We start from the raw sequence: 57,671 nt of genomic DNA on the forward strand, positions 1-57,671 counted from the left end.
CCATCAATCCGGATTGTAAAAAGTGTTTGTAGTATCGGATAGAGTCAATTGGTTTCATGATAGTGTCCTTTTCACCTTTCCAGGTAAAAACGGTCATTTTTACTTCTTGGTGAAAAGAAGCCTCTATCTCTTCGTCGGTTTTATCCATCCCTTTCATTACATTCCAACGATTAGAAGATTTCATGGCTTGTTTTAAGATACGTTTGGTTTCGGCATCTGTAATATTGACGAATGGAGCGTTCTTGTTATTTTTAGATTGAAGAAAAAATTCTTCCTGCAAATTTGCCATATGGGCTTCTACGGCTTTCTCAGCATGTAATTGCATTCTCGAATCGATGGTTGTATAGATTTTTAATCCGTCTTTATAGATGTCATAATCTGAGCCATCTGCTTTTTTGTTTTCACTCACCCATTTTTTCATATAATCACGAAGATATTCTCTGAAATAGGTAGCAGTACCTTCACGATGACTCTCTAATTTGAAATTCAAGGTAATGGGTAAAGCTTGGTATTTTAATTTTTGTTCATTGGTAATCATTTTGGATTTTTCCATCTGTGCCAAAACTACATTACGACGGTTTTTTACACCTTGTGCATTGCGTACTGGATTGTATAAGCCAGAGTTTTTGAACATTCCCACTAAAATCGCTGATTCGTCGATGGTTAATTCTTTTGGAGATTTGGAAAAATATGTTTGTGCCGCGGAACTTACACCAACTGAATAATTTCCGAAATCATAGACATTACAATACATGGCTAGGATTTCATTCTTAGTATATTGCCTTTCTAATCGAATGGCGATAATCCATTCTTTGGCTTTTTGGACTATCCTAAACGGAAGAAATTTAGAACCTTCTCCGTGAAATAATTGTTTAGCTAATTGTTGCGTTAAAGTACTCGCGCCACCACTTGTTCCTAGACTTGCAATAGCTCTTAGCGTTCCTCTTCCGTCAATTCCTGAATGCTCGTAAAAACGCTCATCTTCAGTTGCAACTAAAGCATCTACAAGGTTTTTAGGAAGGTCAGAATATTTTAATTGAGACCTGTTTTTTTGAAAGTACTTTCCAAGTACGACTCCATCTGATGAGATGATTTCTGTAGCCAAATTGGAATCTGGATTTTCTAAGTCTTCAAAGGAAGGCATAGAACCAAAAATCCCCCATGAAGCAAATAGGAAAAAGACAGCGATACTGCCTAATCCATAAAAGAAAAATTTCCAAAAAGCTCGGGTGTACTTTTTAAAATCTGAATTGTCTTGATTCTTTTTATTTGTAGCCATAAACGTTACTATCTATTCTTTTTTTTCTATTCTTAATCCTATGTCTGTGATGCCTTCAAGTTGTGTGACACCAGGGACTTTTCCTGATTCTCTCACCGCTTGTTTGATATTCACTTTGTATTTTCCTCTAAATCGAACTCCTTCTTTGTAGAATAATTTACTTTCTTTAATATCTGTAAATCCTTCGCCAAGTAATGTTCCATCTGGAGCTGCCATTTCATACTCTAATGTGTCTACTTTAGTGTAGCCGTTGGGTTTTTCTAAAGTTACAATCAAAAAGAGATTGTTGTACGCATAATTGTTGTTGTCCCTCAGATTGATAAATAAATCATATCTTTTTGTAGAGTCCAATATGGGTAAATCAAAGGAAATAATGCTGTCTTTATGCCATGCACTTCCAACCGATTTATATTCGTCAAAAACTCTTTTTTTGTCACAGGAACAAAAAGCAATAGCAATAAGAAGAATTAAAAAACTATTTTTTATTCTCATTTTTGGTAATGATTATAGGTTTTCTAGGTTGTGGATTAGGTGTGTTCTCACCTTTAGGAACGTTTTTGTTATTAGATGGTTTTTTATTAGCCTGTTTAGGCTTGTTGCCAGCTGGCCTAGGATTGTTTGATTTGTTTTCGCTAGCCGGTTGATCTTGGTTTTCAGTAGTGACTTTTTCTCCTGCTGGCTTAATTTTTCTGGTTGGTTTTTTCTTCTTCTTAGGTTGGTCAAAACGAGTTAAACTCTCTTGTCCCATCGCATTGTTAAAGTCTTTTTCTATTTCTTGAATGATTTCAATTGCGTAATCTTCCAGTGCAGAAACTTTCTTTTTTTGCTTATTTTCGGCAATAATTTCTTGTACTTTGTCAATTTTTAAGACATGCCAATTAGCAAAATTATTAGTGTAAGCAAACCACATCAGTCCTTTGAAAATATCTTGTTTTTGACAAACAGCATCTCCTTTTTCGGTTACTAATTTGGTGTCAAAATCAGGAAACCCTTTTAAGGCATCCATGTAAGTATCTAGTTCGTAGTTCAAACAACATTTTAATTTACCACATTGTCCTGCCAGTTTTTGCGGATTCAAAGAAAGTTGTTGGTAACGAGCTGCAGAAGTATTCACGCTTCTAAAATCAGTCAGCCAAGTCGAACAACACAATTCTCTACCACAAGAACCTATTCCACCTAAACGAGCTGCTTCTTGACGGAAACCTACTTGTTTCATCTCAACTCTAGTGCTGAATTCTTTGGCGAAATCTTTAATTAAAAGCCTAAAATCGACGCGATCGTTGGCGGTGTAATAAAAAGTAGCCTTAGATCCATCACCTTGAAATTCAATATCAGATATTTTCATTTCTAATTTGTGTGCAATTGCTAGTTCACGTGCACGAACCTTCATAGGCTCTTCTTTATCTCTAGCAGTTGACCAAATGTCGATATCTTTTTGAGATGCCTTTCTATAGATTTTCGGAACTTCATTACTGGTAGGACTTACTCCTTTTTTCTTCATCTGAACACGAACTAATTCGCCTGTCAAAGTCACAATTCCAATATCATGTCCTGGTGAAGCCACCGTTGCAATGATATCTCCAATGCTTAAAGTAAGTTTTTCGGTGTTGCGATAAAATTCTTTTCTTCCGTTCTTGAAACGTACTTCAACACAGTCAAATGGAGCTTCACCAGAAGGTAAAGTCATATTCGATAGCCAATCAAAGACCGTTAATTTATTGCAGCTATCGGTGCCGCAAGTCCCATTATTTTTACAACCCTTTGGTGCGCCACCATCAGAAGTTGAACAACTTGTACATGCCATAATTTTATATGTAGTGTTGCGAAAGACACAACTTAAGTTCGTAAAACGTTTAATTCGTAAAGATAGTATTTTTTAACTGTAAGTTGCAATTGTTGGAAAAGGCTTTAGTTCTTAAATTTTACATAAAAAAAAGGCTATCCGTTATAGATAGCCTTAATGTTATTCTTTTAGTAAAAAAAAACGCTTTTTTATTTAGCAAATTTCAAACTACCTTTTTTAGTTGTTAAAATATAAAGTCCTGATGGCAAAGAGGAAACATTAATTTGATTTGATGCTTTTCCAGTTGATACTGCTTTACCACTTAAATCATAAATAGAATAGTCTCCTTCAATTTCATCCATTATAACAACTGATTTAATGCGAATCAAGGGTTAAAACGTTAAATTTATATAAGTTGCTGCAATTTTTCCAAAAAGGTGCACTAGTAATCCTTTAGTTGACCTTACCTTACTAGCTCTTTGAATATCAGTTTTCTGAATTAACCAATTAAAAAAAGACTCTATTGGTTGCCTAACTCTTGATACTGCTGTAGAGAATAAATCGTTAGCGGCTTTATCTCTATTTTTATTTTCTTGACATTCACCTTTAACGCCTTTTATTGGAGTCATCATTATTGAGTTTTTTTCATTCTCAAGATCCCCAAAAAAATCTTTGTTAACATAGATTTTATCTCCAAAAAAGCATCTGTTCTCTTTATTTGCCCAAGCTTCTTTGAATACTGTCAAGTCGTTTACAGATGCTGGAGCTATTTGAATTTCTTCTGGAAATGGAATTTTATTATTTCTTCTAAATGCTAATGCATGTAGCTTAACTCCATAATAATAGAGGCTTTTTGTCGAACAATACCCTTTGTCAGTTATATCAGTGGCCACTTTTTCTTTTCGTTTCCCCGAGCAAACTATTATTGGCATTGAATCTAATAAACTTTGATTAACGTAACAGTCTTTTGGAAAGTAATCTTCAAGAAGTGAAGCAGTAAGATTCCTAAAGGCTTCTGATAGTCGATTTAATCTATTAGAAAAACCTGCATAAGATCCAAGATTAGGAAACCAAGATAGCAAATAATCACAAGCAAATTGATGAATTTGTTTAACTGTAAAACGTTGCTCTTCTGCCACAGAAAATAAATAAATGGTCATAATTTCTTGATCTGTTAAATCCTGTTTAGTATTGTTGCTAAATCGTTCACAGCTGTATTTTAAATCTTTTTCAAATTTGTCACAGATTGTTGAATAGATTTTTATTAATTTTAGTGCTTTAGTCTGAATAATCATATGTTTAAATGTGCGTCGAATACACTTTAAATATACTGATTTTCAGACTATTAATCTAATTATCCGAAAGGTATTTCTTTCTTTTTGTATTCTTTTTTCAACTCTTGATTCGCATATTTAATAGCAGCGTTGTAATAAGCAGCTAATTTAGTTGTACTAAAATCTTTTGTAGATAAAGTTCCAGAAGAATTTAATACTTCAATTGCTACAAATGTAGATAGTCCATTTATTGCCCCATAACCCCATTGAAATCTTGTGTCATATCCATAAGCAGGGTTGGTAGCTTTTCTAGTCGCTGTTGTGGGTAATGCAGCATCTTGTGGCATAACTATGTCTGTAGAATATCTTCCAGTCCATAATCCAGTAACTAATTGTTGAGCTACAACATAATCTTTAAATGCTTGTAAAGGGATAGATTAATCTGTATTAGCAAAAGCTGGATCTTTTACTTCTGTGGCTGTAATAGGTCTTATTCTAATTGTAGTGTAAGTAATTGTGTTCAAATCAGTAGCACCAGTAAAAGTGTAATCAAATGCAACGTTATAAGTATTGGTTCCCTCAGTTGCGTTTGTTTTAACTTGGGTAGGTAATACTACATTTGTAAATTGTGCAGAAGCATTTAGGCTTAAGGCTAAAATAAATAGTAAGGTAATTTTTTTCATGATAATTTGTTTTTTGTTGTTAATGATAAATTTATTTATTGCTTGAATTGTAACCCCTTGCAATCACTTCGCCTTTAGTAACTCTTTAATTGTTAAGTTAATTTTTTACGAATAACCTACTGGTTTAAAGATTGCTTGATGTTATTGTCAAAAGTAGAATGTTGAAAGGCTTTGATGATTTTTTCGAACTAGATATAAACTAGACGAATTGAGTAAAGAGGGTGTGGCTTCATTTATACAACTAGATATTTTATAACAAAATGGATTTATGATTCAGATATGGCTGTAAATCAATTTGTTTTTTCCGTTTTTAAAACAAAAAAAAACCTCTAGTTTACTATAAAGCAAACTAGAGGTTTTGTAAAAAGTTGGATTAAATGGTTTTTAAAACTCCAAAACCATATATAATTTTTTTAATAATCGAATTCTAAATGGAAGTTGAAAAATGCAAATTTCGCTAGTAAACGAAGCCTTGATTCGCTTAAAATGTCAATTTTATAAACCTTTCATTATAATTAGTGAATTTTGAATCATTGTGTATAAATTGATTTTTATTCTTTTCGACTTTTAAAATCTTCAATATACAATCCTTTGGCAGCATTTGTAGGATTGAATGCAGCAAGATTCTCGTTTCTAAAAGACAATTTTGTGTCGGTGTTTTGACCTTTATTCTGGAGGGTTTGCCCAGTAATCAGTTCGACAGCCTTTTTTAAACAAGGGTCTTTTACGTTTCCGAATTCAACCCGATTTAAGAAAGCATAGTAAGGATTGATTTCGTAATCAGGCGTAATTTTTGTTGGATTTACGTCTTTATCTTTGTTGTAATATGCAAAAGTAATGGGTTGCATTTGCCATTTGTGTTTGGTACTTCTATTGGTGTATGAAATGTAATTGTTAGCAGGTGAGTCATATAAGGTATTCGATCCTACAAATTTACCTACGGTTTCTTCTCCTATAGTGGTCACGCTAATGTATTTTTTAAAACATTGAATAGTTAGTTCGCTCGCAGAAGCCGTTTGAAAACTTACTAAGACATATATTTTTGTCAAAGCAAGGCTATTTATGTTTTCCTCTCTCTGAAAAGTGGGTTCGTTATCAACCAAGTTAAAAACTCTAACTTTGTCTGAAAGGTATTCAAAGCCATCTTCGTTATTGTGTTTGTCATTGAAATCTAAGTAAGCATAAGGTTTGCTGGTAAAACTTCCGTTAATCATTTGTGCCAAAGCAATTGCAGTTTCTAATGATCCGCCTCCGTTGTACCTTAAATCCAAAACCAATTCGTTTATTCCGTCCGATTTCATTGTGGCGAAAGCTGCATTAAGTTCGTCGTTATAATCTGACTTGAAACCATTATAAACCAAATAACCAATGTTTTTGCCATTATATACTTTCTTTTCGTAATAAGCAACGGGGTTTTCGTCAATGTCTGTTTGGGCTACAGTAACAGTTGTGGCTTTGTCAGTAGTCACCAAACCAGTGTTTGTAATTCCCACGGTTGCTGCCAACGTAATTGTTATTTGCGTATTGGTTAGTTCATTATAATTGCTTGTAGTAAGTGGATTGTCATTTAGTTTTGTGATCACGTCTCCTCTTTTCAATCCCGCCAAATCTGCTGGTGAACTTGGTACAATATAATTTATCAAGGCTACCAAATTGACATTACCGGTGTCTTTAGGGTAAACACCATAACTAAAACCACGACTTTTTTTGACTTCGGCAGTATTTGAAATATTCACCACTTCATTACTGTTTTCAATCCAAGAAAACCGATCAACAGTTCCTCTTTGATATAGGAGCGAATAAAAAAGAGCATCGGGAGTTTTTCCGTTAATAAAATCAGCGTAGGTATTGCTAGAAGCAATTTTGCTATCGGCTAAATCGGGAACATTCGGTTGCCAATAATACCAGGAATTCATTGCTTTCCAAACAAAGTTGTTAATCTCGTCAGGTACAACAGCTTTGATTGGAACAGGTTCTGGGTCCGAACCCGAATCCTTGCTGCAAGAAGTAAAAATCGATCCAACAAGCAATATCAAAATTAGATTTTTTAGTTTCATTAATATTCAATAGTTTCATTTAAATTTGTACGAATAAAACTCAAAATTATGAAATATAGTATACCAAAAAACATCGTTATCATACTTTATTTAGGATCGTTCTTTATTTCTTCCTGTTCCAAGCAATTATTAGGCATTAAAAACCAAACCTATAAGAGCTATAACAGAGATAGCGAAAAAGGATATATAGTTAGTTTTGAGTTGATTAATGCTTCAATTGTTCCAAAATCGATTGTGATTAATGGTATCGTTCAAAATGTTTCAACAGCAGACAAAACTAGTGAAAATTACCAAGTAAATGTGATTGCACAGACCACTATAATTCATAACTACCAAGTAAAATTAGAGAAAAAAGAAAACGGAATATATTTTGAGAAAGGTTCCATACTGTTTTTTCAACCGGTGAAATTCAGATTAATAACGGATTAATTTTCGTTACTCTAAAAAAAAAAGAAGTTCTTTCCACAGTATAAAGGAAAGAACTTCTTTGATGAAGAGGTTGTTAAGAAGCTTTTACGCCTCCAATACCTTATACAATTTATCAGACAATCGAATTCTAAACGGCAATTGAAAAGTACAAATATCTCCCGCAACCGCTTTGTCCGCTTTCACATCGTTTACTTGCATTTCGGTAATAACTAGTTGTTGTTCACCAGTAGTCATTCCTTTAATTAAAATAGTATCGCCCACTTTGATTTCGTTTTCTTCGATAGAAAACTGTCCAATACTTGGTTTTGGATAAAAATGCGTTCCGTTCCCGATGTATTGTTTTTTGATTTTTGGTTGTTTTTTGGCCAAAGCTTTCGATTTTGTTAAATCAGCCAAATTCGGAACTGCAGCCAAAGGATCGTGATTTGCTTCTCTATTTTTGAAAGTCAACACATCCGATTTTCCTTTTTTGAAAATCTTATTACCGTTTTTAACTCCACGACGAATCGCTTTTTGCTCCTCTTCTGGCAAATGAATCACATCTACACAATCTTGTGAGCAACAACCTTGCATGGCTTGGGCACATTCTTCGCACTGAATAAACAACAAATGACAACCTTCGTTGATGCAATTGGTGTGCACATCACAAGGTTTTCCGCATTGGTGGCATTGGGACACAATATCATCCGTAATTCTTTCACCTAAGCGGTGGTCAAACACAAAGTTTTTTCCAATGAACTTGCTTTCTAGGTTTTCTTCCTTGATCTGCTTGGCGTAATTGATAATTCCACCTTCAAGCTGGTATACATTTTTAAAACCTTGGTGCTTAAAGTAAGCCGAAGCCTTCTCGCAACGAATTCCTCCGGTGCAATACATTACCAAGTTTTTGTCTTCCTTAAAATCTTGTAATTGCTCGTTGATAATCGGCAACGATTCGCGAAAAGTATCCACATCTGGCGTAATTGCTCCTTTAAAATAGCCAATTTCGCTCTCGTAATGATTTCGAAAATCAACTACAATCGTATTTGGATTATCCAATATTTCGTTGAATTCCTTCGCTTTCAAATGCACCCCAATGTTGGTCACATCAAAAGTTTCATCATTCAAACCGTCGGCAACAATTTTGTCACGCACTTTTACTGTCAATTTCAAGAACGAGTGATCGTCCTGTTCCACTGCAACATTCAAACGCATTCCTTGCATAAAATCATACTCGTCAAGTGTGTCTTTGAAAGCATAAAAATTATCTGCAGGAAGTGATAACTGGGCATTTATTCCTTCTTTGGCCACATAAATACGACCAAGAACCACTAGCGGGTCCCAAGCACGGAATAAATCGTTACGAAATTGTGTTGGATCTTGAATTTGCGCATAAGCATAGAAAGACAAAGTAAGTCTTTGTTTTCCGGCATCATCAATCATGATGGCTCTTTCTTCTGCGCTTAAAGTGTTATACAGTTGCATGCTATAAACGGTTTAAGTGTGAAAAATTATTTTTGCAAAAATACGGAAAAGGGACTAAGTTGCAAAGTTTCTAAGGGACTAAGTTTCTGAGTTTTTTGGAGCTATTTCCAGCTATTCGCTATATCTCTTGTGTCCGCTATCGCTACCACAAGAGGATGCCACTTCTATCTGGGCTAGGGGATTTGGGGTCAATTGAAAATTTGTTTTAAAATACAAAAGCCCAGGATATACTTCTGAGCTCTTGATAGAATCTATAATTTAATCTGCTTATTTATGATTGTTTACCACATGCTCTGTCAGTATTTTAGAGAGTTCTTTTAGTTTTCCTTCTTCATATAATTTAGGTAAATCTTTTAAATCAGTTCCTACAGGAGCTTCATAGTTTATGTAATCCTGAAAAGTGATTCCGTCAATTACTCGGCTGTTAAAAGCGGCTCTAAAACGAACTCCACCCTCATTGACGTGGTAGTTGTACGCCAAGTAATCAATTTTATGGATGTCTTTATTGATCCAGTAGCTATATTCATCATCAAAATCTTTTCCACCACCGTCTTGACTAAAGGTAACTTTTATTAAATCGTATTTCTTTCCTTTGATGGCTGTTTCTTCAATGAATTTCTTATTTACCGCAGCATCTTGAAGTTTGTACGGCAGCGTAGTAAAGTAAATAACAGAATTTAGACTTTCAGAATACTTTGCCGAATCGTCTTTGTTTAAATTTTGTGATTTTCCGTTGATCGTTCGTTCAAAATGGTCAGCAGTCATGACATCCAGAATCAATGAATCTCCTTTTTGAATTTCAGATGAATAGGTATTGCTACTGTTGTTGTTTTTAAAACGATATTTTTTGTCTCTAAAAATAAAAGAATAGTCGGCTTGCTCATACAATTTCCCGCCATGTGCTTCAATGGCTTGATTAACTATGGAATCTGCTTTTGAGAGCGGCTTTTCGGTTTTATTTGTGGTAGTTTCTGTTACAGTCTCATTTTTATTTTTACAAGAGAAGAAGAGTGCCGCACTAACACATAGTATTATTAATTTTTTTTCCATTCTTTAAAAATATCACATTTTATAAAGAAGGAAGTAAGTAAGCAACGTTTTATAAAAAATTTAACTTAGCGAAAACTCTTTTTGGTGAGTAATTAAATGGTTCTCGGTAATTTAATTTTCTGTAATTGTGATTTCTGCTCCTTCCAAATCTTCTGTAATGTAGAGCTGACACGAAAGCCGAATAGTTTCCTCGGTAAATCCCAGTAGTTCTAGTGTATTGGGTTCGTTTCTTTCTTTTATAGCAGATTTTCCTTTCACGCCAATTGCTTGTACTACACAAGTAGCACATCGACCCACACCGCCACATTCGCCAAAAGAATCCAAACTCAGCTCTTCTTTCAACAAAAACATTAAATTGGGGTAACTGCCGTGCTTGACTTTGATGGGGAATCGTTGTTCGTTTTCAATTACAGTAAACGAAATTAAAGGAAGTTGATTTTTCAAAATAATTAATTTTTGAAGTTTTGTATGAGTAGAGTATTTTTTTGCCACAAAGGCTCAAAGACACAAATTTTAAAATAAACAGGCTCTACTGTATTTTATATGAAAGCTCTAATCTCTAATTTTTTTAATCCTAAAGGAATTAAGCAAGTAAATGACTTAATGAAACTTAATGACTTAATGGTAAATCTTAAATTTCAATGTTTGATACATTTTTTTTAACAACAATAAAAGACTCTTAGAGCCTTTGCGCCTTTGTGGCCAAGTCACAAACGAGTGTAAACAAAAACGTACCGCCAAGGCAGTACGTTTCGTTAATTAATCTGTATGATTAACAGTGCTCGTTGTAAGCATCTTGCAAGTTTTCAGCAATCATTTCAGCTGGACGACCTTCAATATGGTGACGCTCTAACATGTGAACCAATTCTCCGTTTTTGAACAAAGCCATTGCTGGCGATGATGGAGGAAAAGGAAACATATGTTCTCTAACTGCATCAACCGCATCTTTATCAACTCCTGCAAAAACAGTGATTAAGTGATCTGGTTTTTTAGCACCGTCTAAACTCATTTTTGCTCCTGGACGAGCATTTCTTGCTGCACATCCACAAACTGAGTTTACAACTACTAACGTTGTTCCTTCTGCTTTGATAGCATCATTTACAGCTGATGCACTATGTAAATCTTGAAAACCTGCAGTTGTTAATTCAGCTTGCATTGGTTTTACCATTTCTTCTGGATACATATCTATATATTTTAATATTAATTGTTTGAATAGGCAAAGTTACGAAGTTTAAAAATAACTCTATGATTTGCGTTATAAAGTTTTGTTATAGTTTAATAGTTCTTTGAAATCTAATGTATGTTGAGCTCTTGTCGGTAATTTGACTTCTTGTGTCAGTAAAAGGGGACTTCATGACATTTTTTTATTTTTCTCATGTTTTATTTTAGAATTTTGAGATCATTTACTTTTTTGTATAAATGTAAAACCCCTAAAAATAAATACCATGAATCAATATCCTAACTATTATTATCAGATATATTCCGTTATAGGGAATCATAAAATGGTTTTAGATATTTTTAATCGCGGAAGATATAGTTTTATGCCTCATTTGGTTTCAAAGAAGAACTTTTCTGGACATTATTGGCAAATGGAAATTATTGAAAACGAAAAAGCTTTTAAATTAACTACGACAGTTTTAGGTGTAGAAATGTGGTTAGATACAATTGACGGTGGAATATTTGATGGTTTATTAATTGCAGTTCCAAAAGATAAGTACTCCAACAGACTTTGGAAAATTGAAAAGAATAATCTTCAAAAACATTCGTTTAAAATTAGTACTTTCTTAAGAGGGGAGCTAAAGTATATTGATTTGTATCAAGGAGGTGATTTTAATAATATGCCTTATCTTTCTAGTGAGTCAAGTTATTCGAATCAATATTGGGGGGTTGAAAGAACTAATGACGAAATTTTTGAATATACTTTTTAATGTATCGGAGTTTCTTTTTGACAACTGTTTAATATTGAAAGCATCATTTTTGACCCCATAAAGGAATGTTTTTGAAAAAAAATAGTGTCGCTAGCCTTCAAAATAGTCAAGGTTGGGTAGGCCACTTGACCGTTTATTGTCGCTAAAGCTGTGGCTAATTCATGAATTCCGGTGTTTTTTCCGGTAGGAACGAATTTGAAACGATGGTTATTGTAAACAATATCATTTTTGGTTTCAGCATCGAAGCTAATAAAATAGAAATTGTTATTAAGTTCACTTATGGTTTCTTCATTTTTGAAAGTGGAGTTTTCCATCATTTTGCAATACTTACACCAAGAAGTGTGGATGAAAACAACAATTGGTTTGGGTTTTACCTTCGATAACTGAGCTACTTCTTCAAAACTATACACTCTCAATTGGGCAAAACCTGATGGAATTACCCAAAATAGAATCAATAATATAAATATTTTTTTCTTCATTATTTCATAGTATAGCGCAAACCAAAAAAGCTTCGAATTCCTTGATTAGGACCATACACATAACTTGGATCAAAGGTTAAAGCGTAAGGATTGTTAGCAGTAGCTTGCACATTTCCTGCATTATCATATTCTACATTTTTATCAAAAGGATCGTTGGCTCTCGCAATTATAAACGGATTTCCTTTGTTGGGTGTCCAATTCAGTAAGTTCTTTATTCCAGCATAAATTTCGAGGTTCTTGAATTTGTTAAAAGTGAATTGAATATTTTGAATGCTCCAAGTAGGGGCGTATTCCTTGCGCGGATCTAAAGGTCCCAAACGCGGCAAACGCATCGGACCATAGATATTTCCAGTGTAATCAATATCTAAAAACAGTTTATTAATTCGGTAGGAGATAGCCCAGGTTCCTGAGAATTTTTCGGTTAATATTTGTTGTGTTCTTACCTCTTTTTCTTTTTTAGAGACATCCATATAAGTTGCTCCTAAAATAAATTTCAATCCATTTCCAAAAACCATATCCACATTAGTACTAATTCCTGTGGTGACTGCGTAGCCATCTAGATTTTTATAAATAATTTGGTTGGGATTGGTGTCGTAATCTGGAATAATTGAGTTGGTAAAATAAGTGTACCATGCCGAGGTTTCAATCCCTATGAAAGTTCCGTTATTCGTATATATTTTTTTTAAGTAATTTAAGTTGGCATTGTAAGAACGCTCTGGTTTTAAGGCTTCTAAAACAATAACGTCACGGGAACCCGTAAGTGCGGCATGTTCTTCGGTAAAAAGATTGACTATTCTAAAACCAGTTCCAGTGTTGAAACGGACAATGTTGTTGTCATTCACTTTCCATTTGTAAGCAAATCTTGGTGTAAAGATATTGCCATGGTTGCTGTTGTAATCGTATCGTGCTCCCAAAAGAATTTTGTGATTGTCATTGAAAGCAATTTCGTCCTGAACAAACAAACTTGGAATCCAGTTGATATCTGCATCGATTGTTGCAGGTGTGTTATCATTGTAATATTGATAACGGATTGCCGTTCCAAAAAGCAAATCGTGTTGGTTGATTTTTTTATCCCAAGTAAGTTGGCCAAAACCAATCCGTTGTTGTGCTAGGTAGGGAATGTCTCCATAAACCGAATTCTGATTGTGATCGGTGTAGGAAAAAGAAAGCAGCATTTTTTCGGTAAAAGGCAATTCATAAGCTCCAAGTAACTCGTAACGTTTGGTGTAAATACTTTCACCATATACTTCATCGCCGCCACGGTATTTTTTCTCCCATTGCAATTCACCACCCCAGCGGTCCTCGTAAAAGTAACGTCCAGCTAGTGATAATAATTTGTTGCTTTTTCGATTGAAATTCCATTTTTGAAAGATCGAAATACGGTCTTGCAGCGTAACATCCGTAAAATTATCATGGTTATTGTCAATAGGATTGCTGTAATTAAAATAATTGACACCCGTTAAAACCGATGCTGTCTTTCCTAAATTAGCTTTAAAACCCAAATCCAAATTGAGTTCTCCCCAGTCGGTTACAAAAGAATCAGCCGAAAACACAGGAGCGTTTTTAGGGTTTTTGGTAATGATATTGATTAATCCACCTACGGCTTCACTACCGTATAAAGAGGATGCTGGTCCTTTGACAATTTCAATACGTTCCAAGAGTGAGTTTGGAATTCCAGACAAACCATAAACGGTTGATAAACCACTGACAATAGGCATTCCGTCAATTAGCACTAAGGTATATGGACCTTCAAGGCCATTAATATGAATGTCTCCGGTGTTGCAAATATTACAATTCAATTGTGGTCGGACTCCGTTTACATTTTGCAACGCTTCAAACACATTGGCTGTTGGGTTTTTTTTGAAAAAGCTAGGTTTGTAAACTTCAACAGGAACGGCACTTTCTAATCTAGTTACGGGTTTTAGAGTTCCAGTAATGACTACTTCGTCCAGTGAATTATTTTCTTTTAAGTTGAAATCAATAGTAATGTTGGTGCTGTCTAGTATTGAGATGTTTATTTTTTCAGTTTTATAACCGGTATAGGATGCAATTATTTCATAATTTCCTATAGCCGTATTTTGAAAGGAATAGTTTCCGTTGCCATCTGTGACAGTAGTTTTGTTAGCTTTTTTTAAAATTACATTAGCAAAGGGTAATGGACTATTTCCGCCTAAAACAACGCCCTTAATACTGGTCTGCGCCATAGTTATGCTACTGATTAATAAGCAGAAACCGAGAATTAGATTTTTCACAATTATATTTTAGTGTTTGTTTAAATAAATATTTAGGCAAATCTAAAAATTATATTTTATAAAACAAAAAAATACATTTATATTTGCCTCAAACTGTTAATAATGAGCAAGTCTTTAGAAGAAGTAAACGAATCTGTTTCGGCGGGAAACCAGAAATCGGTTTTTAAAAAAATATTAGCCTTTTTTGGTCCAGCTTACTTAATCAGTGTTGGATATATGGATCCAGGAAACTGGGCAACGGATATTGCAGGAGGAAGCCAGTTTGGGTATTCCTTGCTTTGGGTGTTATTGATGAGTAATATTATGGCGTTGCTGTTACAAAGTCTTAGTGCTCGTTTGGGAATTGTTACCCAACGGGATTTAGCGCAAGCCTCGCGCGAAACTTATTCTCCTTTTATCAATTACATTCTTTATTTTTTGGCGGAGATTGCCATTGCAGCCTGTGATTTAGCCGAAGTATTGGGAATGGCTATTGGTCTTAATTTATTGTTTGGAATTTCGCTAATTGATGGTGTCCTCATAACTGTTTTAGACACCTTTTTGTTGCTATTTTTAATTAATAAAGGAATTCGAAAAATGGAAGCTTTTATTATTACTTTAGTTACTGTAATTGGAGTTTCATTCATTTTCGAAATGATTTTTGCACAACCTGAAATGGATAAAGTATTGTTAGGATTGATTCCAACAATGCCTACAGAAACCGCTTTGTATATTGCCATTGGTATCATTGGAGCTACGGTAATGCCTCATAATCTATACTTACATTCATCTTTGGTGCAAACCCGAAAATTTAACCGTTCCAAAGCTGGAATTAAGCAAGCCTTGAAGTATAATTTTATCGACTCAACTATTGCTTTGAACTTGGCTTTCTTTGTCAATGCAGCTATTTTAATATTGGCAGCCGCTACATTTTATAAAAACGGAATGTTTCAAGTAGCTGAAATTCAAGATGCACACCAGTTTTTAGAACCGCTTTTGGGAACTAAATGGGCACCAATATTATTTGCCGTTGCTTTGATTGCGGCGGGACAAAGTTCAACTATTACTGGAACATTGGCTGGACAAATTATAATGGAAGGGTATTTAAATCTAAGAATTCAACCTTGGGTACGACGCATCATCACACGTTCGATTGCAATTGTGCCTGCTGTAATTGTGATTACCATTTTTGGAGAAGGAGTTACTGGAAAATTGTTGATTTTAAGTCAAGTGATTTTAAGTTTACAATTGGGTTTTGCGATCATTCCGTTAATCCATTTTGTGAGTGATAAGACTAAAATGAAAGGGTTTCATATTAGTAAATTGACCCAAATTGCTTCTTGGATTGTGGCAACTATTATTGTAGTCCTGAATGCTAAATTAGTTTTGGACGAAATCAATGGCTGGTTGGAAACTTCAGATAATCCTATGGTGCTATGGTTGACTGTTGTGCCCTTGGCTTTTAGCTTTTTAATTTTATTACTTTATATTGTTTTTAAACCTCTTTTTGATAAGTCTAAAATAACGATTCAAAACCATTCTCCTCATCATTTAAAATTGCAATTTCCGAAAGCGAAAACCTATTCGAAAAAGGATATTGCAGTAACAGTAGATTTTTCGTCAGCAGATGAGATAGCTCTAAATAACGCTTTTGAATTGGGAGGAAAAGAGGCCGTTTATACTTTAATTCATGTGGTTGAAACTGTAGGAGCCCTAGTTTATGGTGACGATGCAGACGATCATGAGACATCCGTTGATGAGAAATTATTGAAGCAGTACGAAGAAATGTTAGTTGAAAAAGGTTTTAAAGTCAGTTGCCAATTAGGTTTTGGTACTCCAGACAAAGTGATTCCTAAGATTATTAATAAAGGTAATTTTGACGTATTGGTTATGGGAACCCATGGACATACAGGTTTCAAAGATTTAATTTTTGGTACAACTGTAGATAAATTACGCCACAAAATTTCAATACCTTTGTTGATTGTTAAGAAGTGATTTTGAGTTAAAAATCAAGATTAGTTAATCCTCTATTTATTTCCCATGACGCATTCTGAAGAAAATTACCTAAAAGCCATTTATCATTTAACTACTAATACGAATGCAGATGTGAGCACGAACTCCATTGCTGAAACGATGGAGACTAAAGCCTCCTCAGTTACGGATATGCTTAAAAAATTGGCTGAAAAAGATTTAGTTAATTATAAGAGATATCAAGGGGTTTCCTTAACGGATAAAGGAAGAATGGCCGCTAAAATGATTGTACGCAAACACCGCCTTTGGGAGGTTTTTTTGGTTGAAAAACTAGATTTCTCTTGGGATGAGGTACATGATATAGCGGAACAATTGGAGCATATTAAATCTGAGAAATTGATTAACAAACTCGATGATTTTTTGGGTAACCCTACAGAAGATCCTCATGGAGATCCAATTCCAGATGCACAAGGTCAAATTCAAAAAATAGAAAAGCAATTGTTGTCGGAATTAATTATTGGACAAACGGGTATTTGCGTAGGCGTAAAAGATACTTCTTCAGAGTTTTTAAAATATCTTGATAAACAAGAAATATCATTAGGATCTCAAATTGAATTTTTAGACAAAGAACAATTTGATTTATCTTTAAAAATTAAAGTGGACAGTAAAATTTTGAGTATTTCAAATAAAATTGCCAGTAATATTTTTATAAAGTTAAATTAGCTTTTCTTTTTTTTGTAACTTGTTTAGTATAATAACTAACGTTATTTATGAAATGAGCATGAACTAGATTGGCTGTAAATACGAATGATGATGTGCAAATTACATTTGACCAATAAAAAACAATAAATATCTACATATGAAAAGCAAGTTTGTATTAGTTGCCTTATTCGCTTATAGCTTTGGGTTTTCACAAGCTCTAAGCCCAATAGCTGTTACTCAAAGCATGAGTAAAGGAATGCAACCAGGAGTTGAAGTTTTTATTCCAAATGTTTCCGATGATAATCTAGAAGATGCCATCAAGGACATTACGAAACCCTATAAAGGAAAAACTAGAAAAATAAAACGTACCGATGAAACGTTTATCGATAACGCCCTAATTCAGGAAATTAGTGCTAATATGATTGATATTCATCAGTTGCTTGAAAAGGGAGACAATGGTTATAAATACACTGTTTTTTTTAACCTTGGAGGTGTTTTTCTTGACAATGGGTATAGTGCTGAAAAGTTTGCATATGCTACTGATTTGGTAAAACGAATTGCCATGAGAGCTTCAGAATTGAGAATGAATGAAATTCTAAAAAAGGAAAACAAAGCTTTAGAGAAACTCGAAGATGATAAAAAAGATTTGATGAAAGACAATGAGAAAGCGGCGAAGGATATTCAAAAAGCCAAAGATTTGGTAGCAAAAAAAGAAATTGCTATTGAAGACAACATTAAAATGACGGAAAATAAAGCTAGTGAAATCGAAAAACAACGTCAGAAAGTAATTGAATTTCAAAATCAAAAAGTACTTTTTGTGAGATAAAAAAAATCTTACTGAAGATGAAAAACCGCAAAGGTGAATCAAATGATTTACTTTGCGGTTTTTTTTATGATTTCACCAATAGTCCTTCAATTTGTTTTATCAAATCGAGAGTAGTCGAGATTCATTATTACTTATAAGCAAGGTTTCGATTGCGCTACCTATGACGTTTTGGTTTAAATACCTGATTTACATATACTTAAAAAAACACACCCCCCTAGCCCCTCTCAAGAGGGGAATTAGAAGTGCTAACATTCAAATAACGTCATTTTATATTGCTTTTTTTAGAATAAAAATTACTCCTCGATGTGACAAAAAACAGATTGGACTATATTGTACTAGTTTTGGGTATTAATTCAATATACATATAGTATTAATGACAACCACAGTCGTCGTCACTACCACAGTTCTTTTTTGATTTTTTCTTTTTCCAGAAAAACTTCTTGATTAAAAAAGCAAGGGCAAATCCTAATGCTGCGAAAGCTAAAAATTCTTGCATACTATTTTATTTTAAAAGTTGAAAAGCGATTAGCGCTACTACATATGCAAACCCACTCATAAAAATTAATTGACCTAATGGCCATTTCCAAGAATTTGTTTCTTTACGAGTTATGGCAAGCGTACTAGCACATTGCATGGCAAAGGCATAAAATAACAATAACGAAATTCCAGAAGCAAAATTGAAGATTTTCTTACCTGTTATAGGGTTGATTTCAGCTCCCATTTTGTTTTTGATTGTATCTTCGTTGTCTGATCCACCCACGCTATAAATGGTGGCTAATGTCCCTACAAATACTTCTCTAGCGGCAAATGAACTGATGACGGCAATGCCTATCTTCCAGTCATAGCCAAGAGGTGAAATGGCGGGTTCAATACTTTTACCCATTATCCCAATGTAAGAGTTCTCTAATTTGAAAGCAGAAATTTTGTTATTCATTTCAGTTTCACCAATTTGGCTGTTCTCTGTTTTTGAACGCAAGATACTATCAGCATCATTGAATTTTTTGCCAGGTCCATATGACGCTAAAAACCATAAAATGATCGAAATGGCCAAGATGATTTTACCAGCTCCAAAAACAAAAGCTTTGGTTTTTTCAATCACATTAATGGCAACGTTTTTGAACATTGGTAATTTGTAGTTCGGCATTTCCACTACAAAAAATGTTTTACCTTTGATTTTCATGATTTTGTTTAAAGCATAAGCTGAAAATATAGCCATTCCAAAACCTAATAAATACAATAACATCAAGGTCAATCCTTGTAAATTCAAGAAACCAAATATATATTCATCTGGAATTACTAAGGCAATAATGATGGCGTAAACTGGTAATCTAGCCGAACAAGTGGTAAATGGAGTTACAAGGATGGTAATTAAACGTTCTTTCCAGTTCTCGATATTACGTGTTGCCATAATCGCAGGAATAGCACAAGCAGTTCCAGAAATCAATGGGACGACACTTTTGCCTGATAACCCAAACTTTCGCATGATTTTGTCCATCAAAAATACTACTCGGCTCATGTATCCACTTTCTTCTAATATGGAAATAAACAGAAACAGAAATGCAATTTGAGGAATAAAAATCAATATTCCACCAATTCCAGGGATGATTCCTTCAGATAATAAATCTGTAAAAACGCCCTCTGGTAAATGTTTCGATGCTGATGAACTCAAGGAAGCAAAGCTAGTGTCGATAAATTCCATTGGAATTTTGGACCATTCAAAAATCGACTGGAAAATGATAAATAAAATGGCAAAGAAAATAGCGTAACCCCAAACTTTATGAGTTAATACACGGTCTAGCTTACTACGAAAATCTTTGGCAATGGATATGTCAACTTTTAACCCTTCCTTCAATACATCATTGATGAACTGGTATCTTTTGATCGTTTCTTTTTGTTGCAAACGCTTTAAATCAGAATGCGATTTGGTAAACGAACTTTTAATTTCTTTACGCTCCAAGTTCAAGAAGTTTACATCTTGTGTAATTACTAACCACAATTTATAAAGTAATTGATTTGGAAATGCTTTGCGCAAGCTGTCAAAATATTCTGGTTCAATGACTGAAGCATTCAAACAAGGTTCGCTTGATATGGTTTTATAGGTGATGATCAATTTTTTCAACTCGGCAATTCCAAAACCTTTTCGGGAACTTACTAGGGCAATTTTTGTTTTCAAATGCTCTTCTAGATACGGAATATCTAGTGTAATTCCTTTTTGTTCCATTCTATCTGCCATGTTGATGACTAAGATAGTTGGGATTTCAAGGTCTTTGATTTGGGTAAAAAGCAGTAAATTTCTTTTTAGATTTTCCACATCCGTTACTACAAGGGCAACGTCTGGATATAATTTATCATTTTTATTTAATAGCAGTTCTATAACTACATTCTCGTCAATCGAACTGGCGTTAAGGCTATATGTCCCTGGTAAATCAAGGATATTAGCTTTGATGTTATTAGGTAATTTGCAAAAACCAATCTTCTTTTCAACGGTAATGCCTGGGTAATTCCCCACTTGTTGGTTTAATCCAGTTAATTGGTTGAAAACAGAAGTTTTCCCCACGTTAGGATTTCCTATTAAGGCAACATTGATGTTTTCGTTAATCATTTTAAAGCTTGATTTGGACTAATTCAACTTCAATTTCAGCAGCAGTCTCCACACGAATGGCAAGGTGTGAACCATTTATGTCTAAATACAATGGGTCGCCAAAAGGAGCTATTTGAAGCAATTCGACCATATTGCCAGGCAAACAACCCATTTCGAGTAATTTTAACGGAATAACATCAATATCAAAGTCTTTGATAATTGCTTTTTCGCCTTTTTTGAGAGAATTGATTGTGGTACGCAAGTCTTATTTAGATTGAATTAAGATTGCAAAAATACATATTATAAAACGAATACAAATGATATTTGTCATTTTTTAGCTTTTGGTATCGGTCTAAATACTGGAAATTTGGTATTGCAGTAGGTCTTTTAGAAAAATAAAATCCAGCAAGTAAAATTACTTCCCTTCCTCTTGTTGACTCAAGAAATTAATGTCTTGAATAAGTCTCTGAATATCTTCCTCTTTGGTACCGTCATAAAAACCACGAATGCGTCGTTTTTCATCAACAAGCACAAAGTTTTCGGTATGTACCATGTCAAGTAATTCGCTAGGTTTACCCATTTTTACAGCAAGATAGGATTTGCGCGCCATGGTATAGATGTCTTTTTTGTCACCCGTTACAAGATTCCATTTGTTGTCTTTTACACCATATTTTATGGCATATTTTTTTAAAACGGGAACACTGTCTGTTTCAGGAAAAACAGTATGTGATAGTAACTTTACTTTTGGGTTATTCAAAATTGCAGTTTGAACTTCAAATAGATTTCTAGACATTTTTGGGCAAATAGAGCCGCAAGTGGTGAAGAAAAAATCAGCCACATAAATCTTGCCTTCGTAGTCTTTTTGAGTAATAGTGTCTCCGTTTTGATTGATAAAGGAGAAGTCCGCAATGGTGTGATATTTACTCACATATTGTACAGTACTATCTACTAATTCGGGGTTCACATCAGCAGGGTTATAGATAGGTAATATTTTTTTAGGTTTCAGCGCCCCATAAAACAAAAACAAGGTTATTGCTGAAAAAATAATAAAGACTCCAAGGAAAACACGGTATTTACGGAAAAAAGAGGGCATAATTTTTTTTACAAAAGTACAAAAGCAGTTCTGATAAAGATGTTATACAAATTATAATTTATTTGATTAAAATATTTGTCTTTTTACGGCTTTGCCTCAAAGATTTATTAACCAAATAAAGTCCAATAAGTGTGACTCCACCACCCAAAGCAATGGAAAGCGTTAAGGATTCATCAAATATTGCCGAACCTAAAAGAATAGCAACAATAGGATTCATATAAACGTATAAGCTACTCATTTCTGGAGGAAGCTTCTGAAGTGTATAAACAAAAACCGTAAAAGTAACCAATGAACCCACAACGACTAAATAAATCACGGCATACCAAGTATTGATTGGGATGTCACTTAGACTGACGGATGTACCCGTAGCTTCATTATAGGCGAATAGCAAAAGGCTAGAGATAAACATTTGGAAACCCAAGCTAAAATAGGGGTTATAGGTTGTTGCTTTTTTCTTGGTATGGAGAGTTCCAAATGACCAAGTAATAGTTGCTATAACAGAAAGTAGTATTCCGAGTCGAAAATCAGGGATCAAAAAATCACTCAAATGTTCATAGAAAATAATACAGATCCCTCCGAAACTAATTAAGATTCCTGTAACAGCCAATTTAGCCATTTTTTCACCTTGAAAAAACGAAATAATGACAATCCAAATAGGAAAAATAGCAGCAATGATAGCGCCTAGACCACTACTGATGTATTTTACTCCTGCTGTACTCAAACCATTACTGAAAGTGAAATTGAGTATGGCCAGAATAATTATCGTTTTCCATTGTTTGCCTTTCGGCCAAGGACTTTTTGTTGTTAAAAAGTAGACAATATAAATCGAACCCGCCAAAAACTGACGAATGGCTACCATTTGTATGGCAGGAATGTATCTTACACCTTCTTTGGAGGCAATCCAAGTCGTTCCCCAAAAAAAACCAACCCAAATCAAAGCCAATATGGGAAGTCCAATAGCATTTACTTTAGAAGAAACGCCTTTTTTTAAATTTGCAAACACTATAAATCGAGTTGTGTAAAGGTGTATTTTAGGAGGTCTATCAATTTATCCGACAATATGGTTTTGCCAATGGACGGATTGGCCTGATTGAAAGTAGGAGGAACTAGGTTTTGTTCCAGTGCTTTCTGGGTATAATATTCTTTTCTTGAAGGATGATTGGGAGCTACTGCATTAAATCGTTCGTTCCAACTATTTTCTTCGATTATTTTTTGAATTACACCAATACAATCGTCTAAGTGAATTAAGTTGACGGGTGCATCAGGATTGGCAACGTTTTCTTTTCCAGCCAAAAAACGAGCAGGATTTCTATCAGGACCAATCAAACCACCAAAACGCATAATGGTTGTTTGGATAGCATTATTTTCCATCAGTAAATTTTCGATCTCAAGTAACTGTTTGCCGCTTTCCGTAACAGGATTCGGTGTAGAATCTTCAGTTATCGTTGCATTGACTTCGCCATAAACAGCTGTGGAACTGATGAAAATTAGTTTTTCTACAGTTGATTTTTCGACAAAAGGCAGTAGGTTCTCTATTTTTTTGACAAATGAATTCTTGTTGGCGTCTGAGTAATCTTTATTTTTTCCTCTCAATTTGGGTGGAATAGCGATGATTAAAATTTCGCTTCCAGCAAAAAAATCGGGAATACTATTTGAAACGAATTCTGTTTCTAGTGCAATCGAATAATGCTTAATTCCAGCATTTTCTAGTAATTCTTTTTTGTCAATAGAAGTGGTTGAGCCTTTAATCTCAAAACCTTGTTTTAATAAAGCCTCCGCCAATGGAAGTCCTAACCATCCGCAACCTAAAATGCTTATTTGTGTCATCTTTACTCGAATTAATTCAGAGTACAAATTTCAATATAATTATTCGACTTTTGGAGTAATAATTTTAGTTATTAATAGCTGTCTAATTCAAACTAGGTGCTTCGGGGATTTTTATTTTAACTTTCATCTTTTTTAAAACTAATAAATAAAAAGAGAGAGAGGCTAAAATGATAAATAAAATAATTTCAAATTGAGCAAAAATTTTATTTCCATCGTGCAAGGTGTTGGCTGTTGTTAGTTCTGTCTTTCCTTCATCAATCTGAATTTGTGCCAATATTTCTAAGGTTTGCAAACTTTGCTCACCCAACTGCGTTATTTTTTGCCAATCTTTTTTTTGGGTTAGGGTTTTTATTATAGCGCACTGATTTTGAAAGGACTTAAACTGTTTTTTCTCTTCGGGAGTTAAAACCGTAGTTAAGTATTTTTGATCAAGGCTACTAATGTTTTGCAGTTGAGAAGTAACAAAAACTTGTTTCTCAGAATCGTCTTGATTGGTTTGGGTTGACTCTGTTTTTATTTGGTGAATCGCATTGGTGTATTGGAAAACATAATGACTCACCATTAATCGGTCATTGTAAATCGCTTTAATGCTTTCGTTGGTTTTTCTAGAATTAAGTCCATTGAAATAATTGCTTATTAAGAGCAAAATGGTAACAAAAATTAAAACAGCTGCCGCTTTGGTCTTTTTATTCAAATTATTTATGTCCTTCATAATCAAGAAAAATTGATTTTGAAAGATAAACCATTATTTTGAGTTATAAAAAGAGTTCCCCTATTTTAACAATTTCAAAAATTGTTTTGGATGCAGAAGTGTTATAATGGATGCCTGTTTGATTTTTTTGACCTAAAAAAAGTTTATTGAAACGAATTTCAATAAACTTTTTTAATCATTATTTTTATAATGATTTGAACTATTGCTAAGTTTTTTGATCCTTAAACTTAATTCAATTCAATAATCAAATCATCAGAATTCACCATCGTTCCTGCCATTAGCACTATGTTTTTAATTGTTGTGTTTTCAGTTGCAGTAATTGTAGTTTCCATTTTCATGGCTTCAATAATAAATAGTGGTTGGTTTTTTACTATTTTTTCTCCTGATTTTACAAAAATAGTTGACAACAATCCTTGTAGTGGAGTACCAATTTGCGAGACATTGTTCTTATCTGCTTTTACATTTCTGCGGGTTTCTACTTTTATAGATTCATCCTTAACTTCAATAATTCGTCCTTGCCCATTTACTTTAAAATATACCGTTACCATTCCTTCAGTATTTGGTGTTCCAATAGATTCTAAAGTAACTAATAAGGCTTTTCCTTTGTCAATTTCAACAGTAATCTCTTCTCCAATTTCCATTCCGTAAAAGAAATTTTTGGTTGGTAGCTGGGTTAGATTATCGTATTTTAAATGTTTGTTGTAGGCCTCTGTAAATACTTTTGGATATAATTTATAGGATAGAAAGTCAGTGAAATCGATACTTCTTCCTAAATCATTTTCAAATATTTTTTTGAATTCGTCATATTCTTTTTCAAAATCCACTGGTGGAATATGGTCATTTGGCCTATCTGTAAATGGCTTTTGGTCTTTTAGAATTAATTTTTGTAATTTTTCTGGAAATCCATTTACAGGCTGACCTAAATCACCTTTGAAGAAACTCACTACCGATTGAGGAAAAGAAATAGTATCACCTCTTTCTAGCACATCATTTATCGTTAAATTATTGCTGACTAGGTATTGAGCCATATCTCCAACCACCTTAGAACTTGGTGTAACCTTTATAATATTGCCAAATAAGGTATTTACCTCGGCATACATTTTTGTAATTTCATGAAAACGGTCTTCTAAACCTAGCGATTGTGCTTGTGGTTTTAAGTTGGAATATTGTCCACCAGGAATTTCATGTTTGAAGACTTCGCCTGAACCAGATTTTAGCCCAGACTCAAAAGGATAATAATACTCTCTTACGGTTTCCCAATAATTTGAATATTCGTTTAAAGAGTCGATATTAATAGGATTGTCACGCTCACTAAATTTCATCATTTCAACAATTGAGTTGAAGTTTGGTTGTGATGTCAATCCAGACATACCGCCTAGAGCAACATCTACCACATCTACACCAGCCTCAATAGCTTTCAAATAGGTTGCGGCTTGTATCGACGAGGTGTCGTGGGTATGCAAATGAATAGGGATATTTAATTCGGACTTTAATGCTGTTATTAATTCTGTTGCGGCATACGGTTTTAATAAACCTGCCATGTCTTTAATTCCTAAAATATGGGCACCTGAATTTTCTATTTCTTTGGCTAAATCAATGTAATATTTTAAGTTGTATTTTGTGTTTCTGATATCCAAAATATCTCCTGTGTAACAGATGGAACCTTCTGCTAAACCTTGTGTTCTGGTTCTAATTTGCTCGATACATGGGGCAATAGATTTCATCCAATTTAAAGAATCAAAAACCCTAAATAAATCGATTCCGTTTTCCGCAGATTCTTCTACAAATCTACCAATTAAATTATCTGAATAAGCTGTGTAACCAACTCCATTAGAACCTCTAATGAGCATTTGCAACAAGACATTTGGCATTTTTTCTCTAAGCAACTTTAGTCGTTCCCAAGGATTTTCTTGTAAATAACGCAAACAAACATCAAAAGTGGCTCCTCCCCAAACTTCCATACTGAAAATATCTGAATTATTTTTGGCATATCCCTCCGCTACTTGCAGCATATCAAAAGTACGCATTCTTGTAGCCAGTAAACTTTGATGCGCATCCCGCATAGTGGTATCTGTAAAATGAATTTTTTTCTCATTTTTTAACCATTGCGAAAATTTTTCAGGCCCCAATTCGGTTAATAAATCTTTGGTTCCCTTTGGGTATGCCGCGTCTGCATCAAAAACTGGAACTTTTGGTTTTATAAATATTTTTGTTTTGTCTATTTTCTTAACATCAGGATTTCCGTTTATAGTGATATCTGCTAAATAGGTAATCATTTTATTTGCCCTGTTCCTAGGTGCTTTGAAAATGAATAAATCGGGGTTTGATTTTATAAAGTTAACCGTGATGGCTCCTTTTTTGAAAGTATCATGTTTTAAAATATTTTCCAAAAATGGCATATTTGTTTTTACACCTCTAATTCTAAATTCCCTTAAAGCTCTTCTTATTTTTCTGGATGCTCCGTCTAAGGTTCTGCTATTTGCGGTGACTTTTACTAACATAGAGTCAAAGAAAGGTGAAATGGTAACCCCTTGATAAACACTTCCTGCATCTAAACGAATTCCGAAGCCAGAAGCACTTCTATAAGTAGAAATTGTTCCGAAATCAGGTTTAAAATCGTTTTGTGGATCTTCAGTTGTGATTCTACATTGTAATGCGTAGCCCGTAATTTTAATTGTTTCTTGATTTGGGATTTTTATTTGTGGGTCTTCTAATTTGTAATTACCAGCAATAAACAGCTGAGTTTTCACCAAATCTATATTGGTGACAACCTCTGTTACGGTATGCTCTACTTGGATTCTAGGATTTACTTCAATAAAGTAAATAGAGTCATCATCATCGACTAGAAACTCTACAGTTCCAATATTATTATAATTTACAGCTTTACAAATTTTGGTTGCATAATTGTACAGCGCCTCTTTTGTTTCTTCTTTTAAACCAAACGAGGGAGCAAATTCTATTACCTTCTGATAACGTCGTTGTACAGAACAATCTCTTTCGTATAAATGAACTGTATTTCCATAATTATCTGCTACAATTTGTACTTCTATATGTTTTGGATTTTCTACAAATTTTTCTAGAAAAACGGTATCATCCCCAAAAGCATTTAAGGCTTCTCTTTTACTTTCGTTGTATGCCTTGTTTAATTCTTCTTCATCTCTAATGACGCGCATTCCTCTTCCACCACCACCAGAAGCAGCTTTTAGCATTAGCGGATATCCAATGAGAGTTGCCTCAGAAAGTGCAATATTTATATCGTCTAAAGGTTTTTCGTTACTTCTTATTATAGGGATATTATTTTCAATTGCTACTTTTTTAGCGGCAATTTTATCTCCAAGAGATTTTAAAACAGATACTTTTGGACCTACAAAAATGATGTTGTTATCTTGACATTTTTGTGCAAAATCTGCATTTTCAGATAAAAATCCATAACCAGGATGTATAGCATCTACATTATTTTCTAACGCTACTTTTATAATAGTATCAATATCTAAATAAGGTTTTAGTGGTTGATTGTCTTCGCCAATTTGATAAGATTCATCAGCTTTGTATCTGTGTAAAGAATATCTGTCCTCATAGGTGTAAATACCAACAGTTTTGATATTAATCTCTGTACAAGCTCTGAATATTCTAATTGCAATTTCGCCTCTATTAGCTACAAGAACCTTTTTAATTTTCATATCTTATCTTGGGTATTGATTAGTGAATGTTTGACTTTCAATTTACGAAATACAATTAGACCAACTTGTTTATTATTTAAAAATAATTATAATCGGATAAACAGAAATATGAATTTTTAAATATATTCAAGTATTAGATAGCAATTTTACTCAATGTCGAGAAGCTTTGAATTTTGCTACAAACCGGAAGGTGTTACAACTGGTTTTGCTATAGAATCGTTTATTACAGTTTCAGAGCTGGTACTAGGTATTTCGACTTGTTCAAGATTTGGCTTGATAGTTTGTTTTATACAAACTGCATCTGTTAATACAAACGGTGTAGGCATCATCCAATCAGCTCTTGGTTGAATATTGAATAATGGATTTTGCAATAAATCAAATGAACTTTCTAATAATTGCATGTCAAATGTGGTCGCTCTATTAAGGACAAATTCCATTTCTAGTGGTTGATTGTTGACTACATAATAACTTAGGATTTTTTTGCCATTGCGGTTTAACTTGTTGCTGGTTTGTTCTAGTTGTACCGCTCCATTGGCTTTAAAATGATAAAAGTCCATTTTTTCATTAGCGAAAATATCATAACGGTTTACGTTTCGGTTTGGAGTAATTCTGATTTTAAGATAGTGTAAATTCCCTGCTATGCTATCTTTTACGAAACGTATAGACGGGATGGGAATCGATTTTACAGTTGTTTCAGTAGCGTAAGTAAAGTAACTATTGTATTTGCTGAATAAAGGGATTTCTTTTTCTAATTGGGTTGTTTTAGGGTTGTTGCCTAAATAGGTTTTTGTCCAATCATCTAGGTTTTTGTCATAAGTAACCCAAGTGGCTTTATCCTCGTCGGCATCATAAATATATACTAAGCTGTTGGATTTTGCTTTGCCTTTTTCATATCCTGATTGGTAATGCGCTTTCGCAAAAAAGCCAATGGCAACGACCAAAAATGCAATCGCCCAAAATCCTTTTTTGGGAAAAGGCCCGAAAATTGGTAAAAGTAATCCAAACAATAAAACCGTGAGTACCATACTTCCAAAAAGAATCTTGAGTCCCAAACCAATTGGAAATAAATAAATAAAAGGAGCAATAAGTAGCAAAGCGGGTAAGCTCATGACCAAATTAAACCAATGATTATTTTGTTGGCTAATGATAAAATAAGCAAATATAAAAAGTCCGAAATAAACAGGGAGGATTAAAAACCCAGCACCTTCTAGGAAATAAGCAATTCCGCCGTTAATCAATAACCAAAAGAAAAGTGGCGCAACCGAATTACTAACAGTTACTTTTTTGGCTGAGAAAAAGTGATAAAACGTCATGCAAATTGCCAAAGTCAAAAATACAAATGCTGCTATATAATCATGACCGTTATAGGTAAAACCATTCAGTAAATCTTTATATTGTGGATAAAAGGAAAGAAGTGTTTTCCATCCGAAAAAAGTAATCAATCCCGAAAAAATAAGACTGGCTGTAAAAGGAATAAATCCTTTGGCAATGGTTTTGAAATCAAGAATTTTTTTGGCAAGTCCAAAGAATATTAAAATAAAAAATAATCCGATGGCGATAAACAACATGGGTTTTACCCAATCAAAAGGATAATGTATAAAAGCAAATGGAACGGTAAAATAAACCTCGTCATTTAGCGATTGTGTAGCGTTTAAATTGGCATTCGAAAAATAATGAAACAATGGTAAAAGGTATGAGCCTTGATGCGCTAAAGTGTTTTTATTCAAATGTGCACTGTCATCCTGAGCGGTATGATAGTTATAATGTCCGTCAATGAAAGCAAAATTCAACCCTTGTATGTTTCCTTCTTTTCTAAAAACCGTTAGATCTGTATCATTTGGGAGCATTTTGTAAATGCTATACATCAAGGAATTGGAAACTGCAAAGGGCACGCCAGCATTAGCAAATTCATTCACCAAACCAGCATTTCCGTTATTGGTTTCCATCAACATATAACTTGGACCAGAGGTTCCTCTGGCTTCAAAGTTGAGAGCTAATCCTATTTCTTTGGCCCATTGATGTTGTGTTACAAAAAGTGCTGCTCCGTTCAATCCCAGTTCTTCCGCATCTGAAAACAGAATGATAATATCGTTTTTATGTGTTTTTTTAGCATGTAAAAAAGCACGAACGCTTTCTAAAATGGTCGCTACTCCTGACCCTGCATCGCTCGCTCCAAAGGAAGCCGAATGTGGTGCACTATCGTAATGAGTAAGCAAGAGTAAAGCTTTAGTTGGTTTTGTGCCTTTTATTCGGGCTAAAATATTTTTAGAATAGACTAGGTTTCCCCAATCAGTCAAAGTAAAACCTTCTTGTAAACTGGTTTCTAATCCCAGTTTTTGAAGTTCTCTTTGCAGCTGTTGCGCGACTACTTCATGATTTTTTGACGTTACATAATGAGGTTGTTTCGAAAGTGTTTCTACATGTGCAAAAGCCCTATTGGTCGAAAATTCATTTAAAGGCACCTCTGATTCGGTGCTCCATTGTGGCATCATGGTAAAATAACTCATCCCTAAAACTACCAATAGGAACAATAGTGCGATAAGAGAGGAGTACTTTTTTATCATGATGTTGGTATTAAATGTCTTTTTTGACTAACATGTAAAAATCATTATCTAGTAACAGATAACCTTGATCGTACAAAAAATAGTAAGTATTTCCAGTTTTAGTTTTTAGAATATTGGTAAAAAAATCAAAATCAAATCCCAAACTCAATAGTTTAGTTTTGGTTGTCTTTGATTTTCCATCTGTATTCAAACTAGAGAGGATACGATAGTTTTTGCGCAACTTATTGTTAATGTTGCGCATATAATTGTTACTGTCTTTATTAATCTTATTATTATAAGCATTGCGACAGCCGTCACTACAGAACTTCTTGTCCTCACGACCTATTATTTTTTCACCACATTCTAAGCAAGTCTTCATCCTTGGTTTTTTACTTTTCTAATTTTATATAAATCATGTCGGCGGTCTTTTAGAATTTTGACACTTCCGTGTTCGTGTAATTCTTTTAGTAAATCTAAATCGACGTCAACAATTAAGGTCATCTCCGTATTAGGAGTGGTTTCAGCTTTTATTCCGTTACTTGGAAACGCAAAATCCGATGGTGTAAACACGGCTGTTTGTGCATACTGAATATCCATGTTGTTTACTTTTGGTAAATTCCCCACGCAACCTGCAATAGCTACATAACATTCGTTCTCGATGGCTCTGGCTTGTGCACAATGTTTCACACGAGTATACCCATTTTGAGTGTCGGTCAAGAATGGAACAAATAAGATATTCATACCTTCGTCTGCCATTAATCTAGATAGTTCTGGAAATTCGACATCATAACAAATAATAATCCCAATTTTCCCACAATCGGTATCAAATGTTTGAATAATATCACCACCTGTTATTCCCCAATGGAAGACTTCGTTAGGCGTGATATGAATTTTTGTATACATTTCGTTTGTACCATCTCTTTTGCATAAAAATCCAGCGTTGTATAGTGTGCCATCTATTAAATGAGGCATACTTCCTGTGATGATATTGATGTTGTAGGCGATGGCCAATTCCTGAAAACGTTTTTTAATAGGTTCAGCATACTTGGCTAATTCTCTTATAGCATCAGCTTCGGATAAATGGTTGTAATCGGCCATCAAGGGAGCGATGAATAACTCTGGAAAAACAGCAAAGTCACTTCCGTAACCTGAAACGGCATCAATGAAAAACTCAGATTGCTCAAAAAGAGCATCTAAATCTTTTAATGGACGCATCTGCCATTGGATTAATCCCAAACGGATAACACTTTTAGTTTGGTTGATGATTCTTGGGCTATCATCATAATAAATGTTGTTCCATTCTAATAAAACCGCAAATTCTTTTGATTTTTTATCGCCTTCCAAGTAATTTTTCATGATTCGCATCACGTGAAAATCATTACTTAATTGAAACGATAGTACAGGATCGTGTATTTCTTTTCGTTTTACTTTATCGATATACTCTTTTGGAGTTAATTCGGCTGCGTATTTACCATAATTAGGGATTCTACCTGCAAATACAATTGATTTTAAATTAAATTGTTCACATATTTCTTTTCGGGCATCATACATACGTCGTCCAAGTCGTAAACCTCGGTATTTTGGATGTACAAATACATCGATTCCATATAAAACTTCACCTTTATATGTGTGGGTTGAAAATGTATAATTTCCCGTTATTTTGGCATAATCGTGGTTTTTATCTACGATTTCTTCGGGTACAATTAGTGACAATGCAGAACCTACCACAAGACCATCTACTATAATTACAAGTTGTCCTTCGGGGAAAATTTTAAGTAATTTTTTGACTTCGGATTCGTTCCAATAATTGTCAGCCATTTCTGGATAGGACTCCATCATGGATTTTTTCAATTCTTTATAATCCGCTATTTTTAAATTTCGTAATTCAACTTTATTGATTTCTGCTTGCATAAAATATTTTTGATTTATGCTAAGTTACAAAAAAAACCTATCCGTTTACAAACGCTTACAAATATTTACAACCGAAAGTAATTGAATGATAACCGAATAACTTTTGGGAGCTGTCGCATCTTTGTAATGTCGGAAACAAACAACGATTCTTTCGACAAAACTATAACCCAACAAAAGAATCTGAAACGAGTTCAGATTAAAACATTTTAAATTTATACGCCATGAATGCATTAAGAAACAAAGTACAATTAATTGGACACTTAGGAAATGACCCAGAAATCAAAAATTTTGAGGGTGGGAAAAAGTTAGCCAACTTTACATTAGCCACAAATGAAAGTTACAAAAATGAAAAAGGAGAAAAAGTAGAAGAAACCCAATGGCACAAAGTTGTAGCTTGGGGGAAAACTGCCGAAATTATTGAAAAGTATGTCACTAAAGGCAAAGAAATTGCAGTAGAAGGAAAGCTAACACACCGTACCTATGATGATAAAAACGGAGAAAAACGTTATATCACAGAAGTTGTGGTCTCTGAGCTTTTGATGTTAGGGAAGTAGTGAGTACAAAATTTAAAAGTAAATCCCCATTTTAGTCCTTAAACTAAAGTGGGGATTTTATATGAAAAATGGTTTTATTCAATAATCAAAAGCTTTTGCTTTTTAGCTTTTTCGTGTAAATCATCATACAGTTTTTTATACATTTCCAATCGCTTTTTTTGGTAAGGACCTGCTTGTAAAAAGCTATTTGATATATTGCCTTGGTTCCATTCGTTCCAGAGTTTTGCCATAGCTGCTTTATCTTTTGCCGAATTAGATACAATATTGGTTGACTCATAAGGATCTTTCTCCATGTCAAATAACTCTGGTTGGACATTTTTACCATATCCCTCAAGTAAGTATTTCGTTTTTTCTGTTCGCACTGACCATGCTTTTCCATCGTCCATTCTCCAAAATAAGGCATCATGTGGCGTTCCTTTTTTAGCTCCTGTTAGGAACGGAATCAAGTTGGTTCCTTCTAGTTTTTCGCCTGATGTATCTCCATTTCCTAGCGCTACAGCCGTTGCCGAGATATCCAAAGAGGATACTAATCCTTCAAAAACACCTTTTTTCAAATTCCCATTTGGCCAATGTAAAAAGAAAGGAACATGAGAACCTCCTTCGTGCATACTACCTTTTCCGCCCACAAATGGACCGTTGAAAGCAAAACCATGACCTTGCTTTTCAGCTCTTGGGCCACCATTGTCCGACAAGAAGAATATTAAAGTGTTGTCATATTTTCCAGAATCTTTCAAAGCTTTAATAATAATACCAACTCCTTCGTCCATTTTGTCAATCATGGCAGCATACACTCTACGTTGCGGATCTTTGATATTCTTATATTTGTCAATCGTTTCTTTAGGTGCTTCTAGTGGTAAATGTGGCGCATTATAGGCCATATACAAACAGAATGGTTTTTTGCTGTCACCAATAAATTTTGCCGCATCTTTACTAAGTGCTGTAGTTAAATATTCATTGAATTCTCCTGCTTTATCATTACGTGTCAAAGGATGGTAACTGCCCTCATTAGCGCTATATGCTGGTTCTCCTGTTTTTTCAGAAACTAATGGCGCAACGGTTTTTACATTTTCGGGAAAGTAGGAGTGACCGCCTGCCAAAAATCCGTAGAAATAATCAAAACCGCGATTGTTTGGATGAAAAGGTTCTGAACCTCCCATATGCCATTTTCCTATTATTCCCGTGGTGTAACCCGATTTTTTGAGTCGGTTGGCAAAGGTTTGTTCGGTTAATGGTAAACCGTTGTACATGTCAAATGGCGAGTTGGTCAAATTGATTTCCAATCCAAAACGGGCTTGATAGCGTCCTGTAAGTAGACCCGCACGTGAAGGGCCACAGTACGGATGCGTCACATAACCGTTTTTGAAAATCACACCATTCTTTGCCAATTTATCTAAATTTGGCGTCTTGATTTCGGTAGAACCTGTAAATCCTACATCGCCATATCCTAAGTCATCGGCTAAGATTACTAGGATATTTGGTTTTTCTTGCGCCGTTGTTTTGATGGTGATTACCAGAACTAAACATGCTAATAAATAATGTATTTTTCTCATTTTAAGGCTTTCAAGGTGTTTTTTATTTTTAGACTTTAATCAATGCTTTTGGTTTATTTTCGAAAATGATTTAGCTTAGAAAGCAATGCTTATTTTTTGAATTTGATTTTAAATGCAAAAGCTTCTTCGCAAGGTTTGTTGCCTTTTACAGTGATTTTTAAACCTGAAGCAGATTGCTTCCAATCCAATTTGTTTTTTCCGCTTACAAAAGTTACCGATTCTACTTTTCGTTTATCGTATTCATTATTAGTAGCCAAAGATTTGATGTTGAAAACGCCATCTTTTGACCAACCTAAAGCTGTTGCATACAATACATCACCGTTTGTAGTGAAACGAATGTCTTCAAAACCGGCGTCTTTGTTGTTCTTTTCGGTATGGTTTCCTTTGTCTACTTTGGTTGGACCTTCGCCATAAATTTTCCAAGGGCGAGTATTAAAAATCACCTCGTCATTAACAGAAAGCCATTCTCCCATAGTAGCCAAAATTTTCTTGGCAGGATCTGGAATTGTTCCGTCTGCTTTTGGTCCTATATTCAATAGTAAACAACCATTTTTACTCACAATGTCAATCAATTCATCTAGTAGATAATCGGCTGTTTTGTACTCTTCATTGTCGATGTATCCCCAAGATATTTTACCAATAGAGGTATCTGTTTGCCAAGGATATTTGTTGATATTGTCCATGCGACCACGCTCCAAATCTAGAACAATTAAATCTTCTGGGAAAGAAGGGTATTTCATGTTTTTGTCTTGAAAAACGACTTCTTTATTCCATTCTTCTCCTTTGTTGTAATAGTACGAAAGGATTTTTTTGTGTACGGGTTCAAAACCAGCATCATCCAAACCGTAATCAAACCAAAGCAAATCGGGTTTGTAATTGTCAATAATATCGGTTGTTCTGTTCCACCAAAGGTTCAAATATTGTTTTGTTGGCGCAGCTCCTGGTTCAACAGGTTCTCCGTATAGATCAAAATATCTAGGATCATTAGTATCCCAAGTTGGGTCGTTTTTGTAGTAATACAAACGGTTGTAAGCAAAGTGCGATGACATACCAAACTTTAATCCTTGTGTTTTACAAGCATCGGCTAGCATTTTCATCACGTCTTTTTTAGGCCCTGTTTCTACAACATTCCATCGTGTTACTTTAGAGTTGTACATGGCGTATCCATCGTGGTGTTCTCCAACAGGAACTACATAACGTGCACCTGATTTTTTGAATAACGCAATCCATTCTTCAGCATCAAATTTCTCTGCTTTGAACATCGGAATGAAGTCTTTGTATCCGAATTTTGAAGGGTCACCATAATGTTCTCTATGATAGCTGTACGGATTCATGCCTCCTTTATTCCACTTTTGGTCGTAAATTCCTTTAGGGAATTTTTCACTACTATAGGCAGGAACGGCGTAAGGTCCCCAATGTAAAAAAATTCCAAATTTGGCATCTTTAAACCATTCTGGTACTTTGTAACCTGCACGAATCGATTCCCAACTGTCGTCGTACTTCTTTTTGATTGTTTGCGGTTTGTTTTGTGCACCAATGTTGAGGCTAAGTGCTAAACAAAATACCAAGGCTTTTTTGTACATACTAATTTTATTTACTGTCATTTATTAATTTACATCCTCTAACACAATTTCTTTTCGTTTATCACTGTTTTGCAAAGAGAAATGGATGTTTTTTGTTTCTAATTTTTCGATGTGTCGGGCGTACATACCAAAAGCAGGAACGGCGCCAAGTTTTGTGAATTCAGGATACTGTAACTCATTTTCGGGAACTATAATTTCGCTGTCTTTTTCAGTTCCGCCGCCTGGTAAACTGATTTTGATGTTTTTCAATTTGATATTCCCAATTTTATGGTTGGGTGTACCGGTGAAAAAGAAACCAACGGTAGGTTTGATTCGGCAATCTTCCAATTTTCTAGAAACGGCATTAATGTTAGAAATAACTACATTATTAATAGTTCCTACGGGTTGTTTGGGTGCGTCACGATAGACCAATCCTCGTTCGCCTAAGCGAATGAAAATCGGCATTTCTACATTTTCCATTTTGATGTTGTCTATCAAAACGTTGTTGATATTGGCTCCATCAACACTCAAAATTTTGATTCCGCCACCTCTTGTATCATGTATAAAACAATCTTTTACAGTAATGTCTCTAAAATCGCCCATGGATTCGGTACCAAATTTTATAGCACCCCATTCGCTTTTAATTTTACAATTAAGCACTTTTATATTTTGTGTCGGTTTTGGGCTGGTTGTTTTAAAACATATCGCATCGTCTCCAGAATCAATCGTACAATTTTTAATCAATCCGTTTGTGCTAGAATCAATATCTATGGCATCATTATTTTGATTGGCGTGACTGTGAATATCAATTTTATCGACCACAAAATTGTTGCATTGAAAGATGTGCAATGTCCAAGCAGCAGGCTGACGAAGGTGGATGTCCTTTAATAAAATTGTACTGGAACGAACCAAACGAACCAAAAACGGACGGTCAAATTTTTTGACTTTTCCGCCGTCATACAAAGCACTTTCTTTTAAGTCCAGTTGCGACAGCTTTTCTTTTTCGCCGATGCGTTTTAGTGTTTCTTCTACTTTTTTGGGTGTAAAAAGTTCTCCTCGGCCATCGATAGTACCTTTCCCAATAATCCCGATGTTTTTTACATCTATGGCTCCAACCAAACATTTTCCGCGCAGTTGTCCTGTGGCATCTACAAAAGGATCAATGCTAATGTAATCATTTGGGTTGTCGCTACCCAAAAGTGTTGTATTGTTCTCTACTTTTAGAGTTACATTATCTTTTAATAACAGCGTACCCGAAATGTAGATTCCGTCTTCAATAAGAACAGTTCCTCCGCCAGCTTGATTACAAGCGTCAATTGCAGACTGAATGGCTTTTGTATTTAGCGTATTGTTATCTCCTTTGGCTCCAAAATCACGAACATCCCAAGTTTTTTTTGTTTGGAAATTGAAAAAGGAAATTACGACAATTGCAATTAGTGCCATTTTAAGAAGCGTATTGTTTTTCATTTGTGTCTTCACGTTTAGAAGGTGAGTGTAATCCAATTTCTGGATATACAAAAATGAAGAATAGTATCTGTTTTTTGTTTAACAGATGATTTTGATGCTAAGCTATATGGTTTTCTAAATAAAAGAATACCTTGAAAAGTTGAAATGTATCCTTAAAATATACCTACAAAGACATACTGTTTTGAATGAAAGTTTTTGAAAATAAAAAATCCGATTTCGGATAGCTCCAAAATCGGATTTTTACATGATTTTTTTAAACTATTCAATCAATGAAATATAAGTGTAATAAACGCCGTATTTGTTTTTTCCTTCGATAAAATCGTTAGCCAAAAAGGTTTTTCCCTTTTCGAGATTGACTTCAAAATTCACTTCTACATCTTCCTTTTGAATTTGTTTTTCTAATAACTGGCTTTGAATTTGAATCCTAACTTTGGTAGGTTTTATTGTTTTGTAAGTAAACCAGTTTTTAGGGTTTTCGTTTGGAATTCCCCAAATTTCTGCGGGACATTCTTTTGGCCATCTGCGGCAGGAAATACGATATTTTCCTTTCTTGGCCACTTCGATTGCGTGCATGTTGTTGCTGTTTTTCATTCCTTCAGCGACTTGTTCACTTTTCCAAATTCCATCGTCATCACCAATGGCATGCTGGATCGTTAATTTGATTTCCTTTTGTTCAGGATTTCCAATAATTGCAGCGGGCATTTGGTAGTACTCTGGATTGGTTTTGGTATGGATTAGAAAATTAGAATTATTAGCCAACAACTGTTGCACTATTGCAGGATGTTGTGCAGCAATATCGTTTTTTTGCATTTTATCTGTGTTCATATCATAGAGTTCCTTACCATTAATCAACCTCCAATTGTCTTTGATAAGGCAAGTTTCGTCTACATCCATCGGTGGACGCCAGTCTTGTCTATTGTGTACAAAAACCGTACGGTCTTGGTTGGCTTTTTCTTTTTGTAGCAAAACAGGCCCTAAATCGATTCCATCCATTTGTTGGTTTTTTGGCATTGTTAAATTGCAAAGCGAAGCCAAGGTGGGTAATAAATCAACATGGGCTGCTGTAGCATCCAAATCTTTCCCTCCACTTATTTTTCCATCTTTCCATCGAATGAAAAAAGGCACACGGTGACCTCCATCTGTTTTGGAACCTTTTCTACCATTATACCCTTTGTTATACCCAATTTTTCCATCGGGGCTTATTCCGTTTGCAGTGCCGTTATCGGTCATGTAAATCAGAATGGTGTTGTCTGTGAGTTTATTCTTTTTTAAGAAAGCTTCCAGTTTACCAAAATTCTCATCAATATTTGCCAGCATTCCGTAGTATTCGGCGCTAACAATTTGTTTGTTTTTAGCTAACTCTCGGTACGGCTTTGCATATTTCTCCTCTACGTACAATGGACCGTGCGGCGCATTGGTGGGTAAGTAGATAAAAAACGGCTTGTCTTTGTTTTTGGTGATAAATTGCATCGTTTGATCAAACCAAACATCGGTGCAATAGCCTTGAAATTGTTTGGGTTCGTTATTTACAAAATAGGTGTCATTAAAATAATTGTTTCCCCAATAATCGGAAAGTTCCCCTACGCCACCTGCTTTGTGTTGTACCACAACGTCAAAACCGCTATCCGTTGGTCGAACTGGATAGTTGTCTCCCAAATGCCATTTGCCAAACATTCCTGTTATGTATCCATTTTGACTAAAAATATCTGCAATAGTAGATGGGTTTCCAGACAATGCATCTCGGCCTTTGTAAGTTGCCCAAGCCCCATTATTGATAGGATATCGCCCAGTCATGAGCGCGCCACGAGTGGGAGCACATAACGGACTTACATGAAAGTCGGTCATGCGTACCGCTTGTTTGTAAAAGCTATCTATGTTTGGTGTTTTTAACCAAGGGTTTCCTTGACAAGCCAAATCGCCTATGCCTTGGTCGTCTGTTAAAATTAGAATGACGTTGGGTTGTTTTTGGTTAATAGCCTTTTGTTGTGAATATAAGTTAACAAATAAGCACAGTGTGAGTATTAGGGCTATTTTTTTCATCTTTTATTTTTTTGTGCTTATTGAAATTGTTTCACTTTTAAATTGGTCAGAATTTGCAGTGATTTTTGTTTTCCCTGTTTTTCCGTGTAGGGATTGTACAATCATTAAAGCACGTCCTTGACTTGTAGTAAGTCTATTAGATTGAAAATTCTGGATGTTGCTTGCCGCACCATTGTCTACTCCTAAAATTTTTAAATCCCCTTGTACATCAAAAGTAACCTTAGTATCCTCAGTTTTCACTTCGTTACCCGCTTTATCTAGTAGTTGAACGATAATATGCGCTACATCATATCCATCAGCAGTTAAGGTAGTTTTATCCGTTGTGATTTTTAAACTTGTTGGAGCCGAGCTTGTTTTGATCTTTGAAGTTATTTCTTGACCGTCAAAACCTGCTTTGGCTGTAATTGTTCCTTCTTCAAAAGGAACAACCCAACGAAAAATTCGCTCTGGACTATCATTCATACTACGACTGCCTAATGATCTTCCGTTTACGAACAATTCTACTTGAGCATAGTTTGATGCTACTTCAACTACAATAGGTTCTCCTTTTTTGTAATTCCAATGCATATTAGAATCACGCCATTTGTACGACCCTTTGTTTTTTGGTACAGCTTGTCCCGTGATATCATCTACTGTAAACCCGGATTCTTTGATAGGCAATGTTCCGATAGAAATGTGCGGTTTGTTTACCCAAATACTTTTGAAATAATTAAAACCTTGGTATTTAAATCCTGCTAAATCTAAGATGTCACCCCAGCCACTTTTTTCAGGCCATTTTTGATCACGTTCCCCAATATAATCAATTCCTGTCCACATGTACATACTAAAAACCCCAGGATATTCAATCACTTGTTTCCAGTCATCCCATGTGCCAGGGTTTTCGTTAATAGTAACTTGTTTGTGTGGGAAGTGTTTTTGTGCCCATGGTAAGATTAAGTTTCTATAACTGTAACCGACTAAATCTACGGCATCTGCATAGCCACTCACATGGCTTATTTGAGGAATAACCAAATTGGCAGTTGTAGGGCGAGTATTATCTAATTCTTTTACCCAAGCGTTTAGTCTTCTTGCTGTTTCTTCTAAGAGATATTTACCTTTGACTTCTTTATCATATCTTTCTTTTAATTGTTCTGGAGTGAATTTTGGTAAACTTCCCCAGAATTCTCCAGAGTCTTGAGGGTCTTTGCGGTCTGTCCAGAATCCTGTTGCATATCGATATTCAAGATAAGTCCATTCAATTTCATTACCAATACTCCATTGATAAACAGATGGATGATTTCTGTCTCGTAGTATGGTGCGTTTTAAGTCACTTTCTCCCCATTTTTGAAAATGATTGGTATAACCGCGTGTAATGCTATCTTTAATGCGGTCATGATAATTCAAACGTTTGTCTTTTGGATAATCTAATTCATCAAAAATTTCATCTTGAACTAAGAATCCCATTTCATCGCATAGATCCAAAAACTCTTGTGAATAGGGGTTATGCGAAGTACGGATTGCATTTACTCCAGCCTCTTTTAAGCTTTTTAATCGACGAGCCCAAACGCCTTTTGGTACGGCAGCTCCAACAAGACCTGCATCGTGATGCAAACAAACTCCTTTTACCAAAGTTTCTTTTCCGTTCAAGAAAAAGCCTTCTCCAGCCGTAAAACGTAAGGAACGAATTCCAAACGGAGTGGTATACGTTTCTAAAGTTTTCCCGTTTAACTTAATTTCTGAAATTACTTTGTATCTATTTGGCGTTTCAATATCCCATAATTGAGGATTTTTAACGTGAATATATTGTGTAAAAGCTTGTTCTTTATTGCCGTCAATAAGTAGTTTTTCTTGATTTTTAGCGACTTGTTTTCCTTTTTCATTCAGGATTTTAGTGACCAAAGTAAATTCAGTTTTTGAATTTAGCTTATTTTTAATTTTGGTTTCAATTTGAACAGTTGCTTGTTCTTTGGTTACTTTTGGTGTAGTTACATAAGTTCCCCAAATAGGAATGTGTACCGAATTTAGAACTACCAATTTTACATTTCTATAAATTCCACTTCCTGTGTACCATCTACAATCGGCATAACGTGTATGATCAACCTTTACAGCGATCACATTATCCCCTGATTTATTCAAATAAGGTGTTAAATCAAAATAAAAGGGTGTATAACCATATGGGTTTTCACCTAATTTTTTTCCGTTTAACCAAACTTCGGAATTATTGTACACACCATCAAACAGTACAAAAGCCGATTGTCCTGATTTTAGGTCTAAAGCAAAATGTTTGCGGTACCAACCTAAACCACCAGGTAGATACCCTGTAGCGCCTTCCAATTTTTCGTCAAATGGAGCTTCAATACTCCAATCATGTGGAAGGTTTAGCTTTCGCCATTGGGCGTCGTTTAGTTCCTTTGCAAAAGCATCTTTCTTTTGGTCTAATGAAAATTTCCAACCAAAATTAAAATCTGATTCCCTACTGTGTTGGGCATAAGTGAAAAGCGTAAATGCTAAAAAGGATAATAGAAAAATTTTTATTTTCATGGCTTCAAAAATAGGAGTTAATTTATTGGGTTTTATTTTCTTGTTGGATGCGTTGTTTTTGTTTGTTGCTAAGGCCTTGCTTGAGATAAACGTCAACAGCATGATTTACTCGGTGTTCTTTCATTTCTGGGTCATTCAAGTCTTGACTCAAATCGCAATCAAAACGCACCATAATAGAATGGTTTTTGCCTTTTTCCCCTTGATTGATAAAATGAGATAAGCCCCAACTGATTCCTCTTCCGTCTTTAGTGTCTGTAAAAGCATCTGGTACAAATGGTGCTGCGGCATAGGGCATCAATTCGGTAATAGCAGCAATGTTGAAATTTACACCATCTTCAGCAAACTGGACTGTGTTGTGTTCGTTTCCATCTTTATAGACCAAAGCTGCAATTCCGTTTTTAAAAGGAAATAAAGAGGTTTCATGGCCAGAAGAAATTACTGGATTTAATACGTTTTTAGTAAAAGGTCCTAAAGGATTTTCGGCTGTTGCCAAACCTTGCATTCGAACCCAATGAGGAGCAATTCCGGTATCTGACTTATAGTATAAGTAAATTTTACCTTTATACACTAACGGATATGGATCATGAATAGAAAACTGATCCCATTCGTTTTTAGCTCCGTTTGGAATTACAATTTTGTTGTGTGCTACCCAAGGCCCATCTGGGGAATCAGAGTATGAAACCGCAACAGGGCAGTCATCCCCTCTTTTTCCACTGGCTTCCATAAATCCTTGGTAGTATAAATAAAATTTTCCTTTCCAAACAAGAATATCAGGAGTAGTAACGGCTCGCCAACCTATAAAAGGTTTTTGTGGTCTTTTGACTGCAACGCCAATTTCCTTCCAGTTAAATCCATCACTGCTAGTGGCATACCAAATTTCGGCTAAATCCCAATCCGATGACGGAATGGTTTCACTACTTTTGTCGGCTCCTTGAGGAGGAGTTGCTGTATTTCTGTAGGTGTACCAAACATAATATTTTCCGTTATGAAAAATTATCTTTGAAGGATCGCGTCGGCTAATTTTTCCGTCATGATTATTATAATCAAAGCCTTTTATTTCGGTGTATTTGAACTGTGAAAAAAGTTCATTGTCTTCAGGCTTTGGAGCAGGATAATTGTCATACAGCCTTTCCATAGCCAAACTAAGTTTTCTATTTGGTTTTTCTTTTGGTAACATAAAAGGAAAGCCAGAAGTATTAGTCTGCGAATAGCTATTTACCGTAAATAAAATTAGAAACAGGAATATAGACTTCTTTAAAAAGAATATTTTTTTTGATTTATTCATTCTGTAATATTTGGTTAGGTGTGAATTGTAGATTTTAAAAATCAATCCTCAAATTTAATTATAAGCTTTGGATGTACAGTAAAAACTACATAGACAAATCATGAACAAGCCACTTTATTTGCAGAAAAAAAACAGATATGAACTAGACAAGGCTTAATAAAATGAGTATTTAAGTAGAATTTTGAATATTGAAGATTCTTATTTCTGTTTTTTTGATTTAGTGTTTATTATATGCGTTATTCAGAAAATTGAAATTGCTTTTATTGGAGAATTTTAAATGCAACCGTAAAAAAGGGTTTAAGATATACTTTGACTGATAAGTTTGTATATTTGAATCATTTATTTCTTATTTCTGAGCAGTTTGTTATGCGTTTAACTATGTACTACAGTTTGATTACTTTGTTGTTTTTTATCTCATTAAGAGGTCAGAAAATGGACAATGATGATCAGTTATATAAAAAAGGAGAAGCGCTAAGGTTGGTTCGTCCTGAGAAGGCTGTTTTGTTTTTTCAAAAAAGTTATGAATTAGCTTTAGAAAAGAAAGATACTATAAGCGCCATAAAAGGCTTGATTGTTATCGCTGATGTACATGCGCATAATGTTAATTATAGTAAAGCTTATGATACCTATTGGAAAGCTTTATTATTGGCCAAAAAAATAGAATCCAAAATTTGGTCTGGTCGAGTCTATTATAGACTAGGCTTTTTATACAGCTTTTTCAAAAGAGATTCTATTACTTTAAAGTATTTCAACTTAGCGTTAAAAAGTGATAAAGTACTATATCAAACAAAAAAAATACCTACAGGCTATATTTTAAGTGATTATTTTGCTTTTGTTAATTTTTACCGTACTAATGGTAAATATGATATAGCTCAAAAGTATCTTGATAGTTCAATGCATTTTCATTCTAAAAATAATAATAAAAGTTATTATGTTAATATAGAACGAGGTTTTTTGTTGTCTCAAAAAGGAGAATATGGTAAAGGTTTTGAAATTCTTCTTGCTGAAAAAGCAAAACTTAAAACCCAAAATGATCCTTATATAATAGTCGTTAATTATCTTTTGGGATATGTTCATCTACAGTTAGGAGAGTTTCAAAAGGGTGAAGATGCTTTTTTGGAATCATTAGAGGCTGCTGAAAAATTTAAAAGTCATGCGAATTATAAATTGATGAATTATGATGCTTTGGCTGAATTGTATTCAAAAACCAATCAGTATAAAAAAGCGTTTGAATACATGAAAACATCTAAAAATTTCAATGATGAAATTTTTGGAAGTAAAAGTAAAAGTAATCAAGAGCTACTGAATATTAAAGATAATTATAGACTGACAATTGAAAGTCAACAAAAGAGAGAAAAGGAACTTCGTTTAAAGGAATTTGAAAATGAGGAACGAATTGGTTTTTTAAAACTAACTGTTTTAGTAATCTTCCTAATTGTGGTAATTATTTTTAGTTATTTATTTGTTCGAAAACTTCGTCTAAAGCATCGACTAGAAAAGCAATGTCTGAATCAACGACAAAAAGATGAATTGGAATTAAAAAATAGAGAGCTTACTGTTTCCACATTACAATTGATAGAAAAAGAAGAGTTTTTATCCAGTTTAAATGAAAAAATTTCACAAAATAAAAAAGTAATGGATGTCGATACTATTCAAAGTATGTTGAAGTCCGTGAGAGGAAGTTCATTAGCCAACTGGAAAGAATTTGACACCCGTTTTACCAGTATTAATCAAAGTTTTTACCAAAAATTAAATGCTGAGTTCCCTGATTTGGGAACAACAGATCAAAAAATATGCTCCTTAATTAAACTAAATTTCTCGAGTAAAGAAATGGCAACCTTACTTGGTATTTCTGCTGAAAGTGTTTTTACGTCACGGTACCGTCTACGAAAAAAACTGAATCTTGATAAGGATGAAAATTTAGTAGAATTTATGAATCGGTTTTGAGTTTTATAGAATACTGTTTTAATAACAAATCCCAGTTAACATATGTATATTGTTAACTGGGATTTGTTATTCTAAGTCAAATCTAGGGCATTTCTTACAGCGATTGTCTTCTCCTTTTTTATATTTTTCACAACATTCTTCCTTACGGTCTTTTTGTTTTTTGCCGTTATCAAGGAGTTTTTTTTTACCTTTTTTCTTTTCTTTCTCTTTGTCTTTCTTTCCCAATTTGTATAAATTTAATAATCAAAAAGAGGTGAATCGTTGCTGACAGGAGTTTTAAATAAAGACCAATGGTTACGTATTGGAGCCATTAGTTGTTAGTTGTTGAATGTCTCTGTCAAACAAATACAAGCGACCCTTGTCATCACCTATAAGGTTGATTTTATCTAAGATAGTTTTAGCTTGAGATTCTTCTTCTACTTGTTCCGCTACGTACCATTGTAGGAAGTTGTGAGTAGCGTAGTCTTTTTCTAAAAAACTAAGATGTACCAATTCGTTAATAGATTCAGATACAAAGACTTCATGTTTGTATAGTTCTTCAAACATTTCTTGGAAAGTAACATAAGTTGTCTTAGGAGCATTTAATTCTGAGACTTGAGCATGACCTCCTCTTTCATTAATGTATTTTACAATCTTGAGCATATGCGCATGCGTTCTTCGTCTGATTGAGTATACATGAATTTAGAAATCCCTTCTAATCCATGAGTCTCTGCCCATGATGCCATTGAAAGATAGATTTGTGAAGATTCAGCTTCAATTCGAACCTGTTTGTTCAGTGCAGTTTCAATTTTTTTGGATAGCATAGTAAAGTGTTTCTTGTAAAGTTACAAAAAAACGATAAGTAAGATTTAGATTTAGGAGGTAATTTGCTTCAATATAGAGCAAAAAAAAAGCTCCAAAGAATTTCTTTGGAGCTTTAAGTATGTATGATAAAAAGATTATTTTATTTTGAAAGTAACTCTTCTTACTAATTGTCTAGCAGCATCAGAAGATTTATCAACTGAAGAATCTTCACCTGCAGCAACTACATTTAATCTTGAAGCAGCAATGTTAGATTTTAACAGCGTTTCTTTAACGTTGTTTGCTCTAGCAGCAGACAATTTGTTGTTGTATTGAGCTCCTCCAATTTCGTCAGCGTGACCAATAATATCAACTGAAGAAGAAGGGTTGTTTTTTAAATAATTAACAACATAAGAAAGAGCATCTGTAGATTCAGATGTAGGAGTTGTTTTGTTGAAGTCAAAAAACACACTCACATAACCACCGTTTACCAAATTTTTGATAGTTTCAGGATCTACTGAAGTAGTATTATTTGAAGTTTTGTATTTAGTGTCAATATACTTTTCGATTTCATCTGGAATTCCATTTTTGTTCAAGTCAATAGCACGACCTTTAGAGTCTACCATTGCACCAGACATTGTGTTAGGTTCAGCGTCTAAGTAATCAAGTACTCCGTCTCTGTCTGTGTCGTTATTCAATGCTTCAAGTTCGTCAACTCTTTGTTCTAGACTTAAAACACTTTCGTCTTTAAGGACTACCCAGTCAGCATGTTTTTCGTTTTTACCAATATAGTAAGTTATACCTACAGTACCGTTAAGTAATGTTGATTTAAAACCATTTGTAAAGGATGCACCTTGAGAATCAAATGTATATTCTTGTTTTGCGTTTAAAATTGTGCTAATGTCTCCTGTTAAAGCAAAATGGTTTGATAGTTTTACTTGTGCTGTTAAACCAGCCATAACGTTTACAGATAAATCTTTTACACTACCACCTCTAATCTGACCAACACCTGCACCTGCATGTGCTAAAAGTCCAATGGTGTTTGTCCAAGTTTGAAAGTCCATGATTCTACCCAAGTTAGCAACTCCTTGAATATCTCCTCTATAATAAGTGGAGTTAATAGAAGCTGTACCTTTTTTTTCTGTAAGATGATTGTAACCAAGATCAGCTTTGATACCAAATTTGTTGTTGATCATATATCTTACCCCTAAATCGATTGTATAAGGACTAATTAGGCTGAAAGAGTAACCAGGAGCAATATTGTTTACAGGTTTGTTGAAGCCTCCAGCTAATTCGACAGACCATTTGTTAAATGATTCGTTTACAGGTTTGGTGCTTTTCTCATTTTGTGCGCTTACTGTTGATACAGCAGTTGCAAATGCTAATGTAATTATAAGTCTTTTCATAAAATTGAATTTTTTGATAAAAATAGTTAATTTTTTTAAAAATAAAGTTTCAAAATTACATTTAAATTTTGTTTAATTCCTGTTAAATGTTAAAAGTTCAAATTTTTAAACATATAATTATCAATATAATTCCTATTTTATTATTAATGACTTAATATTTTAAGGTTTGAATTATGAGTTTTTGAATTTATTGATCGTAATTTTATGTATTTCTAATTTTATGTAAGATTGTTCTTTTAGAACGGGAAGTAATATTTTTTGACTTTTATTTCAAAAACCATTATTTAAATATAAGTTTTATCTTATTGTTTTTAAAATCTCATCGATCTTTTTGATACTTTTGAAGTTGCTATGTATAATTTTATGGTCTATTCGCTCATGTTCCCAAGTAGTATGGAAAGGAATATGTACAGCATGACCTCCAATTTCAAGTACAGGCAATACATCTGATTTTAAAGAATTGCCTATCATCAAAAACTCTTCTGGTTTTACTTCCAATCTTTTCAATAAATCTAAGTAATCAATCTGTTGTTTATCTGACATCACTTCAATATGATGAAAATATTTACCAAGTCCCGAATTGTGTAATTTTCTGCGTTGATCTAATAAATCACCTTTAGTCGCGACTACTAATTTGTATTTTCCGTATAAAGCTTCTAGTGTTTCTTCAACACCGTCTAATAATACAATGGGTTTGTCAAATAGGTCTTTTCCATATTGGATGATTTTTTCAATTGCCTCAATAGGGATGGTATTATTTGAAATCGTCATGGCGGCTTCAATCATGGATAGAATATAACCTTTGATTCCGTAGCCGTATCTTTGCAAGTTGTCAATTTCAATACGAAACAATTGTTGTGAAATACCTTGATGCGAAAGGTAGTCGCCCATCAAGGCACAGAATTTCTCCTCGGTTTCGGCAAAATAGGTTTCGTTTATAAATAAAGTGTCGTCGGCATCAAAAGCAATTACTTTCAAGTTCATGGTTTGGGTTTTAAATTTTGAAACGAAATAGTTTTAGCATAAAAAGTAATTCGTATTCCTAAAAGTAGAAAAACAGCGCCAATTATCCTAAACCAACCCATCTTTTCGTCTAAAAATAACCAAGCCAAAAATGTGGCTAGCACTGCTTGTCCCAATAAACTCAATGAAACTCTAGTAGCTCGCAAATGTTGAGTCGCATAACTTATTAATAACCAAGCAGTCAATTGACAAATGGCTCCTTGAACAAACAAAACAATCCAAGCTTCATTGGTAAACCCTGTAAATGATTCTTCAGTAAGCAAACAAATTAGTCCTAAAAATATACTTGATGACACCAGAACGATAGTCATAAAGGAAAGTACTTCTATTTTCGACAAAATATCTTTACTCATTAATATATAGGTAGCGTAAAGCATACCTGATAACAAAGCTAATGTAAAAGCCAAGTCAAAGTTGAGATTTGTAAATACCTCAAAACCAACTAACATTACCATCCCCAAAAGTGCGACTAGTGTTCCAATCCAAAAATTAGTAGCCGGTTTTTTTTTCAAAAATAAAAAAGAACCCAAGCCCACCCAAACAGGAGATAAGTTTGCCAATAAAGTAGCTTGAGTTGCCGATGATTGTTGAATAGCAACATTCCAAATCGCAATATCTGTCGCAAACACAATTCCCGAAATAATTGCTAATATTAAAATCTTGCAGTTCGGAAGTTGGAACTTTTTAGTGACTATAATATAAGGAAGTAGCAAAATAGCCGCAATAAACATTCGATAAAATGCCGAAATCAATCCGCCTGTCAATTGCAAACGTACCAAAATAGGAAAGATAGAGATACATAGTATTCCTATCGTTAAAGCTATTTTTGGTTTGGTATTGGTCATTTTTTGGTTTATTTAAAACAAATTTCACTGTAATTGTAAAGTGAAAATTTGAGATATGACTAGTCTTTTTATCATTAAGTTAGTTCAAGAAAGATTGTTTTGCTTAACAAGATATTTCTTTGTGGTTTTAAAAACATTTGATTTCTATTTTTCAATTGAAAAATCGATCTTCTTTCCAATTTGCCACATTGTTTTCGATGTAACTTTGAATTCGTTCAAACGAATCCGAATCGCGAATAATATTATCGTGAAAACGTTCTTGCCATTTAAAATCAACATGAATATAATGACTGTTTTTGGTTACTACCGATTTGTAAGAACGTATAATGGTTGAAATTGAACCTGATTTTGGTGAAATCATAGCCATTTGTTCGTCTTTATTACCGTTTTCGGTAGAGACGTTGCATTGCAACGTCTCTACACGCAACGTCTCTACACGCAACGTCTCTACACGCAACGTCTCTACACGCAACGCCTCCATATTATCTTTTTTATCAATAATCAATATTCCATGAATATGATTGGGCATTATCTGAAAATTTCCTAATTCCACAAACGGAAAATGTTTGGGAATGTCTAACCAAAATCGATTCGCCAATTGGCCAATTTCGGTAAATAGCATTTCGTTATTATTATTTACGGATACAATTTCGCCAAAAAAATGTTCTCGGTTTCCAGTACAAATGGTTATGAAATAAGCACCATTTTTTCCGTAATCCCAATTTTTTAAACGGCTGGAGGAGATGCGATATTTATTTTGGAATTTTTCAGACATTGTAGTATCGTTTGCGGTAGAGACGTTGCACTGCAACGTCACTTGATTGTGGACGTTAGCAATGACGAATATAATAAATATGTCAAAGACAAATGCATTACAAAAAAAGAATCATATTGGTTATAAAATTTTTGTGGTTAAACGATAAAATATTTTGCGTTTAAATAAAAAGAAGTTAAGGGTGAAAAGAAATTACGTTTTGGTTGAAATTATAAAGGTTGCGGTTGAAAAGAGAAACGTTGTGGTTAAAAAAAAAGAGACGTTGCAGTGCAACGTCTCTACGGATATAAATTACCTTTTATATTCTTAACTAATCATATCTCCATTAGGAACTCCCTCTGCGTCTGGATTAATAAATACCAATTTCCCTTCGGCATTTGTAGCCATCAAAATCATACCTTGACTTTCTACACCACGCAACGCTCTTGGTGCTAAATTTACCAAAACACTCACACGTTTTCCGATGATGTCTTCTGGTTTGAAACTTTCGGCAATTCCCGAAACAATAGTGCGAACGTCAATTCCAGTATCTACTTTCAAAACCAAAAGTTTGTTTGCCTTTGGCATTTTCTCAGCTTCTAGAATGGTACCCACGCGAATATCCATTTTGGCGAAATCCTCAAACTGAATCGTTTCTTTTTGTGGTTCTGCTTTTTTGTTCTCTGCGATGTTGGCGGTTTTTGTAGCTTCCAATTTATCTATTTGTTTTTGAATTTCTTCGTCTTCTATTTTTGCAAAAAGCAATTCTGCTTGTCCTATTTGGTGTCCAGCTGCCAATAAATCTGAAGATTCCGAAATCGTATCCCAAGTTATAGGAGCGTCTGTTGCTGTTATATTCAATATGCGTTTCAATTTCTCAGAGGTAAACGGCAAGAATGGCTCACAAAGTGTACTCAATGCTGCCGAAATCTGCAAGGCAACATACATTTGTGTTTGCACACGTTCTGGATTGTCTTTGATTACTTTCCAAGGCTCTTCGTCAGCCAAATATTTATTACCCAAACGAGCAACATTCATCAATTCGCCCAAAGCTTCTCTAAAACGGTAACGCTCAATTGAACTCGAAATCACAGCAGGATACGCTTTCAATTCCGCTAATGTTTGTTCGTCCACTTCGCTCAATTCGTTTGGTGCTGGAACTATTCCATTATAATATTTATTAGTCAACACCACCACACGGTTGATGAAGTTTCCAAAAATAGCCACCAATTCATTGTTATTTCTAGCTTGAAAATCCTTCCAAGTAAAGTCGTTGTCCTTAGTTTCTGGAGCGTTTGAGGTCAATGAGTAACGCAAAACATCTTGCTGACCCGGAAATTCTTCCAAGTATTCATGCAACCAAACTGCCCAGTTTTTAGATGTTGATAATTTGTTTCCTTCCAAGTTCAAGAACTCATTTGCAGGTACGTTATCGGGCAAAATATAACTTCCTTCCGCTTTCAACATCGCTGGGAAAATCACACAGTGAAAAACAATATTGTCTTTCCCTATAAAGTGAACCAACTTCGTGTCTTGGTCTTTCCAATACGGTTCCCAATCTTTTCCTTCGCGCAAAGCCCATTCTTTGGATGCCGAGATGTATCCAATAGGAGCATCAAACCATACATATAATTTTTTACCTTCGGCGCCAGGAAGCGGAACGTCAATTCCCCAGTCCAAGTCACGCGTCACGGCACGAGGCTCAAGACCACCGTCAATCCAAGATTTTACTTGACCGTAAACATTCGGTTTCCAGTCGTTTTTATGTCCTTCCAGAATCCACTCTCTCAAAAAAGCATCGTATCTGTCCAAAGGCAAAAACCAGTGTTTAGTAGCTTTCATCACTGGAACTTCTCCTGTAATGGTCGATTTTGGATTAATCAAATCGGTAGCGTTCAAGGTCGAACCACATTTTTCACATTGGTCGCCATACGCTTCTTCGTTGCCACATTTTGGGCATGTTCCTGTTACAAAACGGTCTGCCAAAAACTGGTCAGCTTTTGCATCGTATAATTGTTCCGTAACTTCCTCAATAAAATCACCTTGGTTGTACAATTTCTTGAAAAATTCCGAAGCCGTATCATGATGAATTTGTGCCGAAGTACGCGAGTAATTGTCAAACGAAACTCCAAAATCTACGAATGATTTTCGGATAATCGTATCGTATTTATCAATCACTTCCTGAGGGGTAATACCTTCTTTCTTCGCTTTCATCGAAATCGCCACACCGTGCTCATCGCTTCCACACACAAACAAAACATCTTTGTCGTGCGCTCTCAAATAACGAGAATAAATATCAGCAGGAACGTAAACCCCCGCCAAATGCCCAATATGAATGGGTCCGTTAGTATAAGGCAAAGCAGCAGTTATGGTATATCTTTTCGGATTCTGTATCATTTTTCTATTTTATTGGGTGCAAAAATAATCAATTTTACCTTAGGGACAAGTCACATCACAATAGTAGTTTATATAGGTTTTTTTAGGAGCTATTCCCGCTATCCGTTTCAATCTTTTTATCCCGAAAAAAATCGGGATAAAAAGGATTTCCACTACTATCAGGGCTAGGGCATTTCGTTTTCGAGAATGTTTTTTGGTTTAATTTGTCAATTCAGATAAAGAAGGAATCTCATTCATAATTACTAAATAGTGAATAAAATATAAATAGGATAGTTAAGAACAACGTATATATTTTAGTGAACTTATAGGTGTTTCTGATTGGATAGATAGTTATTATTCAAACAAATCATTTTCAATAATATCTAAGTAACGGACAATTTTCAACATCGTGTTAATGTTCACTTCTTGTTTCTCCGTGATGTATTTTCTTGAATTTTCAACATCCATATCTGCATCATGGGCAACCTCTCTTGTTTTTAATCCTTATTTCTTTAATGATTTCCAAAATTCGTTTCAGAAGAACTATAATATCTTGACTTATTTCCTAATTCGTTTTTCCATTTCGGAATTTACCTTCATCTTATTTTATATTAAGTGATTGTGATACTCAAATTGTATGCAACCGAATAGTTTAAAAATATATTCACATCAAGTAAAAGGGTTGAATTAAAAAATATTTTGCCCAAATGAGGAAAACCGTAATGTATCTGAAAATTAATGGTAGTACTTTGAAAAAACTAAATCTAGTAAACTAATAAATCTAGTTTTTATTACATAAACACAATTAATTATTAATGAAAAGTACAAAACGTTTTTATGAAAAATCTTTTCAAAAAATATAAGATTAAAAAAAGAATAATACTTAAAAATGAATGGCATTAAGCAAATATGCCAAAATAATAAAAAAGGTGGAGTCCAGAAACCACTTTAAAAAACGGACAACCTTTAGAATTTAAAAAGAAAACACAAAATGAAAAATCAATTACTTGTATTGGGGCTAATAATTTGCTCGGGGACATTTATTCAAGCTCAAGAAAAACCCGTAGATTTAAAATTTCGCAGAAGTTCTTTGCATACAATGGTTATTGAATCAGATAAATTTCCTAAAAAAGACGTAGTGCTTAACGCATTTAACAACGCACCTTTTCCTGAAAAATATAATGACCATCAAATTGGGGAAAAATCATTTAATCCTAGTAATTATACCTTAACGGCTGAAGAAAAAGCAACAATATATAAAACTTCAAAACTTGGTGCCTTTGCATCAAGTGCAACAGGTATAGAAATTGATTCTCTTTCAAAAGAACTTCCGTTTAGAATTCAAAAGTATTTAACGAAAGAAAAAATAGCCAATAAAGTAGTAGCTAAATGGTACAACAGACATTCAGACGGTAGTTTTGACGATGAATTAATTGCTGAAAGAGGTATTTTCAATGCTTCATTTCTTGAATCAAAAGCTGCTATGTCTGCTTCTGATGGAAATGCACTTCTAAAGACCGCTGGTCTCGATTTAATCGACAACACATTTGTAGTTGTTAATAAATTTAATTTTGTGGCAAATGAACCTGTAGCACGTGCTGTAAGAGATGTAGCAAAAGAAGTAGCTTTGAAAAGTGTACCCGGAATGCTGTTAGATAAAGCAAATAAAGGTATTGATGCAGTATATGAAAAAACAAAAGAAGGATTTTCTATTTGGGCAACTTCTTATTTATACAAACTAGTTTGGGATGAAGCAACTGTAAATGCTTTCTACACTGAACTTTATATGGATAAAGGTACTGTTGATCCTAAAAAGAAATTGGCATTTGATAATTCAGATTTATTCAAACTAGAATTTGTTGGTGACGAAAGTGCATCTGGATTAGTAACTTTCTCTTTATCTGAAAAGAGAACTGAAGATCAGGTTATTGAACTCTCTACTAGAAAAATAATCGATAAAGTATATGCAAAACTTCAAAAAAAATACGATGTGTTTAAAACAAAAACACCGCTATATACTGGAGAACCTATTACGGCAAAAATTGGAAAGAAAGAAGGCTTAGAAGGTGGTGAAAAATTTGAAGTTCTTGAGCAAAATCAAGATCCAAAAACGGGTGTTGTTACCTATAAAAGTATGGGTACTATTAAAGTGGATAAAGATTTAGTTTGGGATAACACCATTGAAGAAGGTGAGATAGTTGATACTGAAAACGTTGCAAAAATAGACAGAACAACATTCTCTGGAGGAAAGAAATTTGCATCAGGAATGTTAATCAAACAATTAAAATAATATACTAACCATTTCAATTTATTCAAATTGAAATGGTTTTTTACTTAAATAAACAACGTAATATGAAAACCATTTTAAAAAAAATAAATTTGTCACTAATGCTGTTAATTGCAGTTACTTCAGTAACGAATGCACAGAAAAATAATAAAGCCAATAAAGATACCCAAGCTTGGAGGTATGAAATTGAAGTAGTGCAAACAGGTACACAAGGAAGTTACCTAATAAAAGTATGGTCGTATTCCAAAAAACCCGAGGTTGCAATTGAACAAGCCAAGAAAAACGCCGTACACGGAATCATATTCAGAGGCTTTACAGGTACTCAATCTGTTCCAGGTCAAAAATCACTAACCAATAATGTAAATTTGGAAGTAGAAAAAGAAGACTTTTTCAAACCTTTCTTTTCTGATGGTGGCAAGTATATGAAGTTTGTTTCAATGTCAAACGACGGAGCAGTAGCAGCTGAAGACCGAATGAAAGTAGGTAAAGAATACAAAATTGGAGTTGTAATCTCAGTCAACATTGCAAACCTAAGAAAAGATTTAGAAGAAGCAGGAGTTATAAAAGCACTAGGTGCTGGGTTTAACTAATTAGCAAATAATCAAAATGATATTAAATAAAATACTAATTTGTAGTTTATCCATTGGATTACTATCACTTTTAAGTTGCAATTCTTCAAAATCTTCAACAGGTAATTATACATTCAAAACAGAATGTATCAGGACTGAATTTGATGGTACTCTATCTTTAATAACAAGGGGAAGTGGTAACACCAAATCCGAAGCAATCGAAAATGCTAAAAGAAAAGCCTTAATTGATGTTCTTTTTCATGGAATTAATGAAGGTAAGCCAGAATGTTATTCAACACCAATAATTTTAGAAATAAATGCACGAAAAAAGAACGAAGCTTATTTTGATAGATTTTTCGGAAACAAAAATGAATATAAAAATTTTATTTCTGTAAAAAAAGAACTAAAACCTCTTATTAAAAGTGTCGATAAAAATATGACTATTGAAATAGAAGTCCGTGTATTAAGAACTGAACTTAAACAAAAAATGATTTCTGATAGAATTCTTAAAAATTAATAATAAAATGAAAAATAAATATTTGAAAAATACTTTAATAACATTAATGTTATTATTATCAACAACATTATTGTTTTCCCAAGCTGTAAATAAACCATCAATAATGGTTTTCCCTTCTGATGATTGGATGGAAAATAATAATTATATGGATGTAGTAGATAATCAAGGTACAAAAACAAAAGTACCAAATTATACGAGAGCTTTATTGAATGATGATTTAGTTCAAGTAATTAGTACTATTGAAGGTTTAATGAAAGAAAGGAATTATCCTTTAACCAATCTATCTTCTACATTAAAAGATATTGCTGACAGAAATGCACTAGCAAACGCTGAAACTAGTGAGGATGGCGCAAGCATTCAAGAAGGTCCAAAAGACAAACTGTTAAGTGCCGCCAGACCAGATATCGTTTTATATGTGTTTTGGAAAATTAACTCAATAGGTCCAAAAAAATCAATAACCTTTAGACTTTCGGGCATAGATGCAGGAACAAACAAACCGCAAGCTACTGCAGATGGAACTGGTAATGAATTAATAGGGGCAACATTACCTGTAATGTTAAAAACATCAGTTTTGTCACATATTGATAATTTTAACGCACAATTGATGACGTATTTTGAAGAAATGATTGTTAAAGGTAGAGAAATATCTGTTGAAATTCAAGTATATGACGGTGCTCCAAAAAAACTAAACTCCGAGATAAATGAAGATGGAGATGAACTTTCTGATGATATAAAAAAATGGATGAAAGCAAATACGGTAAACGGTGCTTTTACACCTCAAACAAAAACAGCAACAAAAATGCAGCTTATTTCAGTCAGAATTCCATTAAGAGGTGAAGATGGGGCAGCTTATACAACTGATGACTTTGGTACAGCTCTGAAAAAATACCTAAGAAAAACATATAAATTCCCAAGTTCTAATTATAGCATTGGTACAGGTAAAGCAGTTATAGTAATTGGTGGAAAAAGTCAATAACCAATCAAACAAATTAAAAAAAAAACATGAAAAAAATAATACTAATATACATATTTTCAATATGCTATAGTTTCACTTTTGCACAAAACGATAAAGGGGTAAATGATGAATCCAGAATAGTTTTAGCGACCTTTGTCCCGCAACAAATTGATAAAATGCCAGACGCTGCGCGTAGTATTTTAGCAAATAAATTAAGTCAAATTGTAACCCAAAACGGAATGGGTGGTGCAGCTTCTATCGAAAGATTTATTATTACTGCTAATGTAAATGTTATTTCCAAAGACCTAACACCTACAGCACCACCAATGACTGCTTTCGGGCTTGAAGTAACCCTTTATATTGGAGACGGAATAGAAGGGACTAAATTCTCAAGTACTTCTATAAGTTTAAAAGGAGTCGGCGAAAATGAAACCAAAGCCTATATTTCAGCCCTAAAAAATATAAGCCCAACAAATCCTAGTGTTCAAAGTTTTGTCGAAAATGGTAAATCAAAAATCATAGAATATTACAATGCCAAATGCGATTTTATTATCAAAGAAGCACAAACTTTGGTAAGCCAAAATAATTATGAAGAAGCAATTTATAAACTTACCAGTGTACCAACTGTTTGCAAAGGTTGTTATGATAAATGTATGGATGCCATTGCACCAATATATCAAAAACAAATTGACAGAGAGTGTAAATCAAAATTAGCTGAAGTAAATAACTAT

General features: G+C 34.2%; 49 protein-coding genes and 1 pseudogene (2 of these 50 running past the window's edge). 12 read left to right on the plus strand and 38 right to left on the minus strand.

Annotated elements, in window-relative coordinates:
• The 8 genes from ABZP37_RS04380 to ABZP37_RS04415 form a co-directional block, all read right to left on the minus strand.
• On the minus strand, positions 1 to 1,279 hold the 5' portion of the coding sequence (locus ABZP37_RS04380) for a transglycosylase domain-containing protein (protein WP_366185936.1). The gene continues 1,016 nt to the left of window position 1, outside the view; the window shows 1,279 of its 2,295 coding nt (coding positions 1-1,279); the start codon lies at positions 1,277 to 1,279; its stop codon lies beyond the left edge, outside the window.
• Positions 1,280 to 1,291: 12 nt separating this feature from the next.
• A complete protein-coding gene (locus ABZP37_RS04385; RefSeq protein ID WP_366185938.1) occupies positions 1,292 to 1,771 on the minus strand; it encodes a gliding motility lipoprotein GldH in 480 nt (159 codons plus the stop codon).
• Positions 1,755 to 3,083, minus strand: coding sequence for a regulatory iron-sulfur-containing complex subunit RicT (ricT, locus tag ABZP37_RS04390; protein ID WP_366185940.1), 1,329 nt, complete (start codon positions 3,081 to 3,083; stop codon positions 1,755 to 1,757). Before ricT ends, ABZP37_RS04385 begins: the two co-directional genes overlap by 17 nt.
• Positions 3,084 to 3,271: 188 nt before the next feature.
• Positions 3,272 to 3,424 carry a T9SS type A sorting domain-containing protein gene (locus ABZP37_RS04395; protein WP_366185942.1) on the minus strand — a complete coding sequence of 51 codons (153 nt, stop codon included), beginning with the start codon at positions 3,422 to 3,424 and terminating at the stop codon, positions 3,272 to 3,274.
• Between the two features lie 30 nt (positions 3,425 to 3,454).
• Complete coding sequence (locus ABZP37_RS04400; RefSeq protein ID WP_366185944.1) at positions 3,455 to 4,357, minus strand: transposase; 903 nt, start codon at positions 4,355 to 4,357, stop codon at positions 3,455 to 3,457.
• Between the two features lie 59 nt (positions 4,358 to 4,416).
• Positions 4,417 to 4,683: a hypothetical protein gene (locus ABZP37_RS04405; protein WP_366185946.1), complete on the minus strand. Its 267-nt coding sequence runs from the start codon at positions 4,681 to 4,683 to the stop codon at positions 4,417 to 4,419.
• Positions 4,684 to 4,773: 90 nt separating this feature from the next.
• On the minus strand, positions 4,774 to 5,019 hold the full coding sequence (locus tag ABZP37_RS04410) for a hypothetical protein (protein WP_366185949.1): 246 nt from the start codon (positions 5,017 to 5,019) through the stop codon (positions 4,774 to 4,776).
• A gap of 551 nt (positions 5,020 to 5,570) precedes the next feature.
• Entirely contained in the window at positions 5,571 to 7,076 is a 1,506-nt protein-coding gene (locus tag ABZP37_RS04415; protein WP_366185951.1) for a S41 family peptidase, read from the minus strand.
• Positions 7,077 to 7,124: 48 nt separating this feature from the next.
• Here ABZP37_RS04415 and ABZP37_RS04420 point away from each other — a divergent pair, with 48 nt between their 5' ends.
• Positions 7,125 to 7,505, plus strand: a complete 381-nt coding sequence (locus ABZP37_RS04420) for a hypothetical protein (protein ID WP_366185953.1) — start codon at positions 7,125 to 7,127, stop codon at positions 7,503 to 7,505.
• Positions 7,506 to 7,589: 84 nt separating this feature from the next.
• On the opposite strand, the gene ABZP37_RS04425 is transcribed toward ABZP37_RS04420, so the two are convergent.
• The 4 genes from ABZP37_RS04425 to ABZP37_RS04440 form a co-directional block, all read right to left on the minus strand.
• Entirely contained in the window at positions 7,590 to 8,969 is a 1,380-nt protein-coding gene (locus ABZP37_RS04425; RefSeq protein ID WP_366185954.1) for a rhodanese-related sulfurtransferase, read from the minus strand.
• Positions 8,970 to 9,236: 267 nt separating this feature from the next.
• Positions 9,237 to 10,019, minus strand: a complete 783-nt coding sequence (locus ABZP37_RS04430; RefSeq protein ID WP_366185956.1) for a DUF6503 family protein — start codon at positions 10,017 to 10,019, stop codon at positions 9,237 to 9,239.
• Between the two features lie 111 nt (positions 10,020 to 10,130).
• Positions 10,131 to 10,463, minus strand: a complete 333-nt coding sequence (locus tag ABZP37_RS04435; RefSeq protein WP_366185957.1) for a hypothetical protein — start codon at positions 10,461 to 10,463, stop codon at positions 10,131 to 10,133.
• 328 nt (positions 10,464 to 10,791) lie between these two features.
• The gene (locus ABZP37_RS04440; protein ID WP_366185959.1) at positions 10,792 to 11,202 is read right to left on the minus strand and encodes a BrxA/BrxB family bacilliredoxin; all 411 of its coding nucleotides are present in this window, start codon (positions 11,200 to 11,202) and stop codon (positions 10,792 to 10,794) included.
• 262 nt (positions 11,203 to 11,464) lie between these two features.
• On the opposite strand from ABZP37_RS04440, the gene ABZP37_RS04445 reads away from it, so the two are divergent.
• Complete coding sequence (locus ABZP37_RS04445) at positions 11,465 to 11,947, plus strand: hypothetical protein (RefSeq protein WP_366185961.1); 483 nt, start codon at positions 11,465 to 11,467, stop codon at positions 11,945 to 11,947.
• On the opposite strand, the gene ABZP37_RS04450 is transcribed toward ABZP37_RS04445, so the two are convergent.
• Positions 11,944 to 12,426 carry a DUF255 domain-containing protein gene (locus tag ABZP37_RS04450; protein WP_366185963.1) on the minus strand — a complete coding sequence of 161 codons (483 nt, stop codon included), beginning with the start codon at positions 12,424 to 12,426 and terminating at the stop codon, positions 11,944 to 11,946. The two genes, ABZP37_RS04445 and ABZP37_RS04450, sit on opposite strands and share 4 nt — an antisense overlap.
• On the minus strand, positions 12,426 to 14,630 hold the full coding sequence (locus ABZP37_RS04455; RefSeq protein ID WP_366187477.1) for a TonB-dependent receptor: 2,205 nt from the start codon (positions 14,628 to 14,630) through the stop codon (positions 12,426 to 12,428). Before ABZP37_RS04455 ends, ABZP37_RS04450 begins: the two co-directional genes overlap by 1 nt.
• A 150-nt stretch (positions 14,631 to 14,780) precedes the next feature.
• Between ABZP37_RS04455 and ABZP37_RS04460 the strand changes: the two genes are divergently transcribed.
• The 3 genes from ABZP37_RS04460 to ABZP37_RS04470 all read left to right on the plus strand — a co-directional run bounded on the left by ABZP37_RS04460 (position 14,781) and on the right by ABZP37_RS04470 (position 18,156).
• Positions 14,781 to 16,652, plus strand: coding sequence for an Nramp family divalent metal transporter (locus tag ABZP37_RS04460; protein WP_366185964.1), 1,872 nt, complete (start codon positions 14,781 to 14,783; stop codon positions 16,650 to 16,652).
• A 45-nt stretch (positions 16,653 to 16,697) separates the two neighbouring features.
• Positions 16,698 to 17,351 (plus strand): metal-dependent transcriptional regulator, encoded by a 654-nt coding sequence (locus ABZP37_RS04465; protein ID WP_366185965.1) that lies wholly within the window; start codon positions 16,698 to 16,700, stop codon positions 17,349 to 17,351.
• 136 nt (positions 17,352 to 17,487) lie between these two features.
• On the plus strand, positions 17,488 to 18,156 hold the full coding sequence (locus ABZP37_RS04470) for a hypothetical protein (protein WP_366185967.1): 669 nt from the start codon (positions 17,488 to 17,490) through the stop codon (positions 18,154 to 18,156).
• Between the two features lie 370 nt (positions 18,157 to 18,526).
• Here ABZP37_RS04470 and ABZP37_RS04475 read toward each other — a convergent pair whose 3' ends face one another.
• From ABZP37_RS04475 to ABZP37_RS04525, 11 genes are all read right to left on the minus strand, one after another.
• Entirely contained in the window at positions 18,527 to 18,652 is a 126-nt protein-coding gene (locus ABZP37_RS04475) for a FeoB-associated Cys-rich membrane protein (protein WP_366185968.1), read from the minus strand.
• Positions 18,653 to 18,658: 6 nt separating this feature from the next.
• Positions 18,659 to 20,758 carry a ferrous iron transport protein B gene (gene feoB / locus ABZP37_RS04480; protein ID WP_366185969.1) on the minus strand — a complete coding sequence of 700 codons (2,100 nt, stop codon included), beginning with the start codon at positions 20,756 to 20,758 and terminating at the stop codon, positions 18,659 to 18,661.
• A 1-nt stretch (position 20,759) separates the two neighbouring features.
• Positions 20,760 to 20,999, minus strand: a complete 240-nt coding sequence (locus tag ABZP37_RS04485) for a FeoA family protein (protein ID WP_366185971.1) — start codon at positions 20,997 to 20,999, stop codon at positions 20,760 to 20,762.
• Between the two features lie 153 nt (positions 21,000 to 21,152).
• Positions 21,153 to 21,830 carry an SCO family protein gene (locus tag ABZP37_RS04490; RefSeq protein WP_366185972.1) on the minus strand — a complete coding sequence of 226 codons (678 nt, stop codon included), beginning with the start codon at positions 21,828 to 21,830 and terminating at the stop codon, positions 21,153 to 21,155.
• Between the two features lie 58 nt (positions 21,831 to 21,888).
• The gene (locus ABZP37_RS04495) at positions 21,889 to 22,833 is read right to left on the minus strand and encodes an EamA family transporter (RefSeq protein ID WP_366185974.1); all 945 of its coding nucleotides are present in this window, start codon (positions 22,831 to 22,833) and stop codon (positions 21,889 to 21,891) included.
• Positions 22,833 to 23,657 carry an SDR family oxidoreductase gene (locus ABZP37_RS04500; RefSeq protein WP_366185976.1) on the minus strand — a complete coding sequence of 275 codons (825 nt, stop codon included), beginning with the start codon at positions 23,655 to 23,657 and terminating at the stop codon, positions 22,833 to 22,835. Before ABZP37_RS04500 ends, ABZP37_RS04495 begins: the two co-directional genes overlap by 1 nt.
• An 82-nt stretch (positions 23,658 to 23,739) precedes the next feature.
• Positions 23,740 to 24,369, minus strand: coding sequence for an MCP four helix bundle domain-containing protein (locus ABZP37_RS04505; protein WP_366185978.1), 630 nt, complete (start codon positions 24,367 to 24,369; stop codon positions 23,740 to 23,742).
• A gap of 227 nt (positions 24,370 to 24,596) precedes the next feature.
• Complete coding sequence (locus tag ABZP37_RS04510; protein WP_366185980.1) at positions 24,597 to 28,049, minus strand: pyruvate carboxylase; 3,453 nt, start codon at positions 28,047 to 28,049, stop codon at positions 24,597 to 24,599.
• 176 nt (positions 28,050 to 28,225) lie between these two features.
• Positions 28,226 to 30,613: a M28 family peptidase gene (locus ABZP37_RS04515; protein WP_366185982.1), complete on the minus strand. Its 2,388-nt coding sequence runs from the start codon at positions 30,611 to 30,613 to the stop codon at positions 28,226 to 28,228.
• Positions 30,614 to 30,623: 10 nt separating this feature from the next.
• Positions 30,624 to 30,971 carry a hypothetical protein gene (locus ABZP37_RS04520; protein ID WP_366185984.1) on the minus strand — a complete coding sequence of 116 codons (348 nt, stop codon included), beginning with the start codon at positions 30,969 to 30,971 and terminating at the stop codon, positions 30,624 to 30,626.
• Positions 30,968 to 32,503, minus strand: a complete 1,536-nt coding sequence (locus ABZP37_RS04525; RefSeq protein WP_366185986.1) for a bifunctional GNAT family N-acetyltransferase/carbon-nitrogen hydrolase family protein — start codon at positions 32,501 to 32,503, stop codon at positions 30,968 to 30,970. The genes ABZP37_RS04520 and ABZP37_RS04525 overlap by 4 nt, the downstream gene beginning before the upstream one ends.
• Before the next feature lie 221 nt (positions 32,504 to 32,724).
• Here ABZP37_RS04525 and ssb point away from each other — a divergent pair, with 221 nt between their 5' ends.
• Positions 32,725 to 33,057 (plus strand): single-stranded DNA-binding protein, encoded by a 333-nt coding sequence (gene ssb, locus ABZP37_RS04530; RefSeq protein WP_366185987.1) that lies wholly within the window; start codon positions 32,725 to 32,727, stop codon positions 33,055 to 33,057.
• A 74-nt stretch (positions 33,058 to 33,131) separates the two neighbouring features.
• Here the strand turns inward: ssb and ABZP37_RS04535 are convergent, their stop codons facing one another.
• The 6 genes from ABZP37_RS04535 to ABZP37_RS04560 all read right to left on the minus strand — a co-directional run bounded on the left by ABZP37_RS04535 (position 33,132) and on the right by ABZP37_RS04560 (position 43,481).
• Positions 33,132 to 34,607, minus strand: a complete 1,476-nt coding sequence (locus ABZP37_RS04535) for a sulfatase-like hydrolase/transferase (protein ID WP_366185989.1) — start codon at positions 34,605 to 34,607, stop codon at positions 33,132 to 33,134.
• Between the two features lie 89 nt (positions 34,608 to 34,696).
• A complete protein-coding gene (locus ABZP37_RS04540) occupies positions 34,697 to 36,211 on the minus strand; it encodes an alpha-L-fucosidase (RefSeq protein WP_366185991.1) in 1,515 nt (504 codons plus the stop codon).
• Positions 36,212 to 36,214: 3 nt separating this feature from the next.
• Positions 36,215 to 37,636 carry a glycoside hydrolase family 28 protein gene (locus tag ABZP37_RS04545; RefSeq protein ID WP_366185993.1) on the minus strand — a complete coding sequence of 474 codons (1,422 nt, stop codon included), beginning with the start codon at positions 37,634 to 37,636 and terminating at the stop codon, positions 36,215 to 36,217.
• 258 nt (positions 37,637 to 37,894) lie between these two features.
• Complete coding sequence (locus tag ABZP37_RS04550) at positions 37,895 to 39,676, minus strand: arylsulfatase (RefSeq protein WP_366185995.1); 1,782 nt, start codon at positions 39,674 to 39,676, stop codon at positions 37,895 to 37,897.
• Positions 39,677 to 39,679: 3 nt separating this feature from the next.
• The gene (locus ABZP37_RS04555; protein WP_366185996.1) at positions 39,680 to 42,196 is read right to left on the minus strand and encodes a sugar-binding domain-containing protein; all 2,517 of its coding nucleotides are present in this window, start codon (positions 42,194 to 42,196) and stop codon (positions 39,680 to 39,682) included.
• A gap of 22 nt (positions 42,197 to 42,218) precedes the next feature.
• The gene (locus ABZP37_RS04560; RefSeq protein WP_366185998.1) at positions 42,219 to 43,481 is read right to left on the minus strand and encodes a family 43 glycosylhydrolase; all 1,263 of its coding nucleotides are present in this window, start codon (positions 43,479 to 43,481) and stop codon (positions 42,219 to 42,221) included.
• 330 nt (positions 43,482 to 43,811) lie between these two features.
• Here ABZP37_RS04560 and ABZP37_RS04565 point away from each other — a divergent pair, with 330 nt between their 5' ends.
• Positions 43,812 to 45,428 carry a tetratricopeptide repeat protein gene (locus ABZP37_RS04565; protein WP_366186000.1) on the plus strand — a complete coding sequence of 539 codons (1,617 nt, stop codon included), beginning with the start codon at positions 43,812 to 43,814 and terminating at the stop codon, positions 45,426 to 45,428.
• 66 nt (positions 45,429 to 45,494) lie between these two features.
• Here ABZP37_RS04565 and ABZP37_RS04570 read toward each other — a convergent pair whose 3' ends face one another.
• The 7 genes and pseudogenes from ABZP37_RS04570 to metG form a co-directional block, all read right to left on the minus strand.
• Complete coding sequence (locus ABZP37_RS04570; protein WP_366186001.1) at positions 45,495 to 45,653, minus strand: hypothetical protein; 159 nt, start codon at positions 45,651 to 45,653, stop codon at positions 45,495 to 45,497.
• Positions 45,654 to 45,722: 69 nt separating this feature from the next.
• Positions 45,723 to 46,231 (minus strand): annotated as a pseudogene (locus ABZP37_RS04575) (ferritin).
• Positions 46,232 to 46,366: 135 nt separating this feature from the next.
• Positions 46,367 to 47,614: an OmpA family protein gene (locus ABZP37_RS04580; RefSeq protein WP_366186003.1), complete on the minus strand. Its 1,248-nt coding sequence runs from the start codon at positions 47,612 to 47,614 to the stop codon at positions 46,367 to 46,369.
• Between the two features lie 297 nt (positions 47,615 to 47,911).
• Complete coding sequence (locus ABZP37_RS04585) at positions 47,912 to 48,598, minus strand: HAD family hydrolase (protein WP_366186005.1); 687 nt, start codon at positions 48,596 to 48,598, stop codon at positions 47,912 to 47,914.
• Entirely contained in the window at positions 48,595 to 49,482 is an 888-nt protein-coding gene (locus tag ABZP37_RS04590) for a DMT family transporter (protein WP_366186006.1), read from the minus strand. Before ABZP37_RS04590 ends, ABZP37_RS04585 begins: the two co-directional genes overlap by 4 nt.
• Positions 49,483 to 49,633: 151 nt before the next feature.
• The gene (locus ABZP37_RS04595; protein ID WP_366186008.1) at positions 49,634 to 50,257 is read right to left on the minus strand and encodes a transposase; all 624 of its coding nucleotides are present in this window, start codon (positions 50,255 to 50,257) and stop codon (positions 49,634 to 49,636) included.
• Positions 50,258 to 50,563: 306 nt separating this feature from the next.
• Positions 50,564 to 52,633, minus strand: a complete 2,070-nt coding sequence (gene metG / locus ABZP37_RS04600; protein WP_366186010.1) for a methionine--tRNA ligase — start codon at positions 52,631 to 52,633, stop codon at positions 50,564 to 50,566.
• A 970-nt stretch (positions 52,634 to 53,603) separates the two neighbouring features.
• On the opposite strand from metG, the gene ABZP37_RS04605 reads away from it, so the two are divergent.
• The 5 genes from ABZP37_RS04605 to ABZP37_RS04625 form a co-directional block, all read left to right on the plus strand.
• Positions 53,604 to 54,902 (plus strand): hypothetical protein, encoded by a 1,299-nt coding sequence (locus tag ABZP37_RS04605; RefSeq protein WP_366186012.1) that lies wholly within the window; start codon positions 53,604 to 53,606, stop codon positions 54,900 to 54,902.
• Positions 54,903 to 54,964: 62 nt separating this feature from the next.
• Positions 54,965 to 55,489: a hypothetical protein gene (locus ABZP37_RS04610; RefSeq protein ID WP_366186013.1), complete on the plus strand. Its 525-nt coding sequence runs from the start codon at positions 54,965 to 54,967 to the stop codon at positions 55,487 to 55,489.
• 16 nt (positions 55,490 to 55,505) lie between these two features.
• Positions 55,506 to 55,985, plus strand: coding sequence for a hypothetical protein (locus ABZP37_RS04615; RefSeq protein WP_366186015.1), 480 nt, complete (start codon positions 55,506 to 55,508; stop codon positions 55,983 to 55,985).
• 7 nt (positions 55,986 to 55,992) lie between these two features.
• Positions 55,993 to 56,961, plus strand: coding sequence for a DUF6175 family protein (locus ABZP37_RS04620; RefSeq protein ID WP_366186017.1), 969 nt, complete (start codon positions 55,993 to 55,995; stop codon positions 56,959 to 56,961).
• Between the two features lie 26 nt (positions 56,962 to 56,987).
• Positions 56,988 to 57,671 carry the 5' portion of a hypothetical protein gene (locus tag ABZP37_RS04625; RefSeq protein WP_366186019.1) on the plus strand. 273 nt of this gene lie beyond the right edge of the window, so only the first 684 of its 957 coding nucleotides appear in the window; the start codon lies at positions 56,988 to 56,990; the stop codon falls past the right edge of the window.

This window comes from Flavobacterium ovatum (genome assembly GCF_040703125.1).
Taxonomy (GTDB): domain Bacteria; phylum Bacteroidota; class Bacteroidia; order Flavobacteriales; family Flavobacteriaceae; genus Flavobacterium; species Flavobacterium ovatum.

Bases quoted from the DNA above. Each gene is read 5' to 3' on its own strand.
- feoB (WP_366185969.1), bottom strand. From the start codon at position 20,758: ATGATTAACGAAAACATCAATGTTGCCTTAATAGGAAATCCTAACGTG.
- ABZP37_RS04420 (WP_366185953.1), top strand. From the start codon at position 7,125: ATGAAATATAGTATACCAAAAAACATCGTTATCATACTTTATTTAGGA.
- ABZP37_RS04510 (WP_366185980.1), bottom strand. From the start codon at position 28,049: ATGAAAATTAAAAAGGTTCTTGTAGCTAATAGAGGCGAAATTGCAATT.
- metG (WP_366186010.1), bottom strand. From the start codon at position 52,633: ATGATACAGAATCCGAAAAGATATACCATAACTGCTGCTTTGCCTTAT.
- ABZP37_RS04490 (WP_366185972.1), bottom strand. From the start codon at position 21,830: ATGCCCTCTTTTTTCCGTAAATACCGTGTTTTCCTTGGAGTCTTTATT.
- ABZP37_RS04465 (WP_366185965.1), top strand. From the start codon at position 16,698: ATGACGCATTCTGAAGAAAATTACCTAAAAGCCATTTATCATTTAACT.
- ABZP37_RS04430 (WP_366185956.1), bottom strand. From the start codon at position 10,019: ATGGAAAAAAAATTAATAATACTATGTGTTAGTGCGGCACTCTTCTTC.
- ABZP37_RS04460 (WP_366185964.1), top strand. From the start codon at position 14,781: ATGAGCAAGTCTTTAGAAGAAGTAAACGAATCTGTTTCGGCGGGAAAC.
- ABZP37_RS04415 (WP_366185951.1), bottom strand. From the start codon at position 7,076: ATGAAACTAAAAAATCTAATTTTGATATTGCTTGTTGGATCGATTTTT.
- ABZP37_RS04590 (WP_366186006.1), bottom strand. From the start codon at position 49,482: ATGACCAATACCAAACCAAAAATAGCTTTAACGATAGGAATACTATGT.
- ABZP37_RS04595 (WP_366186008.1), bottom strand. From the start codon at position 50,257: ATGTCTGAAAAATTCCAAAATAAATATCGCATCTCCTCCAGCCGTTTA.
- ABZP37_RS04440 (WP_366185959.1), bottom strand. From the start codon at position 11,202: ATGTATCCAGAAGAAATGGTAAAACCAATGCAAGCTGAATTAACAACT.
- ABZP37_RS04560 (WP_366185998.1), bottom strand. From the start codon at position 43,481: ATGAATAAATCAAAAAAAATATTCTTTTTAAAGAAGTCTATATTCCTG.
- ABZP37_RS04605 (WP_366186012.1), top strand. From the start codon at position 53,604: ATGAAAAATCAATTACTTGTATTGGGGCTAATAATTTGCTCGGGGACA.
- ssb (WP_366185987.1), top strand. From the start codon at position 32,725: ATGAATGCATTAAGAAACAAAGTACAATTAATTGGACACTTAGGAAAT.
- ABZP37_RS04615 (WP_366186015.1), top strand. From the start codon at position 55,506: ATGATATTAAATAAAATACTAATTTGTAGTTTATCCATTGGATTACTA.
- ABZP37_RS04585 (WP_366186005.1), bottom strand. From the start codon at position 48,598: ATGAACTTGAAAGTAATTGCTTTTGATGCCGACGACACTTTATTTATA.
- ABZP37_RS04450 (WP_366185963.1), bottom strand. From the start codon at position 12,426: ATGAAGAAAAAAATATTTATATTATTGATTCTATTTTGGGTAATTCCA.
- ABZP37_RS04555 (WP_366185996.1), bottom strand. From the start codon at position 42,196: ATGAAAATAAAAATTTTTCTATTATCCTTTTTAGCATTTACGCTTTTC.
- ABZP37_RS04410 (WP_366185949.1), bottom strand. From the start codon at position 5,019: ATGAAAAAAATTACCTTACTATTTATTTTAGCCTTAAGCCTAAATGCT.
- ABZP37_RS04400 (WP_366185944.1), bottom strand. From the start codon at position 4,357: ATGATTATTCAGACTAAAGCACTAAAATTAATAAAAATCTATTCAACA.
- ABZP37_RS04445 (WP_366185961.1), top strand. From the start codon at position 11,465: ATGAATCAATATCCTAACTATTATTATCAGATATATTCCGTTATAGGG.
- ABZP37_RS04580 (WP_366186003.1), bottom strand. From the start codon at position 47,614: ATGAAAAGACTTATAATTACATTAGCATTTGCAACTGCTGTATCAACA.
- ABZP37_RS04475 (WP_366185968.1), bottom strand. From the start codon at position 18,652: ATGCAAGAATTTTTAGCTTTCGCAGCATTAGGATTTGCCCTTGCTTTT.
- ABZP37_RS04535 (WP_366185989.1), bottom strand. From the start codon at position 34,607: ATGAGAAAAATACATTATTTATTAGCATGTTTAGTTCTGGTAATCACC.
- ABZP37_RS04395 (WP_366185942.1), bottom strand. From the start codon at position 3,424: ATGGATGAAATTGAAGGAGACTATTCTATTTATGATTTAAGTGGTAAA.
- ABZP37_RS04610 (WP_366186013.1), top strand. From the start codon at position 54,965: ATGAAAACCATTTTAAAAAAAATAAATTTGTCACTAATGCTGTTAATT.
- ABZP37_RS04550 (WP_366185995.1), bottom strand. From the start codon at position 39,676: ATGAAAAAAATAGCCCTAATACTCACACTGTGCTTATTTGTTAACTTA.
- ABZP37_RS04515 (WP_366185982.1), bottom strand. From the start codon at position 30,613: ATGATAAAAAAGTACTCCTCTCTTATCGCACTATTGTTCCTATTGGTA.
- ABZP37_RS04500 (WP_366185976.1), bottom strand. From the start codon at position 23,657: ATGACACAAATAAGCATTTTAGGTTGCGGATGGTTAGGACTTCCATTG.
- ABZP37_RS04470 (WP_366185967.1), top strand. From the start codon at position 17,488: ATGAAAAGCAAGTTTGTATTAGTTGCCTTATTCGCTTATAGCTTTGGG.
- ABZP37_RS04545 (WP_366185993.1), bottom strand. From the start codon at position 37,636: ATGAAAAACAATACGCTTCTTAAAATGGCACTAATTGCAATTGTCGTA.
- ABZP37_RS04505 (WP_366185978.1), bottom strand. From the start codon at position 24,369: ATGAAGGACATAAATAATTTGAATAAAAAGACCAAAGCGGCAGCTGTT.
- ABZP37_RS04405 (WP_366185946.1), bottom strand. From the start codon at position 4,683: ATGCCACAAGATGCTGCATTACCCACAACAGCGACTAGAAAAGCTACC.
- ABZP37_RS04520 (WP_366185984.1), bottom strand. From the start codon at position 30,971: ATGAAGACTTGCTTAGAATGTGGTGAAAAAATAATAGGTCGTGAGGAC.
- ABZP37_RS04455 (WP_366187477.1), bottom strand. From the start codon at position 14,630: ATGGCGCAGACCAGTATTAAGGGCGTTGTTTTAGGCGGAAATAGTCCA.
- ABZP37_RS04540 (WP_366185991.1), bottom strand. From the start codon at position 36,211: ATGACAGTAAATAAAATTAGTATGTACAAAAAAGCCTTGGTATTTTGT.
- ABZP37_RS04425 (WP_366185954.1), bottom strand. From the start codon at position 8,969: ATGCAACTGTATAACACTTTAAGCGCAGAAGAAAGAGCCATCATGATT.
- ABZP37_RS04385 (WP_366185938.1), bottom strand. From the start codon at position 1,771: ATGAGAATAAAAAATAGTTTTTTAATTCTTCTTATTGCTATTGCTTTT.
- ricT (WP_366185940.1), bottom strand. From the start codon at position 3,083: ATGGCATGTACAAGTTGTTCAACTTCTGATGGTGGCGCACCAAAGGGT.
- ABZP37_RS04525 (WP_366185986.1), bottom strand. From the start codon at position 32,503: ATGCAAGCAGAAATCAATAAAGTTGAATTACGAAATTTAAAAATAGCG.
- ABZP37_RS04620 (WP_366186017.1), top strand. From the start codon at position 55,993: ATGAAAAATAAATATTTGAAAAATACTTTAATAACATTAATGTTATTA.